31 protein-coding genes, 1 tRNA gene and 3 rRNA genes (2 of these 35 cut by a window edge) are annotated in these 57,671 nt (G+C 47.7%); 4 read left to right on the top strand and 31 right to left on the bottom strand.

Annotated elements, in window-relative coordinates; genetic code table 11:
* A protein-coding gene (gene tadA / locus ACWGXJ_RS00510) for a tRNA adenosine(34) deaminase TadA (RefSeq protein WP_254351835.1) crosses the window boundary here: on the top strand, nt 1-130 show its 3' end. It extends 371 nt beyond the left edge of the window; the window shows 130 of its 501 coding nt (coding positions 372-501); its start codon lies beyond the left edge, outside the window; its stop codon occupies nt 128-130.
* A gap of 60 nt (nt 131-190) precedes the next feature.
* Entirely contained in the window at nt 191-757 is a 567-nt protein-coding gene (locus tag ACWGXJ_RS00505; RefSeq protein WP_452565925.1) for a GNAT family N-acetyltransferase, read from the top strand.
* A gap of 115 nt (nt 758-872) precedes the next feature.
* Here ACWGXJ_RS00505 and ACWGXJ_RS00500 read toward each other — a convergent pair whose 3' ends face one another.
* The 5 genes from ACWGXJ_RS00500 to ACWGXJ_RS00480 all read right to left on the bottom strand — a co-directional run bounded on the left by ACWGXJ_RS00500 (nt 873) and on the right by ACWGXJ_RS00480 (nt 4,241).
* Nucleotides 873-1,949, bottom strand: coding sequence for a hypothetical protein (locus ACWGXJ_RS00500; protein ID WP_165179776.1), 1,077 nt, complete (start codon nt 1,947-1,949; stop codon nt 873-875).
* Between the two features lie 198 nt (nt 1,950-2,147).
* Complete coding sequence (locus ACWGXJ_RS00495; RefSeq protein WP_029514956.1) at nt 2,148-2,303, bottom strand: small acid-soluble spore protein P; 156 nt, start codon at nt 2,301-2,303, stop codon at nt 2,148-2,150.
* A 72-nt stretch (nt 2,304-2,375) separates the two neighbouring features.
* A complete protein-coding gene (locus ACWGXJ_RS00490; RefSeq protein ID WP_007428073.1) occupies nt 2,376-2,546 on the bottom strand; it encodes a hypothetical protein in 171 nt (56 codons plus the stop codon).
* Nucleotides 2,547-2,574: 28 nt separating this feature from the next.
* Nucleotides 2,575-2,916, bottom strand: a complete 342-nt coding sequence (locus tag ACWGXJ_RS00485; protein ID WP_029514958.1) for a hypothetical protein — start codon at nt 2,914-2,916, stop codon at nt 2,575-2,577.
* 377 nt (nt 2,917-3,293) lie between these two features.
* The gene (locus ACWGXJ_RS00480; RefSeq protein ID WP_452565924.1) at nt 3,294-4,241 is read right to left on the bottom strand and encodes an NAD(P)-dependent oxidoreductase; all 948 of its coding nucleotides are present in this window, start codon (nt 4,239-4,241) and stop codon (nt 3,294-3,296) included.
* Between the two features lie 219 nt (nt 4,242-4,460).
* Between ACWGXJ_RS00480 and ACWGXJ_RS00475 the strand changes: the two genes are divergently transcribed.
* Nucleotides 4,461-5,345, top strand: coding sequence for a LysR family transcriptional regulator (locus ACWGXJ_RS00475; RefSeq protein ID WP_452565923.1), 885 nt, complete (start codon nt 4,461-4,463; stop codon nt 5,343-5,345).
* Between the two features lie 17 nt (nt 5,346-5,362).
* Here the strand turns inward: ACWGXJ_RS00475 and ACWGXJ_RS00470 are convergent, their stop codons facing one another.
* The 10 genes from ACWGXJ_RS00470 to ACWGXJ_RS00425 all read right to left on the bottom strand — a co-directional run bounded on the left by ACWGXJ_RS00470 (nt 5,363) and on the right by ACWGXJ_RS00425 (nt 17,328).
* Nucleotides 5,363-5,605 (bottom strand): hypothetical protein, encoded by a 243-nt coding sequence (locus tag ACWGXJ_RS00470; RefSeq protein WP_061831828.1) that lies wholly within the window; start codon nt 5,603-5,605, stop codon nt 5,363-5,365.
* A gap of 148 nt (nt 5,606-5,753) precedes the next feature.
* Nucleotides 5,754-5,839 (bottom strand) — tRNA-Ser (locus ACWGXJ_RS00465).
* 89 nt (nt 5,840-5,928) lie between these two features.
* Nucleotides 5,929-7,212 (bottom strand): serine--tRNA ligase, encoded by a 1,284-nt coding sequence (serS, locus tag ACWGXJ_RS00460; protein ID WP_013308176.1) that lies wholly within the window; start codon nt 7,210-7,212, stop codon nt 5,929-5,931.
* Between the two features lie 35 nt (nt 7,213-7,247).
* Nucleotides 7,248-7,814: a pyridoxal 5'-phosphate synthase glutaminase subunit PdxT gene (gene pdxT, locus ACWGXJ_RS00455; RefSeq protein WP_013308175.1), complete on the bottom strand. Its 567-nt coding sequence runs from the start codon at nt 7,812-7,814 to the stop codon at nt 7,248-7,250.
* A gap of 16 nt (nt 7,815-7,830) precedes the next feature.
* Entirely contained in the window at nt 7,831-8,712 is an 882-nt protein-coding gene (gene pdxS / locus ACWGXJ_RS00450; protein ID WP_061831829.1) for a pyridoxal 5'-phosphate synthase lyase subunit PdxS, read from the bottom strand.
* A gap of 131 nt (nt 8,713-8,843) precedes the next feature.
* On the bottom strand, nt 8,844-10,232 hold the full coding sequence (locus ACWGXJ_RS00445) for a D-alanyl-D-alanine carboxypeptidase family protein (RefSeq protein WP_452565922.1): 1,389 nt from the start codon (nt 10,230-10,232) through the stop codon (nt 8,844-8,846).
* Nucleotides 10,233-10,559: 327 nt separating this feature from the next.
* Entirely contained in the window at nt 10,560-12,017 is a 1,458-nt protein-coding gene (guaB, locus tag ACWGXJ_RS00440; RefSeq protein WP_013308172.1) for an IMP dehydrogenase, read from the bottom strand.
* Between the two features lie 346 nt (nt 12,018-12,363).
* Nucleotides 12,364-12,480 (bottom strand): 5S ribosomal RNA (gene rrf / locus ACWGXJ_RS00435).
* Between the two features lie 79 nt (nt 12,481-12,559).
* Nucleotides 12,560-15,487: ribosomal RNA gene (locus tag ACWGXJ_RS00430) — 23S ribosomal RNA — on the bottom strand.
* Between the two features lie 285 nt (nt 15,488-15,772).
* Nucleotides 15,773-17,328, bottom strand: a 16S ribosomal RNA gene (locus ACWGXJ_RS00425).
* The 16S, 23S and 5S rRNA genes sit together here, the layout of an rRNA operon.
* A gap of 609 nt (nt 17,329-17,937) precedes the next feature.
* On the opposite strand from ACWGXJ_RS00425, the gene ACWGXJ_RS00420 reads away from it, so the two are divergent.
* The gene (locus tag ACWGXJ_RS00420) at nt 17,938-18,972 is read left to right on the top strand and encodes an alpha/beta hydrolase (protein ID WP_061831226.1); all 1,035 of its coding nucleotides are present in this window, start codon (nt 17,938-17,940) and stop codon (nt 18,970-18,972) included.
* A 110-nt stretch (nt 18,973-19,082) separates the two neighbouring features.
* Here ACWGXJ_RS00420 and ACWGXJ_RS00415 read toward each other — a convergent pair whose 3' ends face one another.
* The 16 genes from ACWGXJ_RS00415 to folP form a co-directional block, all read right to left on the bottom strand.
* Nucleotides 19,083-42,809: a non-ribosomal peptide synthase/polyketide synthase gene (locus tag ACWGXJ_RS00415; RefSeq protein ID WP_452565921.1), complete on the bottom strand. Its 23,727-nt coding sequence runs from the start codon at nt 42,807-42,809 to the stop codon at nt 19,083-19,085.
* A gap of 93 nt (nt 42,810-42,902) precedes the next feature.
* On the bottom strand, nt 42,903-43,310 hold the full coding sequence (locus ACWGXJ_RS00410; protein ID WP_025721676.1) for a 3-hydroxyacyl-ACP dehydratase FabZ family protein: 408 nt from the start codon (nt 43,308-43,310) through the stop codon (nt 42,903-42,905).
* Between the two features lie 4 nt (nt 43,311-43,314).
* Entirely contained in the window at nt 43,315-44,556 is a 1,242-nt protein-coding gene (gene fabF / locus ACWGXJ_RS00405; RefSeq protein WP_069290771.1) for a beta-ketoacyl-ACP synthase II, read from the bottom strand.
* 23 nt (nt 44,557-44,579) lie between these two features.
* A complete protein-coding gene (locus ACWGXJ_RS00400; RefSeq protein ID WP_452565920.1) occupies nt 44,580-46,280 on the bottom strand; it encodes a thiamine pyrophosphate-binding protein in 1,701 nt (566 codons plus the stop codon).
* Nucleotides 46,277-47,500 (bottom strand): aldehyde dehydrogenase family protein, encoded by a 1,224-nt coding sequence (locus tag ACWGXJ_RS00395; protein WP_013308166.1) that lies wholly within the window; start codon nt 47,498-47,500, stop codon nt 46,277-46,279. The genes ACWGXJ_RS00400 and ACWGXJ_RS00395 overlap by 4 nt, the downstream gene beginning before the upstream one ends.
* A 44-nt stretch (nt 47,501-47,544) precedes the next feature.
* Nucleotides 47,545-49,005 (bottom strand): class I adenylate-forming enzyme family protein, encoded by a 1,461-nt coding sequence (locus ACWGXJ_RS00390; RefSeq protein WP_053324333.1) that lies wholly within the window; start codon nt 49,003-49,005, stop codon nt 47,545-47,547.
* A gap of 12 nt (nt 49,006-49,017) precedes the next feature.
* Nucleotides 49,018-49,788 carry an enoyl-ACP reductase FabI gene (fabI, locus tag ACWGXJ_RS00385; RefSeq protein ID WP_013308164.1) on the bottom strand — a complete coding sequence of 257 codons (771 nt, stop codon included), beginning with the start codon at nt 49,786-49,788 and terminating at the stop codon, nt 49,018-49,020.
* 592 nt (nt 49,789-50,380) lie between these two features.
* A complete protein-coding gene (locus ACWGXJ_RS00380) occupies nt 50,381-50,914 on the bottom strand; it encodes a hypothetical protein (protein WP_250267120.1) in 534 nt (177 codons plus the stop codon).
* A 293-nt stretch (nt 50,915-51,207) separates the two neighbouring features.
* A complete protein-coding gene (locus ACWGXJ_RS00375; RefSeq protein WP_452565919.1) occupies nt 51,208-52,545 on the bottom strand; it encodes a TrkH family potassium uptake protein in 1,338 nt (445 codons plus the stop codon).
* A gap of 90 nt (nt 52,546-52,635) precedes the next feature.
* Nucleotides 52,636-54,156, bottom strand: a complete 1,521-nt coding sequence (gene lysS / locus ACWGXJ_RS00370; RefSeq protein ID WP_061831234.1) for a lysine--tRNA ligase — start codon at nt 54,154-54,156, stop codon at nt 52,636-52,638.
* A 110-nt stretch (nt 54,157-54,266) separates the two neighbouring features.
* Entirely contained in the window at nt 54,267-54,743 is a 477-nt protein-coding gene (gene greA / locus ACWGXJ_RS00365) for a transcription elongation factor GreA (protein ID WP_013308160.1), read from the bottom strand.
* Nucleotides 54,744-54,957: 214 nt separating this feature from the next.
* Nucleotides 54,958-55,986, bottom strand: a complete 1,029-nt coding sequence (gene dusB / locus ACWGXJ_RS00360; protein WP_061831235.1) for a tRNA dihydrouridine synthase DusB — start codon at nt 55,984-55,986, stop codon at nt 54,958-54,960.
* 45 nt (nt 55,987-56,031) lie between these two features.
* Entirely contained in the window at nt 56,032-56,232 is a 201-nt protein-coding gene (locus tag ACWGXJ_RS00355; protein ID WP_209940739.1) for a helix-turn-helix domain-containing protein, read from the bottom strand.
* Nucleotides 56,184-56,732, bottom strand: coding sequence for a 2-amino-4-hydroxy-6-hydroxymethyldihydropteridine diphosphokinase (gene folK, locus ACWGXJ_RS00350; RefSeq protein WP_165179768.1), 549 nt, complete (start codon nt 56,730-56,732; stop codon nt 56,184-56,186). Before folK ends, ACWGXJ_RS00355 begins: the two co-directional genes overlap by 49 nt.
* 9 nt (nt 56,733-56,741) lie before the next feature.
* A complete protein-coding gene (gene folB / locus ACWGXJ_RS00345; RefSeq protein ID WP_023986457.1) occupies nt 56,742-57,104 on the bottom strand; it encodes a dihydroneopterin aldolase in 363 nt (120 codons plus the stop codon).
* Nucleotides 57,105-57,271: 167 nt separating this feature from the next.
* Nucleotides 57,272-57,671 carry the 3' portion of a dihydropteroate synthase gene (gene folP, locus ACWGXJ_RS00340; RefSeq protein WP_452565918.1) on the bottom strand. It continues 467 nt past the right edge of the window, so the window shows 400 of its 867 coding nt (coding positions 468-867); its start codon lies off the right edge, out of view — the gene reads right to left on this strand; its stop codon occupies nt 57,272-57,274.

Below are 57,671 nucleotides of genomic sequence, written 5' to 3'. Positions count from 1 at the left end.
CAATCATTGTACAGAAGTAACTAGTGGTGTACTGCAGGAGGAATGCGCTTCGCTGCTAACGAACTTTTTTCGGCATCTCCGGCAAAAAAGAGCGGCAGCCAGATTGTCTCCTCCCCCATCCTTATCCTGAGGGGGAAAAGTCCAAAACACTTCATCTTATTGCTAATTCCCCATGGAAGGAGATCAACCCATGCCTATGAGCTTGTATAATACGCCTCAAGGTATCTTTTTACGGCCATTTAGCTTGGCGGATAGCGTAGCCCTTCTCGCCCTTAGGCACCGTAATAGGGATTCCCATGCGCCTTATGAGCCGCTTTACGAGGATTCATTTTTCACATTAGAGAAACAGCAGGATTATATTCGTCAGAAATTGCGTCAGGCCGAAGAGGATCAAGGTTACGTGTTTGGTATCTTTCTCTTAAAGGAAGAACGGCTCATCGGTTATATCTCTATTTCCAATCTAGTACGTGGAGTTGGACAATTCGCTGATATCGGCTACATGATGGATCATCATGAACAGGGTAAAGGGCATATGACCGCAGCCTTAAAGTTGATCATACAATATGCTTTTCGTGCCTTATCTCTGCATCGTCTCCAAGCGGGTACCCTTTTGCATAATGATCCCTCACAACGTGTATTAAAAAAGTGCGGCTTCCAGCCAGAAGGCATTGCTCGCAAGCTTGTACAAATTCAGGGCACATGGCAGGATCACCAGATGTTTGGACTTTTAGCTGAGGATGACGTGTGGCAGAGCTAAATGACTGCACAGGGACAACATTAACAGTAAACAAAAAACCGCCCGGCTTATGCCGAGCGGTTTTCTTACATCATATTCGAAAAAAATAATATTTTGCAATCAGGTCATCCCATATTTAAGGAGCAACAGTTTGCATTTTTTGTTGCAGCTGTTCCATAGTCAGGACTTGATCACCTGTTGGAATACCCACTTTAAATGCTGCTTTAGCATTGATTTTGCTGTATTGCGTGTAGCCTGTTACGGACAATTTTACATTGTCTTTTGTAGCCGGATCATTCATCTCTACATTCGCATTCAGGTCTTGATACACAGGAATGTTATCCTTGTTCAAAGCTGTGTTAATGTCAAACTGTTTCACTGTCAAGTAATTTTTCAACTCATCCAGCTTTTTGCTAACTTCGCTGGTGTTGGATTGCAGTTCTTTCTTCGCTTCAGCCAGCTCTTCTTTCTTCACTTGAAGCATGCCAGCATATTCATCTTTAGACATCACATCAAGGACTTTAGGAAGCGCCTTAGTGATAAATGTATTGGTCGCTTGCTTCACATTGTCGTTCGTAATTTTGAATTGAACGACTTGTTTAGCTTCAACGCCTTGTGGCAATTTAGCGTCTTTAGGATCAATATCAAAGAAGTACGTAGCTTGATCATACTCGTTCATAATAGCAGCAATCACTTCATTCGCAAATTTCTGCGATTTTTCCTGATCCATGGCTGCAGGATTAAATTCTTGTCCTGATTGTTTAGCCAGTTCTTGTGGATCAATGACCAGGAATTTACCTACAACATCCTGTGGAAGTGGGTAAAATGGAATATTAGGAATTTTAACGTACAGTTTATCTTTAGTCATTACCATTGGAATCGTGAAGCTGGTGGAAAGATCACCTTTCAAATGAATGCCGAGCGTCATTTCAGATTGGAAAGGTTCCTTTTGGTATACACCATCCAGCGTAATATCAGCATTTTTCAGCATGCTAGTTACCATTGCACTTTGCTCACTTGGAACAGAAGCGGATGTAATGGTCAGTTCCTTAATCGTGAATTGACTTTTGGATTCATAAGAGTTCAACTTCATTGCATTTGCAGTACCAGTCGTAACAGCTTCCTTCGGTTCTAACTTCTTGCTACAACCTACCAGGGCTACCGTCAAAAGCAACACCATAGTGAGTACCAAGACGGATAACTTTTTACTCATTGTGTAGATTCTCTCCTCTCGTAATTAACCCCTTTTTTATGCTAACAAAAAAAATACACACCTCCTATTTTAACTCATATTCTCAAACGGCGAAACACTTATTGGAAAATTTTCTTACAATAAGCACAAAGACACCCTGGCTCTCTTACCAGGGTGTCTTACACTATGCAATATATTTTAGGAGAAAGGTCTGCCTGCTTATGAGCCTTCTCTATTATGATGATCCACGTGATTCCGCTGTTTTACCTTCTTGGAACCGGATAACGGCTCTTGCTGATGACTACGCTCCCGCTTTTCGTTACTTCCACCAGAATCCTGTGCTTCGGGGACAGGAATGGCTTTAGGCTTGCCCATTTATGCATCCTCCATTCTCAGTCTATATTTGTGGTACATCAACGAATCCGTTTATTACCATTTAAAATAGGACTATAGATGGTGTAGATCTTCCGTTTTATCGTGATTTAGTGAATCCTGATGACGGCGATCATTACGATCCTGCTGCACTTGCTGTGCCTGATGACTATTAACTGGGCGTTGCTCCAAATCATCAACAATGTTAGACAAGTTTTTATCCAGACCGTTTTTGGCTTTTGTCATGTAGTCTTCCTCCTCATTCCTTCATGACCTACGAGTGCGTCAATGACTGTAATGTTTGGGCACATTGGTGAATATGCCGAGTATAATCGGACACTAACTGCTGAATGATATCTGTTCGTTCATCCACAGACTGTCCGTCCCGTTCTACATCGACTAAGCTAACCTGTACTTCCCGGGAGTCTACATAAGTACATGCAAAATCAAAGGAGTACATTTGTCGGCCTTCTACCTCGATATGGATCCGTATAGCCCGGTTGTCAGCTTCATCTGCCTGTACCTGTGATTTGTCCCCTGAATTCAAAAGAATCGGCAGTTGTTCCTGCCAGGCCTCTACCAGCTTTTGCTGATCTACTGTCATTTCTCGATTCATGCCAGCACCTCCACATCTGATAACGTGTGAAAAAAACGAGCTTTTTATACAACAAAAAAGCCACTCTCCACGATTCCTAATCATTAGCTTATAAAGGCCAATGTATCAGCTATCGTATTTGAATGGCTTGGTTTATTTAGAGTATGGCGGAGAGGATGGGATTCGAACCCATGTGAGCTTGCACTCTAACGGTTTTCAAGACCGTTACTACCTATGAAAAGCCGCCGAGCCTTGGTATGACTGGGTTTGTGAAGTCTAATGCAAGAACCGCTACAACTGCTGGCCTGTCTGCAACGCTGCCGTGTCCCCCTTGCCATTATCTGGAGGCAACCAGGTGCACGGAGCTGCCCCGATAGCTCATTTTTATTGCACCAAAACTATGATAACTGATTGAGCTTGCTTTCAGGCTCTTCACCATTTTCTACACGTTTTATATTGTTTATAAAGAAATCATATCTTTTTTTATGAAATTTTCGACCATCAGGCATTCCTGCTGTATGGGGAGTAAGTATCACATTACCCAGATTCCGGAGCTCACTATCAATAGGAAGCGGTTCAGATTCAAATACATCCAGGCATGCGCCTGAAATATCCCCGTTTTTTAATGCATCAATCAAGTCTCTTTCGTTGACAATCCCGCCGCGGGCTGTATTGATAAAAAGAGCGGTATTATTCATTTTCTTGAATGCCGCTCTGTTGATCAGTTGTTTGGTTTGTTGATTCAAGGGTACATGTACACTGACTATATCCGATGTGCTTACAAGAGTATCGAAATCCGTCATTTTCACAAAACCGTCAGATTGTACAAGAGCATTTTTCGCATAAGCCAGCACATTCATATCAAAAACCCTGCAAAATGCAGCTACTTTTTTTCCGATAGCGCCCAAACCGATAATCCCAATCGTTTTGCCTTTTAATTCACTCCCTGTATAGTCCAATTGATTTTCATCCATCCTGTTTTTCATGAAAGTATCAAGAAACGGTATGTTTTTATAATAAGACAATATCAGTGCCATTACGTGCTCGGCCACTGCCTGTGCATTCACTCCTGCAGCATTGGCCACCCAAATGCCGAGCTGTGTACAGGCAGGGACATCTACATTATCAAATCCTGCACCCGTCTGTACCAATTTTAATTTTTTTGCGATAGAAAGCAGGCTGTGATCCACTTTAATATGTTCAGGAATAATTACCTGGCAATCTTCAATATGATGCAGCATTTCTTTTCCGGGCGGGACAATTACAACATTCCAGTCTTGAGGAAAATACCTTACAATATTTGATTTCGAGGTCTCGCTAAAATAGCCAACTATGAGAATCTTCATTGCTAAACCACCTTTCATTACCTATACCATTCTTCGAAGAAAACCCGTTTGATGATCTTCATTTTATCCTTTTGAGGAAGAAGTAATTATTTCCATATTATAGACTTCATCGGCAGTAAAACCTCATTAACGATAATTTTAAACATAAAGAATATTGTTGTAAAACTCAAATATTTAATGAACTATATTAATCATTTCTATATATTGAGGAGGTATTCTATGTATTTCCCTGGGATAGAAGCGTTTTTAGCTATCGTACGGACCGAGAGTATAAGCAAAGCGGCCGAATTGCTGCACCTGTCACAAGCTACGGTGAGCTATCGGTTAAAGACATTGGAACAGGAAATGGGTGGCCTTTTGGTTGAGCGAAGAAAAGGGGCACCCAAAACCAGTCTGACCCCAAAAGGGGAAAACTTTTTTAGCATTGCGGAAAGATGGGATGCTCTCTGGAGGGAAACACAAATCTTGCAGGCTAGCGGTTCGCAGTTAAGTCTGGCAATAAGCGCTGCCGAAAGTATAAGTCACTTTGTTTTGCCCCCTGTATATAGAATGCTTAATCAGCATACCCCGTCCATCCGACTGCAAATTCGTACGCAGCATACTCAGGAAGCTTTTGATAGTATTGAGCGGCGCGAGATGGATGTGGCGTTTGTGGTGCGAGAAATCGTGTCGCCTAGTGTCACTGTTAAACCGTTTTTTACTGAAGAAATGATGCTGTTGCGCCTGGCTGTGTCGGGGCGGCAGGCCGGAGATACTGTTGAAATGGAAGAATTGTCGGCGCAAGACGAAGTCTTCATAAATTGGAATAGAGAGTTTCAATTCAGACATGACCAGTGGTGGGACCCTCTTTGCCCGTCCCGTGTTCATCTGGACTCAGCGGGACTCATCACTACTTTTTTGAAGGACGCTAGACAATGGTCGATAGTTCCCGCTTCGATTGGCGCACATATGATGCGGATGGGAGATTTTGTTCTTCAGAAACTATCGGTATCGGTGCCTCCAAGAATATGCTATAAGGTAACTCATAAGTTTCCAAACCAAGCTTTACACGAGCCCCTTCGTATTCTTGATAACTATCTGCAAGATATATTTGGTATACAATGATCTGACCTGTCGAGATATTAGTTGCAATTGATTATAGGCCTGCAAACTGATGTATGAAAAAAATAGAGTATGCGGTAATAGCGTTTGAACAGCCCCTCCAGTGTCAGAATCTCAGGCGATACGCTCGCTCTCTCATCCTGCGCCACCCGAGACGTTTCCAAAACCGATGGACTCAGACGGTCGAGAAACCGCTGAGGAATGTCCAAACTATTCTTCCGCTGCCCGCGTTTACGCAGTTTGCCACCCGTGTTTGTATTCATAATCCTATACCTCATCCTATACCTCCGTCAGATGTTTATCCAACGGTCACGAACACAAAAAAACGCACCACACCGCTATCCAACGGTAAAGTGCGTTTTAGTCATACTTCCTACAAATCCTTATGCAGCAAGTAAATTATTAAACTGACGGAGAGGATGGGATTCGAACCCATGTGAGCTTGCACTCTAACGGTTTTCAAGACCGCCCCGTTATGACCGCTTCGGTACCTCTCCAGGTGGTAAATGGATAAAGCTGCTTCCCTTTCAAACATACTCAGGCGCAACAAAATTATTTTACCACAGAACTTCTAAGAATGCAACACTTACTGTTTAGGAGCAATAACCTCAATGCCTCGCATGTATGAACGCAACACTTCTGGAATCACGATGCTTCCGTCCTCTTGCTGATAGTTCTCCAAAATAGCAGCCACAGTCCGCCCTACAGCCAATCCTGAACCGTTCAGCGTATGTACAAATTCAGGCTTTGCCTTCGAATCTGGACGAAACCGGATGTTCGCACGACGCGCTTGGAAGTCTTCCGTATTTGAACAGGAAGAAATCTCACGGTACATGCCACTCTCAGGCAACCATACTTCCAGATCGTACGTTTTGGCAGACGTAAAACCCATATCTCCAGTGCAAAGTGCCAGCACGCGATATGGAAGTCCGAGCAGCTGTAAAACACGCTCAGCGTTATTCGTCATTTTCTCCAATTCCTCATAAGAGGTATCCGGGTGAACCAGCTTAAGCATCTCTACCTTATTGAACTGATGCTGACGGATCAGGCCACGTGTATCACGTCCTGCTGATCCTGCCTCCGAGCGAAAGCAAGAGCTGTATGCCACATAATATTTCGGAAGCTGCTCCGCATTCATAATCTCTTCACGGTGGTAGTTCGTTACCGGAACTTCAGCCGTAGGAATGAGATAATACTCAGTATCACGCAGCTTGAACAAATCTTCTTCAAACTTCGGAAGTTGACCCGTTCCGTACAAGCTGTCCCGATTTACAATGTATGGAGGAAGCATTTCTTCATAACCATGCTCACTGCTGTGCAGATCCATCATAAAGTTAATCAGCGCACGCTCTAATCTTGCTCCCAGTCCTTTGTAGAACGTAAAACGAGAACCCGTTACCTTGGCTGCTGCCTCAAAATCAAGGATATCTAGATCCTGAGCCAATTCCCAATGCGCTTTGGGTGTAAAAGAAAACTCGCGCGGTTCCGACCAGCGACGGATTTCTACATTATCCTCTTCCGATGCACCTACAGGTACTGTATCATTAGGGATATTCGGAATAGACATCACCAATTCATCGATCTGAACTTCCAGTTCGCGTACTTGCTCATCTAATTCTTTGATACGATCGGAGACTTGACGCATTTCTGCAATAAGATCATCCGCATTTTCCTTGTTCTTCTTCAACTTGGCTACTTCACCGGATACCACGTTCCGACGATTTTTGAGCCCTTCACTTTCTTGAAGTAACTCACGACGGCTTACATCCAGATCTGTAAAACCATTAATCAGATCCAGAGATTTCCCCCTGTTCTGCAAAGCTTTCTCAACCCGACCAAGCTCATTACGTAAAATCTTTATATCTAACACAGGTAATCCCTCCTACACTACAAACCTGACTTTCACTATTCGCGGACCATATCCACAAAATATTGATGTAACCGGTAATCGTCTGTTAACTCCGGATGGAAGGATGAAGCCAGCAAATGACCCTGACGGGCTGCCACGATCTCGCCGTTATACTCAGACAGCACATCTACTCCCGTTCCAACAGACTGTATTAATGGCGCGCGTATAAATACAGCACGTACCGGTTCCTCAATCCCTTTAATGTTCAAATCTGTTTCAAAGCTTTCTCTTTGGCGACCAAATGCATTACGCGATACTGTAATATCCATAAGTCCCAAATGTGCTTCTTCCTGTCCTTGAATCGTTTTAGCCAGTACAATCAATCCCGCGCAAGTGCCAAATACAGGCTTGCCTTGATTGGAAAACTGACGTATAGCCTCTATGAAATCATACTTGCGCATTAGCTTACCAATAGTGGTGCTTTCACCACCGGGAATGATAAGACCGGACAGCTCATTGAGCTGTTCGATCTTCTTCACCGCTATACATTCCGCACCCGCACGCTCAACGCTACGTATATGTTCAGCTACAGCGCCTTGCAGCGACAATACACCTATTTTCATGCCGGTCCCTTCTTTCTTACCAACCACGATCCTGCATGCGCTCATGCGGTGCCAGTTTGGAAATTTCAATGCCTTTCATAGGAGTTCCCAAATTCTTGGAGACTTCTGCAATCAGCTTGTAATCCGTATAATGAGTGGTCGCTTCCACGATTGCACGTGCAAACTTCTCAGGGCTATCCGACTTGAAAATACCAGAACCTACAAAGACGCCATCAGCGCCTAAATGCATCATTAACGCGGCATCGGCAGGTGTTGCTACACCACCCGCTGCAAAATTGACCACTGGCAGTTTGCCAAGCTCATGCACTTCCAACAGCAGTTCATATGCAACTCCGAGGTTTTTCGCTTCTGCATACAGCTCGTCCTTCGACAAGTTTTGCACCTTGCGAATTTGACCATTGATAAAACGCATATGCCGAACGGCCTCAACAATATTCCCAGTCCCTGGTTCGCCCTTCGTACGGATCATAGATGCACCCTCACCAATACGACGCAGCGCTTCTCCCAGATCCTTGGCTCCACAAACAAATGGAACGGTGAACTCCCGCTTATCAATATGGAAAACTTCATCCGCAGGTGTCAGCACTTCGCTTTCATCGAGATAGTCAACACCGAGAGATTCCAGTACCTTTGCCTCTACATAGTGACCGATACGAGCCTTAGCCATAACAGGAATAGAAACAACCTTCATAACTTCTTCCACAATCGTTGGGTCAGCCATACGAGCAACCCCACCAGCTGCACGGATATCCGAAGGCACCCGTTCAAGAGCCATTACAGCTGTAGCTCCTGCTGCCTCTGCAATTTTAGCCTGCTCAGCGTTCATGACATCCATGATTACGCCACCTTTTTGCATCTCTGCCATACCTCTTTTTACACGCGAAGTTCCCGTTTCCATGTCGTTGCCTCCTATAAGGGTTACGTTTAGATTCTAACTTAATATTTTACCGCACGAATGCCAAATACACAATCATTTCAAGCTGCAAAATAAGTAATGAAAAACGAGGTAGATCGCTTAGCTTCGTTTTTTTAGAAGAGGTTCTTAATTCCCTGGAACAGATCTCCGAAGAAATCACCGATTGCCCGGAAAAGCATCCGGAACCAGCCGCCCTCTTCTACTGCCGTCGTAGTAACCAGATCCACGGTTTTCGTCTGCCCTTTATCCACACCGTCTGTCTTGTACGTGTACGTAATTGTTCCGACTTTGGCCCCTTGCTTCAAAGGTGCCACCAGAGAGCTTGCTGGTGTAATGTTCGTTGTAAAGGTTACTTTAGGATTGCTCGCACCCTTAGGTACGATAAAGCTTACTGCATCCTTGGTGACGATCGGTACTTCTGTTTCCGTACCTTTGGTCACTGGCACATTCTCAACACCCTTAACCACCGTCTTTGGAGCAATAACCTGCTTCACTTCAAAATTATCAAAACCATAGTTCAGCACTTTAGCTGTCTCTGTAAAACGGTGTGCATCTGAATCAGCTCCCATAACTACACTGATGAGACGCATTCCGTTGCGTTCAGCGGTTCCTGTAAAACAGTTTCCAGCATTAGCCGTGTGGCCTGTTTTCATCCCGTCTAAACCTGGGTAAGCAAACTTTCTAAAGTTAGTAATATTTTTGTTTGCTTCTAGCATCCAGTTATAGTTAATAATTGGCGCCTTGTCAGTAGGACGGAATTTGTAAGATTGAATTGTCGTAAATCGTGTGTAATCTGGATGATCTTTAATGATGTAACCAGCCAGAGTAGCTGCATCTCTCGCTGTCATCACAGTTTCCCGGTCTGTATCCGGCTGGAAGCCTTTCGGCATATCACCACGATCCAAACCAGTCGAGTTGATAAAATACGTATTTTTCATGCCCATTTTCTGAGCTGTTTCATTCATTAGTTTTACAAAGTCCTGCTCAGTTCCAGATACTCGTTCAGCAAGGGCTACTGTTGCATCATTAGCAGAACCTACCGCCATTGCAATATAAAGCTCTTCTACCGTATGTTGATCCCCTTGAGCCAAAAAAATACGTGATCCAATGCTCTTAGAAGCATTCTCGTTAACCGTAACTTTATCCGTCCACTTGAGTTTACCTTGCTTAACCTGTTCAGACACGATGTATTCTGTCATCATTTTAGTCATACTTGCTGGCGGAAGTGGCTCATCTGGGTTCATAGACAGCAATACTTGCCCAGTGGAAGGCTCGATCAAAATGGCGGAACGTAGTGCCAGACTAGGAGGATTAATAGAACCTGTCCCCGTAATATTGGTTGCCTGTGTTGCCGCTCCAGCTGCAAAAGTAGCCACGCTCGAATCGAAATTGCCTACAACAGGCAATGCCGACATATACATCATATTAAGCACCATGACTGCAGTCACACTCTTTTTAATCATGCTGCGTTTTTTATTCTGCTTTAAAATGTTCGCTTTCAAATGAATACAAACTCCTCTCGTACCTTAACCCGATCGCTATGAATAACGAGACGGTGGTTACAGCCTCTACTTGGCCAATGTAATTAATGTTTAAGTGTTATAAAATCCAGTTTCACTTCGTTTGCTTAGTTGTATCCTGTCATGAGCATTTTCTGCTCGAATCTTCTTCACTGGTAGGAATCGTCCAAAAGACCTACGTGTCCTAATTCGTCAATAATTTCGTCAAAAAGGCGGACACTTGTCTATTCTATCACAGGGGTATCTCTAAAAAAAGACAGGCAGAGCGAAATACGCTCTGCCTGTCGTCAAGTCTACTACAGCCGAACTTTATAGAGAGTAGTTTGGTGCTTCTTTCGTAATTTGCACATCGTGCGGATGGCTCTCACGCAGACCAGCGCCTGTAATACGGATAAAGCTTGTATCGTTACGAAGCTCCTCAATATTAGCTGTACCGCAATAACCCATACCGGAACGAAGACCGCCCAACAGCTGATGAACAGTGTCGGAAAGTGGTCCTTTATAAGCAACGCGTCCTTCGATGCCTTCCGGTACCAATTTCTTGTCGTCATCTTGGAAATAACGATCTTTACTACCTTGCTTCATCGCAGCCATAGAACCCATACCACGATATACTTTAAAGCGGCGTCCTTGATAAATTTCAGATTCGCCTGGGCTTTCTTCCGTACCTGCAAAAAGACTTCCCAGCATTACCGCAGAAGCGCCTGCCGCAATGGCCTTTGTAATTTCACCGGAGTATTTAATACCACCGTCTGCAATGATCGGAATATTATATTCACGTGCTACTGTTGCACAATCATAAATTGCTGTTACTTGTGGAACACCAATCCCTGCGATTACACGTGTTGTACAGATGGAGCCTGGACCAATACCGACTTTTACGACAGATGCTCCTGCTTCAATCAATTCGCGCGTTCCGTCACCAGTAGCTACATTACCTGCTACAATCGTCAGATCAGGATAAGCTTCACGTAGCTTGCGGACCGCTTCAATAATGTTAATATGATGGCCGTGAGCAGAGTCCACAACAATCATATCCACACCAGCTTTTACAAGTGCTTCAGTCCGATCAAATGTATCCTTGGAAATGCCGACAGCCGCACCGACCAGAAGACGCCCTTGTGCATCTTTCGCTGCGTTCGGAAATTGAATAGCTTTCTCAATATCTTTAATGGTGATAAGTCCTTTGAGATAATTTTCATCATCAACCAAAGGAAGCTTTTCAATTTTATGCTTTTGCAAAATGACCTCCGCTTCCTGTAAAGTCGTACCTACAGGTGCAGTTACCAGTTCTTCCTTCGTCATGACTTCACTGATTTTAAGGTTAAAATCGTGAATAAAGCGAAGATCGCGGTTAGTAATAATACCCACCAGTTTGTTTTCTTCATTTACAACAGGTACACCAGAAATACGGTATTTACCCATAACTGCTTCAGCATCGGACACCAAATGATCTGGAGTCAATGAGAATGGATTGGTGATAACACCGCTCTCCGAACGTTTAACCCGATCCACCTCTACTGCTTGCTGTTCAATCGACATATTTTTATGAATAATACCGATACCGCCCTCACGAGCCATCGCGATTGCCAACACTGCCTCAGTAACAGTATCCATACCAGCACTCATCAAAGGAATATTCAGCTTTACGTTATCACTCAAACGAGTCGCCACGCTTACTTCTTTGGGCAGAACCACCGACTTGCGAGGTACCAGCAAAACATCGTCAAAGGTAAGGCCTTCCTTACCGAATTTATCTTCCCACACCAAGATGATCCTCCTTCAAATTGTTTAGTCTGTATTGGTCTTGTTGTCTGTCCGACATGGACAAATCAAGGCTCTCTGAAAATATATTATTGCAATCTTAGCAAAGCGGTATAGGGGTGTCAAGCCTTCATCAATAGCCCTAACCTTTAGTATTTCCCTGTACAAACAACTGTACTCCTACGAAGGACAACCTTTAAAAATAAGCGTTTCCAAAGGTAATAGCTATTCACAAAAGCATATCTCCTCTTTGAATGCGCAGCATAGAAGCAATTGTATAAGTGGTTTGTACCGTAATATACCAAAGAGGACCATGATCTCAATGAGATCATGGTCCTCTTTACTTGTTGCTTGGCGACGTCCTACTCTCCCAGGACCCTGCGGTCCAAGTACCATCGGCGCTGGAGGGCTTAACGGTCGTGTTCGGGATGGGTACGTGTGGAACCCCTCCGCTATCGCCACCAAACATGAATTTGCTGTGCAAATTCTATATTCAAGGTTACACCCTGAAAACTGGATCCGAAACTCATTTGCGTTTTATTCTTTAGGATAAGCCCTCGACCGATTAGTATTGGTCAGCTCCATGCATTACTGCACTTCCACCCCCAACCTATCTACCTCGTCGTCTTCAAGGGGTCTTACATACTGGGAAATCTCATCTTGAGGGGGGCTTCACGCTTAGATGCTTTCAGCGCTTATCCCTTCCGTACATAGCTACCCAGCGGTGCTCCTGGCGGAACAACTGGTACACCAGCGGTACGTCCATCCCGGTCCTCTCGTACTAAGGACAGCTCCTCTCAAATTTCCTACGCCCACGACAGATAGGGACCGAACTGTCTCACGACGTTCTGAACCCAGCTCGCGTACCGCTTTAATGGGCGAACAGCCCAACCCTTGGGACCTACTTCAGCCCCAGGATGCGATGAGCCGACATCGAGGTGCCAAACCTCCCCGTCGATGTGGACTCTTGGGGGAGATAAGCCTGTTATCCCCAGGGTAGCTTTTATCCGTTGAGCGATGGCCCTTCCATGCGGTACCACCGGATCACTAAGCCCGACTTTCGTCCCTGCTCGACTTGTAGGTCTCGCAGTCAAGCTCCCTTCTGCCTTTGCACTCTTCGAATGATTTCCAACCATTCTGAGGGAACCTTGGGGCGCCTCCGTTACTCTTTAGGAGGCGACCGCCCCAGTCAAACTGCCCACCTGACACTGTCCTCGCACCGGATCACGGTACCAAGTTAGAACCTAGATACGATCAGGGTGGTATCCCAAGGATGCCTCCTCTCAAGCTGGCGCTCAAGATTCTACGGCTCCCACCTATCCTGTACAGATCGTACCCAAATTCAATATCAAGCTGCAGTAAAGCTCCATGGGGTCTTTCCGTCTTGTCGCGGGTAACCTGCATCTTCACAGGTATTAAAATTTCACCGGATCTCTCGTTGAGACAGCGCCCAAGTCGTTACGCCATTCGTGCGGGTCAGAATTTACCTGACAAGGAATTTCGCTACCTTAGGACCGTTATAGTTACGGCCGCCGTTTACTGGGGCTTCGGTTCATAGCTTCGCCCCGAAGGGCTTACCACTCCCCTTAACCTTCCAGCACCGGGCAGGCGTCAGCCCGTATACTTCGCCTTGCGGCTTCGCACAGACCTGTGTTTTTGCTAAACAGTCGCTTGGGCCTTTTCACTGCGGCCCCCTCGGGCTATTCACCCTACCGAGGCACCCCTTCTCCCGAAGTTACGGGGTCATTTTGCCGAGTTCCTTAACGAGAGTTCTTCCGCGCGCCTTAGAATTCTCTTCTCGCCTACCTGTGTCGGTTTGCGGTACGGGCACCTTCTCCTGGCTAGAGGCTTTTCTTGGCAGTCTGAGATCATGACCTTCGCTACTACAATTTTCGCTCCCCATCACAGCCCAGCCTTACGATGTGCGGATTTGCCTACACATCAGCCTCACTGCTTAGACGGACATCCATCAGTCCGCGTCACTACCCTACTGCGTCACCCCATCGCTCATAACGGATTACGGTGGTACAGGAATTTCGACCTGTTGTCCTTCGACTACGCCTATCGGCCTCGCCTTAGGTCCCGACTTACCCTGAGCGGACGAACCTTCCTCAGGAACCCTTAGGCTTTCGGCGGATCTGATTCTCACAGATCTTTTCGTTACTCATACCGGCATTCTCACTTGAATGCAGTCCAGCGCTCCTTACGGTACACCTTCAACCCGCATTCAACGCTCCCCTACCCCTGATGCATTGCATCAAGCCATAGCTTCGGTGGTGTGTTTAGCCCCGTTACATTTTCGGCGCAGAGTCACTCGACCAGTGAGCTATTACGCACTCTTTCAATGGTGGCTGCTTCTAAGCCAACATCCTGGTTGTCTGTGCAACTCCACATCCTTTCCCACTTAACACACACTTGGGGACCTTAGCTGATGGTCTGGGCTGTTTCCCTTTCGACAATGGATCTTAGCACTCACTGTCTGACTCCCGGAACTAAATCGATGGCATTCGGAGTTTGACTGAGCTTGGTAACCCTTGCGGGCCCCGCACCCAATCAGTGCTCTACCTCCACGATTCTTCTTTCCGAGGCTAGCCCTAAAGCTATTTCGGGGAGAACCAGCTATCTCCGGGTTCGATTGGAATTTCTCCGCTACCCCCACCTCATCCCCGCATTTTTCAACATGCGTGGGTTCGGGCCTCCAGTGCGTGTTACCGCACCTTCACCCTGGACAGGGGTAGATCACCCGGTTTCGGGTCTACGTCCACGTACTCATTCGCCCTATTCAGACTCGCTTTCGCTGCGGCTTCAGCTCTTCACCTTAACCTTGCACGGGAACGTAACTCGCCGGTTCATTCTACAAAAGGCACGCCATCACCCATAGATCGGGCTCTGACTTCTTGTAAGCACACGGTTTCAGGATCTATTTCACTCCCCTTCCGGGGTGCTTTTCACCTTTCCCTCACGGTACTGCTTCACTATCGGTCGCCAGGGAGTATTTAGCCTTGGCAGATGGTCCTGCCGGATTCATACGGGGTTTCACGTGCCCCGCACTACTCGGGATCCGTCTCGGAGAGAACAAGTTTTGAACTACAGGGCTTTTACCTTCTCTGGCGGGCCTTTCCAGACCTCTTCATCTAACCGGTTCCTTTGTAACTCCATGTGAGACGTCCCACAACCCCAAGGAGCAAGCTCCTTGGTTTGGGCTAATCCGCGTTCGCTCGCCGCTACTGACGGAATCACTATTGTTTTCTCTTCCTCAGGGTACTTAGATGTTTCAGTTCCCCTGGTCTGCCTCTATTCTGCCTATGTATTCAGCAAAAAGTGACTGTCGATGAAGACAGCCGGGTTTCCCCATTCGGACATCCCCGGATCAAAGCTTGCTTACAGCTCCCCGAGGCCTTATCGTTGTTCGCCACGTCCTTCGTCGGCTCCTGGCGCCTAGGCATCCTCCGTGTGCTCTTTGTAGCTTAACCTAGTATTTACATCGTAAATACGATTTGCTCTGAATTTCGGTTCAACACTTACGTGTGAATGGAATTCAAGGCAGCTACCTTTATTTCACTTGTTTACACAAGATCAGCTTAAAGGAATATTCTAAAACGCAATTTCGTTTCGGTATCCAGTTTTCAAGGTGCAAAGCTGTAAACAACCAGCTTTTTTGAGAGTTTGAGCTCTCAAAACTGAGCAACGAGTGAGTAGTTTTTGAAGCATACGCTTCATATTTGAATGTTTCCATTGCAGGAAACGATTCTCCATAGAAAGGAGGTGATCCAGCCGCACCTTCCGATACGGCTACCTTGTTACGACTTCACCCCAATCATCTACCCCACCTTCGGCGGCTGGCTCCCTTGCGGGTTACCCCACCGACTTCGGGTGTTGTAAACTCTCGTGGTGTGACGGGCGGTGTGTACAAGACCCGGGAACGTATTCACCGCGGCATGCTGATCCGCGATTACTAGCAATTCCGACTTCATGTAGGCGAGTTGCAGCCTACAATCCGAACTGAGACCGGCTTTTCTAGGATTGGCTCCACCTCGCGATTTCGCTTCCCGTTGTACCGGCCATTGTAGTACGTGTGTAGCCCAGGTCATAAGGGGCATGATGATTTGACGTCATCCCCACCTTCCTCCGGTTTGTCACCGGCAGTCTGCTTAGAGTGCCCAGCTTGACCTGCTGGCAACTAAGCATAAGGGTTGCGCTCGTTGCGGGACTTAACCCAACATCTCACGACACGAGCTGACGACAACCATGCACCACCTGTCTCCTCTGTCCCGAAGGAAAGGCCTATCTCTAGACCGATCAGAGGGATGTCAAGACCTGGTAAGGTTCTTCGCGTTGCTTCGAATTAAACCACATACTCCACTGCTTGTGCGGGTCCCCGTCAATTCCTTTGAGTTTCAGTCTTGCGACCGTACTCCCCAGGCGGAATGCTTAATGTGTTAACTTCGGCACCAAGGGTATCGAAACCCCTAACACCTAGCATTCATCGTTTACGGCGTGGACTACCAGGGTATCTAATCCTGTTTGCTCCCCACGCTTTCGCGCCTCAGCGTCAGTTACAGCCCAGAGAGTCGCCTTCGCCACTGGTGTTCCTCCACATCTCTACGCATTTCACCGCTACACGTGGAATTCCACTCTCCTCTTCTGCACTCAAGCTCCCCAGTTTCCAGTGCGACCCGAAGTTGAGCCTCGGGATTAAACACCAGACTTAAAGAGCCGCCTGCGCGCGCTTTACGCCCAATAATTCCGGACAACGCTTGCCCCCTACGTATTACCGCGGCTGCTGGCACGTAGTTAGCCGGGGCTTTCTTCTCAGGTACCGTCACTCTTGTAGCAGTTACTCTACAAGACGTTCTTCCCTGGCAACAGAGCTTTACGATCCGAAAACCTTCATCACTCACGCGGCGTTGCTCCGTCAGGCTTTCGCCCATTGCGGAAGATTCCCTACTGCTGCCTCCCGTAGGAGTCTGGGCCGTGTCTCAGTCCCAGTGTGGCCGATCACCCTCTCAGGTCGGCTACGCATCGTCGCCTTGGTAGGCCTTTACCCCACCAACTAGCTAATGCGCCGCAGGCCCATCCACAAGTGACAGATTACTCCGTCTTTCCTCCCTCTCCCATGCAGGAAAAGGATGTATCGGGTATTAGCTACCGTTTCCGGTAGTTATCCCTGTCTTGTGGGCAGGTTGCCTACGTGTTACTCACCCGTCCGCCGCTAGGTTATATAGAAGCAAGCTTCTATATAACCCCGCTCGACTTGCATGTATTAGGCACGCCGCCAGCGTTCGTCCTGAGCCAGGATCAAACTCTCCATTAAAGACCAACCGAAGCTGGTTTATAGAAAGAGCGATAAGCTCATGTTGAAACTGACGAGATAAAAATATCTCTTGTTTGATTTTGCGAACAAAATCGTTTTACTCACTCGTTGTTCAGTTTTCAAAGATCAAACATTCTTTTCTCGTTGATTCAGCTCGTCGCCTCATCAACTCTTATATCATATCATGTCCGAACCAACTTTGCAAGCATTTTTTAGAATCTTTTTTTGAAACACTCGCTCGCAATATTGTATTTCTTGGCCGGAATTAGAGTATACCATTCTGCATATTTAAATGCAACCCTTTTTAATGAATAGTTTTTACTATCTATATTGTTGTAATTTTACCCTGTGTACACTGTACATTTGCCAAATGGACTTAGTTATCCGCATCTAAGAACGACGTGATATCCATTCAATGATCAAGAATACGCGGGTTGCTCATTACAACTCAAGTGCATATTCTGTTTTTTTCTTTAATATTGATGATTTGACAAAGAAAGGATGGGTAAAAAGATAAGGAGCTAGCCACAAACCATACGGTAGCAGCTATTGTTTCACGCAACTTTAGGTAATGATTAATTATAGCTGTATAGAGGAGTAGATTTTCTAATGAAGCAACGAAGGCGAACATGGACGAGAATTGTGTTTCTTATCATCTCTTGCTTATTGCTTTTCGTGATCTCCGGATTTGTGTATGAGTGGATTGCATCCAAGAAGGATAAATCACAATACCCACCTCCGGGGGAATTGGTCGATGCCGGGGGCTATCGACTTCATATTCGTAAACTCGGTAACGGTTCTCCAACAATATTGCTTGAATCAGGGAGCGGGGAAAGTAGCCTCTCCTGGAGAGATATTCCCGAAAAGCTGTCATCCTTCGCCACCGTTGTATCCTATGATCGGGCAGGCTATGCATGGAGCGAGGAGGCAAATACACCACGCACCGGGGAAAACATCGTTCGGGAGCTTCATACTGCTCTAAAGAATGCGGACATCCGACCTCCTTATATCCTTGTAGGTCATTCCCTCGGGGGGATGTACTCAAGACTGTACGCGCAGACGTACAGAGACGAAGTGGCAGGATTGGTTCTGGTGGATGCCAGGCCTGAGAATGACGCCCGACGGACAAATAAGATCTATGCCAAGGAACGGCCTAAGGCCAATCCCTCCCCGTTAATATCCATTCTCCTAGAAAAATCAGGGGCTTTTCGCCTGTTCCCCAATTTTATGCTGACGGGTCGGGTCGAATATCAAGATAGAAAATCTTTTGTGAATATTGTCGCTTCTTCTAAATACTTTCGGTCTGTTGCAGAGGAGGGTGACCTAGCGAGCACTACCGAAGATGCCATACGGGGACAGCATCTGGGTAATCTCCCTGTACGTGTAATTGCTCGGGGCATTCAACAAGATTTGACTCAGTTCGGTATTAGTAAACGCGGAAATGATCAGATTGAACAAAGCTGGCAAATGGGACAGCGCGAGATGCTTAACATCTCTACAAACAGCAAATTAATTGTTGCCAAGAAGAGCGAGCATATGATCATCCATGATCAACCGAAGCTTGTCATCCAAGTCATCCGTGAACTCATCACCGACACCAGTCACTTTCAGTCAACCACGTCTAAAGCATTCACAGATGATTAGGGACTTTATATGTTAAGGACAGCTTAAAAAAACAAAAGACGCCCGAGTTCCTTCTATATAAAGGAATCCGGGCGTCTTTGCTGCCTAATACTTATTATGCTTGATTGAGCTTAGGACAAAATGGGCTTGTTTTTAGATGAAGCCTCTGTGACCTTACCAAGTATCTGTCTCAGTACTTTAGCATTTTCCCCAATAAAACCGGAATCAAGCAGCACATCGTGCGTTCCGATGACTTCGTATTCTTTGTATTGACCAAGTGTCGCCTGTTGCCATAACAATTTATCTAATGATGTATTCGGACCAATACTATCATCCTCTGCAATCAGAGCATGGATATTCGCATGAACTTCACCAGCGTTAATAAGCTCATCGCGGTAGGTGGAGTACACCAACATTTTGTCCATGACTCGCTCCCTGTCCACTGGATCGGCGAGGAATGCTTTGTACTGGTCCCTGATGCTGTCCAGTACCGTCTCGACAATCTCTTCGAGCTCCTCTGGTGTCGATTCATCCTTGGACATCTTTCTCATAGCATCTACCATAATAATGTCGCCAACATGGTGACCTCGGCTTTCCATGGCTTTAGCTACCTCGAAGGCGAGATTTCCTCCAAGTGAGTATCCCAGAAATACATATGGGCCCTCTGCTTGAATATCCACAATGGCATCAATGTATCGATCCAGCATATCTTGACCCTGGTACCGATCGCCGATAAATTCCATTCCGTACACCTCGCAAAGCCCTTCCAGCTCCTTGGCCATCTCATAGTACCCCAGAGAGTGGCCTACCCGTGGAGGGAAGCAAAATACTTTAAGTGTTCCTTTCCCTGGGAAGCGGATAATTTCCATTTCTTGTTCATCCGCAGCATTCGTTGCCTGCAGCTTGAAAATTTCATGCGCCATTTCTTCCACAGTCGGCAGATTAAACACGGCCTGGAGTGGGAGATGGACGCCCATACTGGACGAGATCCTTTGGATCAAGCCCAATACTTTCAGGGAATGGCCCCCAAGTTCGAAGAAATGATCCCTGATCCCGATTTCCTGTACGCCGAGCACCTCGGACCAAATCTGAGCGAGCTCTACTTCTGTCTGCGTACGCGGCGCGATATACTCCGCTGTGCTCCGCAGAAGGGTTTCCGGTGCCGGTAGCGCTTTGCGATCCAATTTGCCATTCGGATTCAGCGGCATTTGTGCGAGCTGTACGAAGGCAGACGGAATCATGTAGCTTGGCAGCTCGCTGGCCAGTGCCTCGCGTAGTACGCCCGCTGCGAGCCCTTCCTCGGCCACAAAGTATGCGCAAAGCTGAGTACTTCCGCTGGAGTCAGCCAGTGCTAGAACAACCGCTTCTTGTACCGACGGCACCTTCAGAATTTGTGCTTCCACTTCTCCCAACTCAATGCGGTAACCGCGGATTTTTACCTGGTGATCGATCCGTCCCAAATACTCAATATTCCCGTCTGGCAACCACCGGGCCAAATCGCCTGTTCGGTAAATCCGTTCTCCCGGTTTGTACGGATGAGGAATGAACTTCTCTGCTGTCAGTTCAGGCTGATTGAAGTACCCCCTTGCTACCCCTTCGCCTGCAATACACAGTTCTCCTGGTACACCTACTGGTGATACCTGAGAGGCGCCGTCTATCATCCATACTTGGACGTTAGCGTACGGTTTGCCGATCGGCACATGCGTTAGAGCCGCAGTCTCAAGGCTCGTTGTATACCGAGTCGCATATACGGCTGCTTCCGTAGGACCGTAGATGTTTTCCAGTACTGCGTAAGGAGATACTTTATAATACTCTTCCACAAGTTTAGCAGGCAGCGTCTCGCCGCAGGCAAACAGGTATTTCAGAGTAAGGAATCCTTGGGTGCCGCTTTCTTTCAAGTATTGAACGAGCACACTGAGCATCGACGGCACCAAATTGAGATGCGTGATACGGTTCGTATCCACGGCCTCTAGCAGTGCCATCGGGTCTTTGTCCACGCCTTGTGGCAGGATCACGAGAGTCCCTTGTCCAAAGAACCAGCAGAACAGCTCCGGCACGGAGAAGTCAAAGGTGAATGTCGTTTTGAGCAGGAAACGGTCGCCTGCCAACATCGGATATTCAGCTTCCAACTGACTCAGCGTATGGACGGCAGCGCGATGTTCAATCATTACCCCTTTCGGCTTGCCGGTTGAACCTGACGTGTAAATGATATACGCCAGATGCTCCGGCCCCGCCATTGGCTCCAGATTCGAGCTATCCGCATGATACGCCTGCGGATCATCAAGTGCCAGGATCGTGCCAGTGAACGGAAAACGATCTTGGAGATGGTTCTTCGTCAGCAGAAGCTTCGCTCCCGAATCCTCCAGCATGTGGCGAATACGATCTTCTGGGAACTCCGGATCAATCGGTACATAGGCCCCGCCAGCTTTTAGAATGGCATGAATACCAATGATCATCTCAAGCGAGCGCTCGACCATGATGCCGACTGGTTGGTCCGGTCTGACACCTTGGGCACGCAGCGTACGTGCGAGACGGTTCGCCTGCTGATCGAGTTCTCCATAGGTAAGCTCCGTTTCACCGTAAATAAGTGCTGTACGATCCGGTGTGAGCGCTGCTTTTCCCTCAAATATACCGTGAAGGGTCTGCTCACGCGGATAAGGAGCTGCTGTATCGCCCCACACCTCTATAATCTGCGATTTCTCTTCTGGCGCGATCAACTCCAGCTCATCAATACGGATGGTAGGTTGAACAGCTACGCTTGTCAGAATTCTCGTCAAGTGTCCTTGAATGCGTTCCACGCTCTCCCGATCATAGACGCGGGCATTGTAACGGTACAAGAACTCCAGATTACGGCCCGGCAGCACTATGAGGTTAAAATCATAATTCGTCTGTTCAAACATCTGAACATCCGTAATTCTGTATTCAGCCTCTTCACTGGAAATTTTCTCTTCCAGATGCTCTTCTACCGGGTAATTTTCGAACACCATAATATGAGAAATCAAATCTTGCTTTTGTTCGCTCTGTGCTTGAATCTCATAGAGCGGATAGGAATCATATGCATGTCCTGCCAAATATAATTCCTGCTGTCTTTTCATCACATGGGAGAACGAATCGCTTCCCTCGGCCTGAACCCGAACCGGAACTGTATTGATGAAAAGACCGATCATACTTTCGATACCCGGAATCTCGGCAGGTCTCCCCGATACTACACTTCCGAAGACGATATCCTGGCTTCTATTGTAGCGCTGCAACACGATTCCCCAGGCTGCTTGCATCAATGTATTCATCGTCACCTGATGCTGTTTGGCCACCTGTTCCAGGCGATCGGTCAATTCCGCATCCAACGTGAATACCAGCTTCTCCGACACATAGGCTTCTGCTTTTGCTGATGGCTGTGTGATGGCTTGTGGCAGCTTCGTCTGCTGCTCGTAGCCTTCCAGGTACCCTCTCCAGTAAGAGGATGCCTCTTCCTCACCTTGCTTCTCCAACCATTGAATGTACTGGCTGTACGATGCTGCTGCAGGAAGCTCAGGTTCCCTTTGCTCACGTAGAGCTCCGTATGTTTCAAACACTTCCTGGAGCACAAGCGGCATACACCAGCCATCCAAAATGATGTGATGAGAGCTCCACAACAGATGGTAATGCTCTTTTGCAGTACGTAGGATAGCAACTCGCAGCAAGGCTTCATTCGCAAGATCAAAACCTCTCGCTTTGTCTTGGGCAACATAAGCTGCAAGACGCGCTTCTATTTCAGCGGATTCCAGCTCGTGCAGATCTTCGTATACGAAGTCGCATGCTCTTTCTTTGAACACAATCTGAATAGGGAAATCGCCCCACCCGGCGTGGAAATTCGTTCTCAATATGGCATGCCGTTTCATCAGATATTTTAAGCTGCGTTTGAAATCCTCAGGATAGAATGCTCCCTGAATTTCAAATTTGGCCTGCTCAAAGTAGACTTCCGAATGAGGCTCCAGCAAGCTGTGGAACAACATTCCTTTTTGCATCGGCGTCAGTTTATACATATTTTCAATACTGCCGATATGCCGTGTCTGCTCTTCTATCTCCTCAATCTTTTCTAAGCTGATATCTTTGAGGAGTACATCGCTTGGTGTAAGTTCTGCTCTTTCCTTACTTACGCAATGTCCAATGACTTCGCTGAGACGGTTCTTCAGAATGCCAACAAACTTAGTCACGGACTCCCCGTCGAGCTGATGACGGTTATAGCTGACCGAAAGTTGAAGCTGTCCTTCGGCAATCAGTCCATTAATGTTCAATGCCTGATGCTGCACCATCTGCTCACTGACCTCAGACCCTACTGAATAAGACGATACTTCCATCATCCCTCCTGCAAGGTCCTGGTCGAACTGTCCCAAGTAGTTGAAGGTAATCTCAGGTTCAGCCGAGAAGGAGGAGACGTCGGAACCGTCGCTTAAATATTTCAAAATACCATATCCGACACCTTTGTTCGGGATACGACGCAAGCCTTCCTTGACGTGCTTGATTCTGGCGCCGATCTCCAATTCTCCTCCCATCTCAAGGGCGACAGGGTATTGACTTGTAAACCAGCCTATTGTGCGAGTAATATCCAGTTCCGGCACAACGGGCTCCCGTCCATGTCCCTCCAGAAGGATGCCTACACGTTCGATTCCCGTCCACTCGTGAACAGCCATACCCAGAGCCGTCAGGAGCAGATCGTTGACCTCCGTATTGTAAGTGCGGTTCGCTTCTTTCAGGAACTGCTCTGTCTCTTCTGGTGACCATCTCACCGTGACAGCCTCACTGTCTTTGATGAGAAGAGCGCCGTCTACCTTGTCTTTGGGAAGAGGGACAAATCCATCTCCCTCTACCTCTGCCCAATAGCTGCGTTCTTGTTCAGCCGCCAGACTATTCGCAAATTGTGTGATTCCCTCAACCCATGCACGGTACGAATCGGTCTTCTGTGGAAGCTTGACCGCTTCTCCACGTGCTGCCTGCTCGTAGCCATCCTGCAGGTCCTCAAAGAGAATACGCCAGGATACGCCATCCACAGCCAGATGATGAATAACGATCAACAGATGTTCGCCTTCCGCACAGCGGAACAGACCCAGTCTAAAGAGAGGTCCATCCTCCAGAGAGATGCTGCGCTGAATGGCTTCCGCACCTGCTTCTATTGCTGAAGCCGGGTCTGTCTCATCCCGCAAATCGTGGATCTGGAGGCTATAGAGCTCACCCTCACCCATGCTCCGGTTCCAGGCCTCCAATCCCTGCTCTCCTTGGCGGAACACCAGTCGTAAAGCATCATGATGCTCTGCAATTTTCCGAACAACCTCGGCGAGCGCATCGGTATTGAAGCCATCACGTCGGTACAACATGACCGACTGATTAAAGTGATGCAGATCCATTGACTGTTCATCGAAGAATCTGTGCTGAGCAGGTCCCAGTCTTACCGCTCCGTGTACCTCGCTTTGGTCCGCAATTCGGCTGACCACACTAACGCGCTGTGCCAGCTCTGCAATTGTCGGATAACCGAACAAATCCTTCATTTCAAGCTTATAGCCTGCTTGGAGAAGCCTTGAAGATACTTGGATGGATTTGATCGAGTCACCTCCAAGCTCAAAGAAATTATCATGAATGCCGACAAGCGGCACGCCGAGTACACCCTGCCAGATTGAAGCCAAAATGTTCTCCACATCCGTGCGCGGAGCGGTAAAGTCTGCTCCCGCCTTTATACCCGAGTTCGGTTCAGGCAGTGCCTTGCGATCCAGCTTACCATTCGGTGTCAGAGGCATCACGTCCAGTTGGACGAAGTAAGACGGAATCATATATGCAGGCAGTCCGGCAGACAGTTCGTCTCTCAGCTCGCTGACAGACATTTCGCGATTAGCTACAAAGTAAGCACACAGCGATTTCTGCCCATGAGCATCTGCCCACGCAACAACGAGAGCTTCCTCGACAAGTGGGATATCCAGCAACTTGGCCTCAATCTCACCAAGCTCAATACGATAGCCCCGTATTTTAACTTGATGGTCAATGCGTCCAATGTACTCAATGTCTCCATTAGGAAGGCGACGAGCCAAATCTCCGGTGCGATACATATTTCCTTCCGCAGCGAACGGATTTCTAATGAATTTATCTGCGGTAAGCTCAGGACGGTTCAGATATCCACGGGCTACCCCGTCCCCGGCGATGTACATTTCGCCCTCCACGCCTAACGGTACGAGACGAAGCTGATCATCCAGAATATGGATGTATATATTGTCTGCTGGCAATCCAATCGGTACAGATTCACGCGTATCCTTCGCAGGATTGTACAGGTGAATCATGCAGCCGACGACCGTTTCGGTTGGTCCATATTCATTGTAGATTTTGATGTTGCTGCCAAAGAGATCTGTGATGGTTTTCGACAAATGTGTGGTCAGATTCTCTCCACCCACAATAAGCTGCTGAATGCGACTTTCTGCCGGGATGGTCATATCTTTAATCAGACTGAGATGAGTCGGCGTCAGCTTGAGAATGTCCACCGCATTTTCGCGCAAAATATGCTGTACAACCTCCGCTTTATCTATACCATCATAAATCCGTACTATTCCTCCGTTTATTAACGGAGTAAACATTGATGTCATCGTCAAGTCAAACGAAATGGATGAATACAACGGGAAATCCGTTGGTTTTCCAGCACAATAGACCTTATTGGCCCACCAGATGTAGTTCACGATCCCTTTGTGGTTAATCATGGTTCCCTTCGGATTTCCGGTTGTACCCGAGGTATAGATTAAGTACACCAGATCGTTTCCTCCAACAGGAATATTGGGATTATCCACCTCGGTTCCGTAGATGTGCGGGGAATCCAATTCCATAACCGTTCCCTCAAAAGAGGCCAACTCCGTCAGGTGGCTCTGTGTGAGCAAAATTTCAGAGCCAGAATCCTTCAGAATATACTGAATCCGCTCCTGCGGATATTCAGGATCAATAGGTACATAGGCTCCACCCGCTTTGAGCACACCCATGATGGCGACAAGCAGTTCTACAGACCGATCTGCCAACAGACCTACCACTTGTTCACTCCGTAGTCCTTGGTCTATCAAGGTGGAAGCTAGTCTGTTCGCCTGCTCGTTCAGCTCCCGATACGTGATCTGAGTGTCCCCATTTACAGCCGCAATCTTATCCGGCGTACGGACAACCTGTTCTTCAAACAAGGTATGCAGACCCTGATCACTTGGATAGGTATGGGCCTTGCCGCCCCAGTCAAGCAGGTTCATCCGTTCCTCGGATGTTACAATTTCCAGTTCCTGTATCGTCGCCTGCGGACGAGCAGCCACCTGATCGAGCATCTGCAACAAGTGTCCTCCGATACGTGCAATGCTTTCTTGCTCGTAAACCGAAGCATTATAGCGAATGCAGACCTTGATGTCTTCGCCTGGAATCACAACCAGGTTAAAGTCATAGTTGGTTTGTTCAAACATGGTGAAGTTGGCAACTTCGAGATTGTCCTCCGTTTGGTTACCCGATTGCTCCACCTGCTCGTCGAGCGGGTAATTTTCAAAGATCATAATATGAGAAATCAGGTCCTGCTTTTGGGTTGTTTTCCCCTGAATCTCATACAGTGGATAGGTGTCGTAGGCACGACCAGCCAATGACTGTGCCTGTGTACGTTTCATCACTTCGACGAAGGCTTCGTCTTTGGATGACTGTACACGGATAGGTACTGTATTGATGAACAGACCCACCATATTTTCGATCCCTGCAATCTCAGCGGGTCTACCCGACACAACGCCGCCGAAAACGACATCCGAGCTGGCATTATAACGTTGAAGAATCAGTCCCCAAGCTGTCTGCATGAGTGTATTGACGGTTACGTGATTGCGCTTCGCGACAACATCCATTTTACCTGTCAAAGATGCACCCAGATGGAGAACATGCTCTTTTAGAACATAGCCCGCTTCTTTTGCTTGAGATTTCGTTTTACCTTCCGGCAATACAGTATTCCCGTCATAATCTTCGAGATATTGGCTCCAATACGTTGAAGCTTCTTGATCATCCTGTGCATCAAGCCACTCGATATAACGGCTATAGGGCTGAGCTGGCGGTAGGACAGGCTGTACTTGCTGTTTCTTAGCAGAATAATAATCGAACAGCTCCTGTGTAATGATCGGGATACACCAGCCATCCATGACAATATGGTGGAAGCTCCACAATACAAGACAGCTTTGATCCTTCTGCAAGACGGTCACCCGCATCAGCGGATCTTCTGACAAGCTGAACCCCTTAACCATATCTTCAGCAATATAAGCCTTGATTCGGGCTTCTTGTTCCTGCGTAGATGCGTCGCGCAAATCTACGTAGTGCAAAGGGATTAACCGTTGCTTAAAGACAACTTGCAGCGGTACATCAGCAATGTTGTTGTAAAATCCGGTACGTAGTATGGCATGTCGCTGCACCAAAGCCTGGAAGCTCTCGAAGAAGATATCTACATCGAAGCTACCACGCAGCTCAAACGTTGCCTGTTCGAAGTATGAAGAGGAGTCCGGCTCCAGCAGGCTGTGAAACAGCATTCCCTTCTGCATTGGCGTCAGCTTGTACACATCCTCAATCTCTCCGATGTGAGCCGTCTGCGCCGTGAGTCGATCAAGCTGCTCCAATGTTAATCCTTGGAACAGAACATCACTTGGTGTAAGCTGTGAACGCTCCTGAGCCACACAATGACGGATGACCTCACTAAGGCTTGACTGTAATAATTCAGCAAAATGACTCACCGTCTCGTTACGATACTGCCTGCTGCTGTACGTAATCGTCAGTGATAGCTGGCCTTCAGCAATCATGCCATTCACATCCAGTGCATATTGCTGTGGTGTGAGGTCGCTGAGCGCCTTACCAACTGAATGTGTGGATAGGCTAAGGGCATTACCCTCCAGATCCTGATCAAACTGCCCAAGATAATTGAAGGAAATTTCCGGCTCCACGCCAAATCCGACACTTTTCTCCGGTGCCATATACTTCAGAAGACCGTAGCCGATTCCTTTGTGCGGAACCTCTCGCAAATTTTCCTTGATGCGCTTGATTCGTGCAGATACTTCCTGTCCGCCTTGCAGGTTCAGCAGAACCGGATACTGGGTTGTGAACCAACCGACGGTACGGGTAATATCCAGGTCTGGTACGATCATTTCCCGTCCATGCCCTTCGAGATTGACCAAAATCTGCTCCATGCCTGTCCAGCGCTGAATGGCTGCCCCCAGAGCAGTCAAGAGCAAGTCGTTCGTCTCCGTATGATACGCCCGGTTCGCTTGCCGCAACAGCAGGTCTGTTTCCTGCGCAGACCACGTTACCGTAACCGATTCAGTATCCCGGATGGTGCCCGGCTTCTGATCCTCATCCTTCGGCAGTGGGGCCAAAATCGCCTCTTCGATCAGCTGCCAGTATGCACGCTCCTTGTCCAGAGCAGGCCCTGCTGCATACTTCGTCGCTTGCTCAGACCATACAAGATACGAATCGGTCTTTTGTGGAAGGACGATTGCTTGTCCATTCAATGCCTGCTCGTACCCCGCTGCAATGTCCTCAAACAGGATGCGCCAGGATACGCCGTCAACCAAGAGGTGATGAATGACAATCAACAAATGATCGCCATCGTCACAATGGAACAGGCCTAGCTTGAACAGTGGGCCACCTTCCAAATCAAAGCTTGCCTGAATGGCATCGACTTGGGCCTGAACCGCAGCTGTCTGGTCTTCCGCCTGCCGCACATCGGCAATGTCCAATGTGTAGAGCTCGCCTTCGTCCGTTCCCCGATTCCAAGCTGCATACCCAGCTTCTGTAGACCGGAAAACCATACGCAGCGCGTCATGATGGATCGCAATTTGGTCCATTGTCAACCGGAGTGCAGCCTCATCAAAGCCGTCTTTCCGATAGAGCATGACGGCATGATTATAATGGTGCGGCTCCGCTGTATGGCGTTCAAAGAACCAACGCTGAATTGGCATTAACTCTGCTGCACCTTTAATTTCGCCCTGTTCCGCTATACGTCCGGCTGCCTGAAGATACGGGCTTAGCTCGGCAATTGTCGGATATTTGAAGAGATCCTTCATCTCTAATTTATATCCGGCTTGGAACAATCTCGAGGACACTTGGATCGCCTTGATGGAATCACCACCCAGATCGAAGAAATGATCATGGATGCCGACCTGCTGCGCTCCCAGCACACCTTGCCATACGGAAGCCAAGGCTTCCTCAGCCTTCGTCCTTGGCGGTTCATAAACCGCTCCAGTCTGCACATTGGCCTCTGGAGCCGGAAGCGCTTTGCGATCCAGCTTGCCATTTGGCGTCAAAGGCATCTGTTCCAATTGCATAAAGTAAGATGGAATCATATAAGTCGGCAGTTCGGCAGCCAAGGTTTTTCTCAACTCTCCTACCGTCAGCATCTGATCGGCAGTGAAATAGCCGACAAGCACTTTTTGTCCACTTCCATCCTCTCGGGCGAGCACAACGGCCTCCCTTACAGACGGAGCATGGAGCAGCTTCGCTTCCACTTCGCCCAGCTCGATACGGTAACCACGGATTTTTACCTGATGGTCAATCCGTCCCAAATACTCCATGCTGCCATCCGGCAACCAGCGTGCCAAGTCACCCGAGCGGTACATGCGCTCGCCCGCTTCAAACGGATGAGCGACAAACTTCTCTTCCGTCAATTCCGGTCGGTTCAGATAACCTCGCGCCAGACCTACGCCCGCCACATAGAGTTCACCTGGAATGCCAATCGGCTGTGGACGGCGTTGTTCATCCAAAATGTACGCTCGCAGCGTCGGAATCGTGGTGCCGATATTGCTGCGGCCCTGTTCAATTTCCAACTCTGTAATTTCCTTGTAGGTTACATGCACGGTCGTTTCGGTAATGCCGTACATGTTAATGAGCTGCACTTGCGGATACTTCGTTCTCCAGTCCTTGAGCAGGGCCGGGGCTAATGCCTCTCCACCGAAGATAATCATACGGAGGCTCAGTTCTGCCGCTTGATGACCGAGCTCTTCCTGTAGCAACTGGTAGAAGTACGTCGGTGTCTGGTTCAAAACGGTGACCTTCTGATCCTTAAGCAATTGCAAGAAACGATCTGGACTCTTCGCGGTAAGCGATGGAACGATGACCAACCGTCCTCCGTTCAGCAATGCTCCGTACATTTCCCATACAGAGAAGTCAAAACAGAATGAATGGAACAGTGTCCACGTATCCTGAGGACCAAAGTCAAACATATTTTTATCATTAAAGAGCAAGCGAACTACATTTTTATGCTCAATCAGTGTTCCCTTTGGCTTGCCTGTCGTACCCGATGTGTAGATGACGTAGGCAAGATGCTCCGGTCCGGCTGCAGGCTGCAGGTTTGAGACATCCTCCTTGTAGGAAGCCCTTTTGTCCAGACTTACGATATCCCCGGCGAAGGAGACCCGTTGCTCCAGATGCGCTTGTGTCAGCAGTAGCTTGGCTCCCGAATCCTCAAGCATAAAGCGAATGCGGTCCTCTGGATATTCAGGGTCTACAGGGACATAGGCCCCGCCTGCCTTTAAGATGGCTAAAATTCCGACCACCATTTCAAGGGAACGATCCGCCATAATTCCAGCCAAACCGTCTGGTTGCAAACCACGTTCCCTAAGCGTTCGGGCAAGTCCATTGGCCCGCTCGTTCAGCTCGCTGTAGGACAGGGTTGCATCTTCACATACGACTGCCACTGCATTCGGAGTACGTGCGGCCTGCTCCTCGAACAGCGCATGGATCGTCTTGTCACGAGGATAATCTGCCTTGGCTTCGTCCGGCGCTTTCATCAGCCTTGATTTTTCCTGAGGTGTCACGATATCAAGGGATGACAACGGCAGTGCCGGATTGGCGATGGCTTCCCGAATAAGCTGTACAAAGTGGCCTGCCATCCGCTCAGCAGTCTCTTGCTTGTAGATCGCAGTCGCATACTCAAGCGTGCAGTTCAATGCCCCGTCTGCTTCACTCACGGTCAGCGTAAGATCGAACTTGGCAGCCGGATGTACATTATCGTAAGGAGTGAAGCGCAATCCTTCTATTTCTTGTTCTCCCTGCTCGATATTTTGCAGGACAAACATGGTATCAAATAGTGGGTTACGGCTCAAATCACGCTGAAGCTCCAGCTTTTCTACCAGCTCCTCGAACGGGTAATCCTGGTTTTCATAGGCCCGCAGCGCTGTTTCCTTCACTTCCTGCAGATAAGCCTCGAAAGGCTTCTCCCCTTCTGGATAAGTACGAAGTGCCACTGTGCCGACGAACATACCGATGAGGCCTTCAAGTGTCGCATGAGATCTTCCTGCCACAGGTGAACCGACAATGACATCTTCCTGACCTGTGTACTTGTGCAAGAGCGCTGTATAGGCTGCCAGCAGTACCATGAACAGAGTGGAACCCGTTCGGGTAGCCAGCTCCTGAAGTGAAGCACTCAGAGAAGAATCAATTTGGAAGTCGATTCGATCGCCCGCAAAGCTTCGCACCGCAGGACGAACCTCATCTCCTGGCAAATCCAGCACTGGCAAGCTTCCACGGAGAGCATCCAGCCAGTAAGCTTCCTGGGCCTTAAGACGCTCGCTTCCGAGCTGCTCTTGCTGCCATACAGCATAGTCTGTGTACTGGATCTGTAGCTCAGGAAATACGTCCTCCTCTTGGTAGAAGCGGAGAAACTCTTCTATGAGAATATTCATAGAAACCCCATCTGAGACAATATGGTGCATGTCAAACAATAGTAAATGGCGCTCATGTGCAATTCGAATAAGGCCGACCCGCAGCAATGGAGCTACACCTAAATCAAAAGGACGGACGAACTGCTGAAGGGTAGCTCCTGCCTCTTCCTCGCTCAACTCCGCATATTCCACAGTAAACGGAACATCCGTCAGGAGCTGCTGTACAGGTTCACCGTTCACAGTCACAAAACGAGTTCGCAGCGAACCATGACGATGAATTAGACGACGGAATGCCTGCTCTAGCCGTTCCCGGTCCAAAGCTCCCTCAACGGTAAGGATACCCGGCATATTGTAGCTCAGCTCTCCACCTTCCAGCTGACTTAGAATGAACAGTCGTTTTTGGGCCGAGGACAATGGATAATGCTCTCTCGCTCCCGCTGTAGGAATTTCTTCGAAATTCAGCGGTGTATAGCCCTCAATGGCACGAGCCAATCCTTCAATAGTAGGAGACTCGAACACTGCTCTCAGACTAATCTCGCGATTCATTTCCTTGCGAATTCGTGAGACTAGCAGGGCTGCACGCAGTGAATGACCTCCAAAATGGAAGAAATTATCCTTCACTCCCGCGCTCTCTACACCCAGCACCTCTTGCCAGATTTCGGCTAATTGAATTTCCAGAGGTGTCCTTGGAGCCTCAGATGAAGCCGCTGCCCATCCACGCTCGCCCTGCAGCGCTTTTCGGTCGATTTTTCCGTTCGACGTCAGAGGCATATCCTCCAGTTGTATGAAGCGGGAAGGGATCATATATCCAGGTAACATCTCCGACAGAACAGCCCGAAGTTCGGATACCTCAAGTTTCTGAGCGGCTACGAAGTAAGCGACTAGATCTTTATAGCCGTCTTCGCCCTCTACAGCCATGGCTACGACTTCCTGAACGGACGGCACTCTGAGCATTTGTGCTTCTACCTCGCCCAGCTCGATACGGTAGCCGCGGATTTTGACTTGGTGATCTATTCGACCTAAGTACTCGATGGTTCCATTCGGTAACCAGCGAACCAGGTCCCCCGTCCGATACATACGCTCTCCTGGAGCAAATGGATTGTCCACGAACTTCTCATCCATTAACTCAGGCCGATTATGATACCCCCGTGCTAACCCGATACTCGAAATGCATAGCTCTCCAGCTACACCGACAGGTTGCAATCTAAAATGGTCATCCAAGATGTACACACTGTGGTTAGCAATAGGTCGTCCAATAGATACAATATCCGTTGCTTCCTCACTGTCCGGGACAGACCAGATTGTGGTGCATACGGAGTCCTCTGTTGGGCCATAGCCATTAGAGTAACGTACATGCTTCCTCCATTCTTCGATCAACTCGACCGATGCGGCCGATCCAGCGGTTAGCAGGCACCGCAGTGTTGGCAAACGCTCTGGATCAAGGTGGATAGCGTAAGCGGGTGGCAAAGTCGCTACCGTAATCCCCTTATCGTTCATGAACTGCTCGAACAGGGCATGATCTAAAATATCTTGTGTAGAAGGGATGCACAGAACAGCCCCGTGGCTCAGCGCCGTTAAAATTTCCGAAATCGATGCATCAAACGACAGGCTTGCAAACTGAACGATCCGATCCTGCGGTGTAACTTCGAAGTGTGTCCCGTATACGTCCGAAAGGTTTGGTAATCCCCGATGCTCCACTAATACGCCCTTAGGCTGACCCGTCGTACCTGAAGTGTAGATCACGTAAGCCAGATCATCCGGTCCAGCAGTAGCCTCCAAATTCGAGGTGTCGGCATCATAGGTCGATGGTTTATCCAGCAGCAAAACATTTTCCGTCCATCCGAGATGCTCCAAGAGATGGGCCTGTGTAAGGATCAGCTTCGCCCCGGAATCTTCAAGCATGTAACTGATTCGTTCTTTCGGATACTCTGGATCGATTGGAACATAGGCACCCCCGGCTTTCATAATGCCGTAGATCCCAACGATCATTTCGAGCGACCGTTCAGCAATCAGTCCCACCAGATCTCCCGTCTTGATTCCCTGAGTACGGAGCCTTCTCGCCAGTCCGTTGGCTTTTGCATTGAGCTCGGCATAGGTCAGACTCTCGTCCTCGAACCAAAGGGCAGTCGCATCCGGCGTTCGTCCCGCCTGTTCCTCCAACAGCCCGTGGAACGTGTTACAGTGCTCGTAAATGCCTTTTGTATTTCCCCATACGTTCAGAATCTGTTCTCTCTCCTGCGGCGTGACTAATTCTAGTGCATCCACGGAAATGGCAGGGTTCTCTACAATTTGTTCCATGAGGTGAACCAGATGGCCCTTGATTTGCTCAATTGTCACTGGGTCATAAACAAGTGCATTGTACTGGAACAGCAATCTCATTTCTTCGCCAGGGAGGACAATTAAATTAAAATCATAATTCGTTTGCTCAAGAAGCTCCGCTTCCTCAATCTCAAAGGCAGCCTCGCCACCACCCAGACGCTCTACCTCCTCTTCCACAGGATAGTTTTCAAACACCATAATATGGGAGATTAGATCCTGCTTCTGATCCGTCTGAGCCTGAATCTCAAACAGCGGGTAGGTGTCATACATATGAGAAGCCATATATTGTTCCTGCTGCTGCTTCATCAGAACTGTGAAGGGGAGATTCTCCTCTGTCTTCACACGAACGGGAATCGTATTGATGAACAAACCGATCATCCGATCAATGCCCGGAATTTCTGCTGGTCTGCCTGATACTACACTTCCGTACACGACATCTCGGCTACCGTTATAGCGTTGAAGCGCAATGCCCCAGAGGGACTGCAGCAATATATTCATCGTGACATGAGCATCCCTGGCCACCTTTTCAAGGCACCCAGTCAATTCCCTGCTGAGAGGATAATTCAGCTTTTCTGCTACGTAGCCTTCTCCCTTACTTGCCCCACCGACTTGAGGTAAAAGCGTCTGCTGCTCGTAACCGGCCAGATATCGGCTCCAATAGTTGGACGCAACTGCTTCATCCTGCTGTTCGAGCCATTCGATATATCGACTGTACGGATGAACCTCTGCCAACTGCGGCTCTCTTCCTTCCAGGAGGGCAAAATAGTGTTCAAATACCTCCTGCGTAATTAACGGAACACACCACCCATCCATGACGATGTGGTGAAAACTCCATAAAAGACGGAAGCTCTCTTCATCTGTTTGCAAAATGGATACACGGAGAAGCTCGTCTTCAGCTAGGTTGAAGCCCAGTGCTTTGTCCTTAGCACCAAATGTCTTCAGGTAAGCTTCGCGCTGCGATGCATTCATCTCCCGCAGGTCTTCGTACACCAATTTAGCGCCTCTGTGCCGAAATACAACCTGCAAAGGCTCGCTGCCCCATCCGCTGTAAAAGTTCGTGCGCAGGATAGCATGACGCTCCACTACTGCATCCAGACTGTGCCCGAAGGCGATCGGATCAAAGCTACCCTTAAAATCAAAGGCGGCCTGCTCAAAATAAGCACCTGTATGCGGCTCAAACATATCATGGAACAGCATGCCCTTCTGCATCGGCGTCAGACTATATACATTCTCAATATCGCCTATGTGGCTGGTCTGCGTAGAAAGCTCCTCCAGATCGGCAATGCTTAGACCCTTCGCAAGCACGTCGCTTGGTGTCAATACGGTTTTTTCTTGGGTTACGCAATGCTGGAGAAGTTCCCGCAGGCTTTCTTCAATATATCCAGCGAGCTGTTCCATCGTAGATGACTTATATTGTTTTCCGTTATAAGTAATCGTCAGAGTCAGGGCTCCGTCCGTCACCATGCCATTGATATCTAGCGTATAGGCTGGTTCCTCCAACAGGCTTTGCGCGCTTCCGGTCGGATAAGGAGAAATCTGCAATGAGCTTCCTTGCAAATCCTGATCAAATTGCCCCAAATAGTTAAAAGAAATCTCAGGCTGCAAGCTGAGGCTGCCTTCGTCCAACTGACTTGCCATCGTTTTGAGCAACCCGTAGCCAATACCTTTGTTCGGAATTCGGCGCAGCCCTTCTTTCACAGACTTGATCAATGAGGCCACTTCCGGGTTATTCCCCAAGTCTAAAATCACCGGATATTGACTTGTAAACCAGCCTACGGTACGGGTGATGTCGATATTCGGTATAATCGGCTCACGACCGTGTCCTTCCAGATTCACAGCAACCTTTCCGATGCCAGACCATTTGGATACCGCCATGCCCAGAGCAGTCAATAGCAGATCATTCGTCTCTGTTTGATAAGCACGATGGGCTTTTCTCAACAATTGGTCGGTTTCTTCTAGAGTCCATTGTGCTGTTACTACTTTGCTATCCTGTACAAGAAGGCTTTCCACAGCCTCATCCTTCGGCAACTGTTCGAGTGGCTGATCCTCCAGCTCTCTCCAATACGCCCGATGAGTCTCCATTTCAGGACCTTCCGAATAACGAGCAAGGGCGTCTCCCCAATCACGGAAGGAATCCGTCTTCTGCGGGAATGTCAGCGCTTGTCCTTGAATCACCTGCTCATAACCTGCTGCAATATCCTCGAACAAAATCCGCCAGGATACTCCGTCTACCACCAAATGGTGGATCACGATCAGAAGGTGGTCTCCATCCTGACAATGGAAAAGTCCTAACTTCAGCAGCGGACCTTCTGCCAGATTGATACTGCGCTGAATGTCATCCGACAGCGATGTAATGGCTGCAGTCGGATCGGATTCATTCCGTAAATCAGCAGTGAACAGGCTATACAGCTCTCCTTCTTCAAGATCACGATTCCAAGCTTCGTAGCCATGCTCTGTCTGACGGAAAACCATGCGAAGAGCGTCATGATGCTCAGCGAGTTTTCTTAGCACCTGATGCAAGGCCTTTTCCTCAAATCCCTGTTCACGATACAGCATAACCGCTTGATTGAAGTGATGAGGCTCTGCCTGCTTCCGTCCAAAAAACCACTGTTGGACTGGAGTCAAGCGAGTTGTTCCACGCACAACTCCCTGTTCAGCCATATGCACAGCCGTTTGTATTTCAGCGCCTAGCTCGGCAATGGTTGGCGATTTGAACAGCTGCTTCATCTCTAACCGATAGCCGGCCTGCAGTAACCGTGACGACACCTGAATAGCTTTTATGGAGTCTCCACCCAATTCAAAGAAATTGTCATGGATACCCACCTGTTCGGCACCCAGCACCCCTTGCCAGACAGATGCCAAAGCTTCCTCAGCCGGTGTACGAGGAGCTGTATACTTCCGTCCTGTATGCGCGCCTACTTGAGGAGCCGGCAGAGACCTGCGGTCCACTTTTCCGTTTGACGTTAATGGCATACGATCCATCTGGATAAAGTAGGATGGAATCATATAGCCTGGAAGTACCTGCGATAGGGAAAGACGTACTTCGCCTGCCGTGAGCGTACGATCCGCCACATAATAAGCGCAAAGCTGCTTCTCGCCAAGCTCATCCGCGCGAACGACCACTACGGCGTCGATTACTGACTCCACCTTGGCCAGTTGGGCCTCGATTTCAGGGAGTTCGATGCGGTAACCACGTATTTTGACCTGCTCATCAATTCTTCCTTTAAACTCCAAATTCCCATCTGGAAGCCAGCGTACCAGATCCCCAGTTCTGTAGCAGGCTTCTCCGTCCTTCACAGGACTAGGAACAAATTTCTCTGCTGTGAGGTCAGGACGATTGAGATATCCGCGCGCTACACCTTCACCGCCGACAATGAGTTCACCCCAAGCACCAATAGGCTGTAATTGCAGCGATCCATTGACCACATAAGCGGTCGAATTACTAATTGGGCGGCCAATCGGCACGACCCCTTCGGCACGACCCAGAATCTTGTAGGTGGTGGAGAAGGTCGTATTCTCTGTCGGACCATAGCCATTGATAGGGACAAGATCAGGATTAGCCTCGATTACACGGTTCATATGAGATATGGACAGTACGTCTCCGCCGACCAGCAATGTTTTTAGCCCTTTGAACAGGTATTCATCCTGCAGGGAAAGCTGATTGAAAAGCGGTGAAGTAAGCCACATTGTTGTAATCCCGTACTTGGTAATGGCCGCTTTGAGCCTATCGGCAATCAGGATATCGTCGTTCTCCACGAAATAGAGCTGCCCACCGTTGAGCAACGCTCCCCATATTTCGAATGTAGAAGCATCAAAGGCCACGGCTCCTGTTTGCAAAATTCGTGTGGATTCATTCAGCTCCACATAGTTGGTCTCTTTGACCAGACGGACCACGTTCCGGTGTTCAACCATAACGCCCTTCGGTCTACCCGTCGTACCCGATGTATAGATGACATAAGCAAGCCCCTGCGATCCCTGAGCAGTCTCCGGCTGAGCAGGTTCAGCCGCATAGGCCTCTTCGCTGCTAAGATCGACAATCGGTATACCGTAGTCTACACTTATAAGCTCGCCCTTTTGCACCAATAATAGCTTGGCGTCGGAATCATTAAGCATATAACGAACCCGATCTTCCGGGTAATCAGGATCAATCGGCACATAGGCTCCACCCGCTTGAAGCACCGCGAGCATACCAATGACCATCTCGATGCTTCGTCCGCCCATCACGGCCACAGGCTGCTCCCTCAATGTTCCCAAACGACGCAGTGTTTGGGCCAGTCGGCTCGCCTTGTCTTGCAATTCAAGGTACGTTAGCTGGACATCGCCGAATACAAGCGCCGTCTGCTCTGGTGTACGCTTGACTTGTTCTGCGAACAGCTCATGAATGGTCTTGTCCCTTGGATAAGGAGCCGATGTCGCGTTAAATACTTCAACGATCTGTACTTTCTCCTCCGGTGTGATCATTTCTATCTCGGCCAGTTGCAACTGAGGATTGGCCGAGACTGCGTGCAGAATCCGCAGCAAGTGCGTTGCAAGTCGCTCTACACTTTCACGCCGATATAAAGCCGTACTATACTCGAGGCCAAAGGCTAATTTTGACCCCTTCTCCTCTACATTGAGGGACAGGTCAAATTTGGCTGTGACGGTGTCCATCAAGTAAGGAGTAAAGTGCACTCCGTCCATATCCTGCTCTTCCTGCTCGGTATTTTGTAATACCAATAGGGTGTCAAAGAGCGGATTGCGGCTGACATCACGTCCTACGCCCAGCTTTTCGACCAATTTTTCAAAAGGGTAATCCTGATGCTCAAACGCCTTGAGCGCCGTTTCCTTGATTTCCAGAAGATAATCCTGAAAGGTTTTATCTCCTGCCGGGTAACTGCGCAAGGCCAGTGTGTTGACAAACATCCCGATGATGCCCTCAAGCTCAGCCTGCGGTCTTCCGGCTACTGGAGAACCTACGACGATGTCCTCCTGTCCTGTATATTTGTGCAGTAGTACCGAATAAGCGGCCAGCAATACCATATACAGTGTAGTACCTGTACGGGATGCAAGCTCTTGTATCGCCTTATTGCCAGACTCATCCAATGTAAAATCAATTCGGCTACCCTCGAAGCTCCGAACTGAAGGTCGTTGGAAGTCTGTAGGCAAATCCAATACCGGCAACTCTCCTTCAAAGGATTGCAGCCAATATTTCTCAAGATCTTGCCATTGGTTCTCTGACTGTTCCCGTTGCCATACGGCATAATCCTTGTACTGGATGTGCAGCTCTGGTAGCTGTTCTCCTTGATACAAATGAGTAAGTTCCTCTATCAATATTTGAATAGAAACCCCATCTGAAATGATGTGATGCATATCAAACAGCAACAGATGATGCTCCTCCTGGAGCTTCACCAAGCTAACACGCAGTAATGGAGCCTGGCTCAGATCAAAGGCACGAATAAAGTTGTGAATGAGCGTATCCGTCTTCTCCACCGAGGCCTCTGTGTAGTTCAACGTGAACGGCACATTCCTATGCACACGCTGAACAAGTTCTCCATCCTGCATATAAAAGCCGGTTCTCAGGGATTCATGACGCTGGATCAGTGCCTGGAACGCAGACTCCAGCCGCGTGCGATCCAACGGTCCATCCACTGTGAAGACCCCTGGCATATTGTAGCTGAGCTCTCCCCCGTCCATCTGTCTCAGCACGTATAACCGCTTTTGCGCTGAGGACACTGGGTAAGCTTCGCTTTCCGTTGCCTGTGGGATGGATTCGTACATGGTCGGAATGTTTTTTTTCACAAGTTGCGCCAAGGATTCGACCGTAGGTGACTGAAACACCTCACGCAGCGAAATGCTACATCCCAACTCTTTGTGAATCCGTGAAACGAGCACTGTTGCCCGCAAAGAGTGACCACCAATTTCAAAGAAATTATCTCTGACACCGACACGAGCAACGCCCAAGATATCTTGCCAGATGAGTACCATCTGAGCTTCCACAGCAGTTCTCGGAGCCAAATAAGCCTCACCGGATTGTACGCTGCTTTCAGGAGCCGGCAACGCACGGCGATCCAGTTTGCCATTTGGTGTAAGCGGCATTTGCTCCAGCCGGACAAAATAAGAAGGAATCATGTAAGCGGGGAGTTCCGCCGCCAGCTGAGCCCGCAATTCCCCCGGCGAAAGATCACTGGAGGCTACATAGTAGGCGCACAGCAATTTTTGGCCCTGTTCGTCTTCCCGTGCGAGAACAATCGTTTCTCGTACGCTTGGAGCCTTGAGAATTTGGGCTTCTACCTCGCCAAGCTCAATTCGGTAGCCGCGAATTTTGACCTGATGGTCGATCCGCCCCAAATATTCAATATTGCCATCAGGCAACCAACGAGCAAGATCCCCAGTTCGGTACAGCCGCTCTCCCACCCGATACGGATGCTCAACGAATTTCTCAGACGTCAAATCCGGCCGATTCAAATACCCACGGGCAAGACCGTCTCCCGCAATGTATAGCTCTCCTGGAACCCCAACAGGCTGCAGGCGTCTTTGCTCATCGAGAATGTAAGCGCTAAGTGTGGGGATCGTTCTGCCAATATTGCTTTTCCCCGCTTCAATCTCATGTTCCGTGATTTCCTTATAGGTGACATGAACTGTTGTTTCCGTAATTCCGTACATATTAATCAGCTGCACATCAGGATACTTGACCCGCCAGTTCCTCAGAAGAGATGGACTTAAAGCCTCTCCACCAAAAATGATTTTTCTAAGGCCAAGCTCTGTCGAAGAGTGCGTTAACTCTTCCTGTAGCACCTGATAAAAATACGTCGGCGTCTGATTCAAAATGGTGACTTGGTTGTCTTTCAACAACTCCAGGAAAGCTGCTGGGCTCTTAGCTGTGAGAGATGGAACAATCACCAATTTCCCTCCGTAAAGAAGCGCTCCGTACATCTCCCAAACGGAGAAATCGAAGCAGAACGAATGGAACAGCGTCCACGTATCCTGAGAGTTGAAGTCAAATAAATTTTTATCGTTAAAGAGCAGTCGAACTACATTTTTGTGTTCAATCAGCGTGCCCTTCGGCTTGCCGGTCGTACCCGACGTGTAGATAACATAGGCCAGATGGCTTGGTCCCGAAATACTCTCCAGATTGGAAGCATCTCCTGTATACGCTGCAGCTTCGTCCAGACTCACAAGCTTTCCGTCAAAAGTGGTGCTCTCCCATAGATGACTTTGGGTGAGCAACAGACGGACACCTGAATCCTCCAGCATATAATGGATACGTTCTTCGGGATAATCGGGGTCAATCGGTACATAGGCACCACCTGCTTTCAAAATGGCCAACATCCCGATGACCATCTCCAAGGAACGGTCAGCCATAATCCCTACGAGCGTATCTGCTCCTACTCCCTCGGAGCGCAAATATCTCGCAAGCTGGTTAGCCTGCTCGTTTAGAGCTTGGTATGTAATGCTCTGCTCGTCCATCTGAACGGCTACGTGATCTGGCGTGCGCTCGGCTTGTTCCTCGAATAAGCCATGAATGGTCTTCTCTCGTGGATAATCGACTGCCGCGCCTTCCGAAAGAGCCAAAATGGACTGCTCTTCTGGTTCACCCAATAAGTTTACCTCTGCGATAGAAAGCTGAGGTGAATGAATGATCTGCTCGGCGATCGTAAGCAACTGGGAAACCATGTCCTTAACTTCACTGCGTTCAAACAGCTCTGTCCGATAATCGACATCCAGTACCAGTTCGCCTTCATCCAGGATCTCTACGATATGAAGCACGAAATCGTTCACTTCGTCCCCGCAGAAATCATAATCTGTCAAAATACGCACATCATCCAAATCAACCCAATTGATAAGACGATATTCCATTGAAACGCCAAAAAGCCGCTGAATATCCTTGTTCCCATGCATTTCTCTAAGATCCTGAATTAACTGATTGTATGGATATTTCTGATGCCGCAGGACTGACATCTGATCTCTGGCTACATCCTGCAGGAAGCTCAATACATCTATATCCTTTTTGACGTATGTTCTGGCAGCAGCGGTGCTGACGAACCTACCTATCTTTTGCTTCTCTTTTTTGTTCCCCCGGTTAGCGAACGAAGTTCCAATCACCACATCCGGCTGATTCGTCATTTTGTGTATGTAGATATACATCGCACCCATGAAGAACTGGAACAAAGAAATTCTGTTCTGTTGGCAAAATGCTTGCAGCTCGTGATATAGCACTTCTGGTACGGTAAAATGCTCCCGAACAGCGTGGGTGCTTAAAGATAACGGATTATATGACTTCCAACCCGTAAGCTCAGGCAAATCAGAAAATTTATCCAGCCAGTAAGCCTTATCCTTTTGGTATCTGTCAGAAAGTTCGTATGCATTCTCATCTGCAATATATTGAATATACGAGCAATCGTCGCCCAGCTTCGGTTCATTTCCTTGAATTAACTCCATGTAAAATGCTGTCAGCTGATTGCCATAGACCACCATTGATATTCCGTCAGAAATAATATGGTGCATCTTGATATTAATCCAATACTCTTCCTCGCTAATCTTCACAATTAAAAACTGGAAGAGCTCAGAATCGAGCAGGGGCAAGGGTTTTCTTTTGTGTTGCTCAAGTAAGGCTTCCACCTCAGATACACTTTCATAGTGGCTAAGATCCAGGCATTCCAACTGTCTCTCTTCATAAGGAACGACGTACTGCTGAGGCACTCCATCCACTGAGGTAATACGGATGCGGAACGCATCATACTGTTTGATAATCAAATTAATGGACTGCATAAAGGCAGCAATATTGATATGCCCCTTCATCTTAGCTGTACCGGAAAGCTGTGACACTGACGTATCTGGGTAGAGTAATTCGGTATACCATATACGCTTCTGCGCATTTGTTAAATCATATAACTGCATGTCATTCATCTCATTCACTCCTATTCCATGATGTGAATATCCTCCCGCTGCACCTGGCAGTCAGGAGGACAAAAGGACAGTTTAACGTGCGCTTCCACCCCGTCATTGATCCAGTGAAACAATTTCTTCCGCCTCAACCACCAATCGATCCCCTACGGAAGCCCGACCGCTTCCGAGAATATAGCCCCGCCGACGCTTGATCACTTCAAAATAGAGATCAATTCGGTCTCCAGGCTTGGCCAAGCTGTGGAATCGAATTCCATTGAGGTTAGTCAGGTATGAAATGCCTTTTTTATCAATCGCAGCGAATGCCGCTAATTGTGCAAGCGACTCCACAATCAACATAGGAGGCATGTATGGGTTAGTGTCAGTAATGAACCACTCACTCCAGGTGACAAGCTTGTATCCCTTCGCCCATTGCGACGTTTCGTACCCGGTCACGCCATCTAACAGAAGAAATGGGTACCGGTGCGGAAGCACATCCGGGATATGGATTAGCTCTTCGCTCACAGGCTTATTCCCCTTCCCACTTGCGAACAGCAAGGCAGACGTTGTGCCCTCCGAAACCAAATGAATTGCTAATCGCCGCGCGGACCTCGCGTTCCTGATATACATGCGGCACAAAATTCAATTCAGGAGCCTCAGGATTGTCGCAATTGAGTGTCGGTGGTACTTTGCTGTGAATCATACTCTGCACAGTCGCAATTAATTCGACTGCCCCTGCACCGCCCATTAAATGACCAGTCATGGATTTAATAGACGATATCGCCAAACGGGGGGCATGCTCCCCGAATACTTTTTGAATAGCATTAATCTCCATACGATCATTAAATGGCGTACTCGTACCGTGGGCATTGACGTAGTCGATTTCCTGCGGTGTTAAGCCGCCATCCTGCAGTGCGATATTGATCGCTTCTGCCGGGCCGGAGCCAGAGGGATCTGGAGCCGTGATATGATACGCATCAGTTGTGCATCCGTAACCCACAACTTCGGCCAGAATGGTGGCTCCGCGGTTCAAAGCATACTCCAACTCCTCCAGCACCAAGACTCCTGCTCCTCCACCGATGACGAATCCATCGCGATCCACATCAAACGGACGACTAGCCTTCTGCGGCTCTTCATTACGTCTGGAGAGAGCATGGATATTCGCAAAAGATGCCAGATCAAGCTGACTAAAATTGGCTTCTGCTCCACCGGCAACCACGACATCAGCCGTGCCGTACTGGATCGTACGTAATGCCTCACCAATGGCATTACTTCCTGTGGCACAAGCCGTAACCACAGCAAAAGAAGGCCCCTTGGCTCCAATAGCAATGGAGATTTCACCAGGTGCTGAATTAATCATCATCGAGGAAACAAAATAAGGAGAAACTCTTTTGGGACCAAGCTTTGTTAATTTCCCAAAGTTCTCCTCTATAACGTCGAGGCCGCCTGCTCCAGAGCCGACAATAACTCCCACGCGACTTGCATTCCGCTCATCAATCACTAATTTTGATTGCTCCACTGCCTGCCGGGCAGCCGCCAAAGCAAACTGAGTGAACTGTGCGACTTTATTAGCTTCCTTCTTGCTCATATATTGCAATGGGTCAAAGCCCGTAACCTGTGCACCGATCTTTGTCGGAATGTCCGCTGTATCGAAAGCAGTGACAGGTCCGATTCCACTTTTTCCTTCCAACAGTGAATTCCAGAAATCCGTAAGATTAAGCCCGACCGGCGTTACGACTCCCTGTCCAGTCACTACAACACGTCTTCTCACTGTATCCACGTCCTTCATTGAAATTAATTCTTAGAAGCCTGTTGCTCGTAGAGAGGAAAGTCGCCATACACATGACTGATTTTTTCATGCACATCCGCAAGATCAGCATATACCTCGACGACCACAAGCTTATTCTCCTGATACTTTTGCCAAGCAAGCTGAAGCTGTTCGCGTGCCTCTCCCTTACTCCGAATTGCAAGGCTTTCCACAAACTCATACTGAGGAATTTGAATTCCTGTCTTGGCCGCCTCAGAAACAAACGGGAGGGACTGCCCTGTGAGATGCTTATAATTCATTTGATTCTGTAACCAACCATACCCACCATTATTGAGTACGAGATAGATTAACGGTATTTGATACTCCACCGCCGTCATAAAATCCGAACAAAAGAGATTGAACGCACCGTCACCTACAAGTGCCACTACTGGACGTTGTGCTGCCACGCTTGCTCCCAGAGCAGCAGCCGCACCGAATCCAAGACTCGTTTGATCACTAGGAACAATCGAAAGAGAGCCTTGGGCAAAGCGAAAATATGGATAAAAATAGGACCACATATCCTGCAATCCATTCTCTTGAAGAAGCACCAGATTTTCAGGGAACTCCGTCTGAATCATGTCCAACAGCTCAGGAACGTGGATTCCAGGGGTCTTTTTCAGCTCTTCCAAATAAATAGCCCTGTGAGAAAAAGCCTCCTGTTTACAGCTCCTAATCACTTCAAGCCACACTCCATCAGGCTCCTGGACGCACCGTTCAAGCCACTGCTCCACCGCTGCATATCCATCACCAAGCACCTTGATACCCCTGTACTCGTGTGCAAAATCCTCCAGATTTACATTGACTTGAATCAAAGGTGTATCCTGTAGCAAAATATCCCACTCAAAAGTAGCCGTTTCTTCCAATCGACTGCCCAGTGTGATTACCACATCAGATTCCTTCCAGATTTGTCTTAGACTAAGATCTGTATAGAGTCCCGCAACACCACAGAAGAGTTCGTGGTCTTCATCAACTACCCCCCGTCCCGAGGCGGTTGCGAACAAGGCCGCTCCATGTTGGTTAGCAAACCGTTCAATCACATCGCCTGTACCTGACTTCATTCCGCCTCCGACTAGAATGAGTGGCCTGCGGGCGTTCTCAATAATTCCCCACGATGCATCCAACTCCCGATGAGACGGAGAGCACGACACCTTTTCTGGTGGGGTAAACTGAAGCCCTGTTGGCACAGGCTGGTCCATTAGGTTTTCAGGGAGTTCGATATAGACAGGACCTGGTGCTCCATTGATAGCCAAAAAGGCAGCCCGCTCCATCGCCCATACAAGCCGATCCACATGCTCGACACGATAAGCCCATTTTACGAGCGGCTTCACGAGTGAGATTTGATCCGCTTCCTGAAAGGATCGGGTACCCAGCTTGTCTCCGCCAGTACCAAGCGCCAGAAGCAGGAGCGGAGCGCCCAGGTTTTTGGCTTCCAGCAGCCCTGTGAGTGTATTACTGAGCGCAGGGCCTTTCCCCACAACACACACGGACATCTGGTTGGTGGTGAGCGCATAACCTGCTGCCATGAACACAGCATTACGTTGATCTTTGCACAGGATAAAATCCATACCGGATGAGGGGAGTGACGATACGATTTTGAGATCATCACTTGGTAATCCAAAGAGATGCTGAACCCCAGCCGATTTTAAGTAGCCAATGATGGCATCCCAGGGAAAGAAGCTCGCAGTCATACCAAACTCCTCTTTTCCGACAAATATTCGGCGACAATTTCTGAAATCAAGATCGGCTTCGAAATGAGCTTGAAATCGTAAAAAATATAGTTCGACATCGTGCCGTAGCCACCAAAAGGCTTATTACCTTGATCCACATCCTCAAGCGTCTGATTAATGGTCAGCGTGTGCTTCTTTCGCAGAACGTCAGTCAGGTGCTCCGATCCGTATAAGCTGCAACCCATTGCACGTTCACTGAAATAACTGGAGGAGATACGCTTGATCAATTGCTCGTCGTCTTGGTAGCTAACTACATTGAAGACTGGCGAAAAATACTCAATAATCTCCAGATTCTGATCCAATTCACTATATACAACCGTCGGCTCCATCTTTTTCGTACGGAAATCAATGCCACCGCCGTAGATAATAAACTTATCGTTCGTATTAAAATATTCAGAAACCGAGTTCAGCGCATCTTTATAGAAAATAGGGGAATAGTTTGCGTTCGGATCATCGTTGGCTCCAAACACAAGTTGGTCAAGCCGTTGAATCAGCAGATCTTTGAAATGCTCACTCACCTCTTGATGTACCAGAATGATGTCGGGTCCCAGGCAGTCCTGTCCTGAGTTGAACAGTCTCATTCGGATTACATCGGTAACCGCCAGTTCCAGATCGGCATCGGGTCCGATGACGAAAGGATTGATCCCTTGTCCATAGAAGATGTAGAGTTGGTCTTTTCGGATTTGTTTTTTGATCTTCTCCGCATTGACATAGCTCCCGGTGAACACCACAATATCAGCTGGCATAACCGAATTTTCCATAAAAACCCTTTGACTGACCTTACGAATATAGATGGGTAATCCGTGTACAGCCTGAAGCTTTTCATGCAGCATGTTGACGTACTCGTTTACGTGAGAAGAAGGGCGAAAGTCTATATTTTCAACGTACAGGGACGGAATCAAGAGGTATAATGCATAGGAGTACAAAATGACGTTGGAAGGCATAAATACAGCCATAGATCGTTGCCAGCTTGGCTGATAGGTCTGAACTTCTTGCAGAGCACCTTGAAGTGTGAGGATCGTGGAGTCAATTTCTGCATTGGCGGCCCGATAGGATGAAAATTGCGTGAGAATATCCATCACTTCCTGCCGATTTTCAATCAAATAATTGAGGCATTTCAGAATAGATTCATGCCTTTTCAGAAACAGTGTGTTTTCTGCCAGTTCTGGATTTATACTCATGGCACATTCTCCCTTTCCTGTATGCAGTTTTGGTATATATCTTGTTATGCTTTGCGAGAAGCAGCTTTCTCTAGAGCAACACGCTCCATCTCCAGACGATCTACTTTTCCATTGCGATTTAAAGGAAAATGATCGAGCGGAAGCAAAAGATCGGGAAACATGTATGAAGGGAGTACCTGACTCATCTCTTTGCGGAGCACAGGCACGACCTGTGAGGAATCACTTTCGATGAATGCGACAAGCAATGTCCCTTTAGCCTCATCCTCCAAGGTAATCACGCAGGATCGGTAGCCTAGCGAACCAATTCGGTCCTCAATATAGACCGGAGATACCATGTAGCCCATCCGGTTGACCGTCTTACCGCTGCGACCAATGACATACAGCATTCCGTCATCCAGATAGCCCAGGTCCCCCGTCTTGAACCAGCCGTCCTGTAGAACGGATTGCGTCAGGTCTGGACGATTTAGATAACCTTCCATGCATCCAGCACTGCGTATCCACACTTCGCCTACGATACCGTCCGCCTGCTGGTTGCCTGTAGAATCTAGTATTTTCAGATCCACACCAGGTAATGGTAGGCCACAACCCTTCGGACACTCTAGCGTCCCCAGCGTAACGTTGCCCAGTTCAGAAAGGCCATAACCATTCAGCAGGGGCTGTCCAAATATGTTGTTAAATTTCTCTTCAAGGTCCTGGGTAAGTGGGGAACCGCCTACGCACCACATGCGCACCGGAGCTTCCTTGACCATTTCCAGTTGTTCGGGTTTTCGGTTTAGCATACGCAACAAGGTGTAAAAAGCAGAGGGGTTAGCGTCTACGACCGTCGCCCGGTCTTTCGTAATACTTGCAATGACGCTCCAGAGGTTTTTTGGATTGCAGATGATGAGAGAACATGAAGTTAACCACCAGGAGAAGATAAGTGAGATTCCATAAAAATGAGAAAAAGGCACAACGGGGAGCATATGGTCAGACGGTAGGTAGTTCATGGCGTGTATGGAATGCCTGATATTCTCCATAAAAGCTGAACCAGCTTTCACGATTCCCTTGGGTTTGCCTGTCGTACCTGAAGAATACAGAATGAGCGCATCTGACCTCTCGCACCACTTGCTAAAGTCGAGGGCTTCAAGCTTTGGCTCTCCCACCCAATCCGGGTGTACTGCTTCTTCTTGAATCAGATCTTGAATCAGAATAACGAGAGCATGAGGAAGTTCTAAATCGGAATCCGTAAGGATGCAACAGGCACCCGCTTCATCATAGATTTGGGCCACCTCATCGAGCACAGTCTGCTCGTCCACCACAGTCACCGAAACAGCAATATTGCACAGGGAGAACAGAGACACAACAAACCAATAGGAATTGGCCGCTTTCAGAATCACTCTACCGTCTTCGGGAATTCCTCTGAGCGTCAACATCCGGGAGAAGATCGTAACGTCTCGCTCCAGACGCTCCCTAGTCATAACTCCTTCAGGTGAGATAATACGGCAATCCGTATGCGTAATAAGCACAACGTTCCCTCCTTACATCCCCGTAATATGGTATCCAGCATCTACATGGATAACTTCACCCGTAATGCCTCTCGATAAATGGGAAAATAGGAATAACGCCGTATCTCCGACTTCCGACGTATCAACCGTCTTGCGTAGGGGCGTAGTTTCTTCAATATGTTTGAGCATTGTGTTAAAATCTTTAATGCCATAGGCAGCCAAGGTCCGTATCGGACCAGCGGAAATCGCATTTACACGAATGCCATATGTGCCCAGATCATTCGACAGATAGCGCATGCTGGCTTCCAGTGAAGCCTTCGCCACACCCATAACGTTGTAATTTTTGATCGCTCGTTCTGCGCCAATATACGTCATGGTGACGATACTTCCACCCTCTGTCATCAGCGGGTATACTCGACGGGATACAGCAGCCAGAGAATAGGCACTGATTTCTTGGGCAACAGCGAACCCCTCGCGAGAAGTGTCAACGAACAAGCCATCCAAGTCCTCAGCCTTAGCATAGGCGACACTGTGAAAATAACCATGCAATACGCCTACTTTTTCTTTTAGAAAATCCGCCAATGCATCAAGCTCTTCATTGCTTTGTACATTACAAGGACAGACCAGTGCTCCCGGAATGGTTTCAACAAGCTTTAGTACCCGCTCTGCAACCCTCTCATTTTCATAAGTAAAAATGAGCTGTGCTCCTTCAGCAGCTAAAGATTGAGCTGTCCCCCAGGCAATACTCCTGTTATTAGCCACGCCCATAATCAAAATGTTCTTACCGCTCAGTAGTACTGCCACAGAAACCACCTTTCTTTTTTTTTACATTTTTAAACAAAATAACAACTTAATTGCGTATGTCTACATTTATAGACATATGTAATCTTTCCTGGAATATTATCGCGTTAATTGCCAAACTTGGATAGGCGACGTTTTAGGCAAATCACAAAATTTATTTTAAAATTTGTGTGAATGGGTAGAACACTACTCCGCAGTTGAGTTCAGCTGTAATCTCGAGACCAATTTTTTCTAATTCCAAGCGTTTCCATACTAGACCCATAAATTCGTTTACAACGATCCTTCTTACTAAGGTCTGGAAAACACATCGTGTATGCTGTCTGTCATCTCACAAGAAATAGTTGTGTTGCTTCTGTTGGTCTGTGTTCAAATCGAAAGGAATACATGTATGTGAAAAAAGGTAGCGAGGCAAAAACAAGGTGACTGTCAAAGCGAGTTAAACATAAAATCCGCATATTTTTGTAAATATTTACATTCCGATGACAGAATCACCCACCTACCGGAAGTAACCACTTCATTTTCACCAACAATGACTCTTCCGATTTGAACATCCTGAGTGACCAGCCAGATATCATCTAAGTGTAAGCCTTAACCTTTATAGACTACGCTTTTGTTTTTTGGGAGCTACAGTATAGCTAAAGGAGACAACAAAGTCGATTGCCAGAACGATTGCCCATGTTTGCATAATGCCCTCCAAAGACATCGTACGCTGAGGATCATCAACATACACAATGATGGCGAGCAACAAAGCATTACCTATAGCCCAACCCAAAAGGTGAAGCAACCATCCTATCCGTTCCTCTTTTGCATGAGCAGCACCATACTTGCGTTCAGGCTTGGGTCCCTTACCAAACCAATGGGAGAACCGTACATCCGCCCACTTAATTAACCTATGACCAAATGCTACTGTAATACCAAAATAACAGGCCGCCAAGCCAGTAGCAGTCGTAATCTCCATGCCACTTTTCACCGTGATGAACACCGCAATCAGTAACAGGATATCAATAATGGGGGTAAATAGTAAAAGAAGACCGCCTAACTTCTTCAAGCCAAACATATACCTTGCGATCAAGCCTGCAACAACAAAAACCCAAAATAAAACTTCAGCACTAATAATAAATAAATACATAATAGATGATTCCTTTCAAATTAGAAATTGGTATTTACCAAAACTATCCCCCTTTCATGCCCACTATCATACAATATTATACATAATATTCCTAGTATTTTGTCTATAATTACATAAAAGGAAACAAATAGCCGTTTTTTTCTGCGAAAAACTGTATCTGTTCAGAACATTTCGTTTTGTTCTCAAAATGGGCATTTTACATGATATGCTACCCATAAAGAATTATGATGATCTGAAATAAAAAAAGATGTACCTATGCTAATCAGCACGGGTACATCTTTTCTACAGATACACTATCCAATTACAATATGTCCTTCGGGACGACGGTACAATGTCTTGGTCGAGCGTGGACGAATGGCATAGGCAATCGTAAGAGGACCAATCCGACCAATAAACATGGTCACACAAATAATCAGCTTGCCTGCATCAGACAATCCTGGCGTTACTCCTACGGACAAGCCTACCGTTCCGATTGCGGAAGCAGCCTCAAATGCAAGGGAGAGAAATGGGGCATCCTCTGTCATTAGGAGCAGTACAACCACAATCGAGAATATAAATAGGGCCAGTACAATAATGGTCAGCGCCCGCATCATGATATCGTTAGGGACCCTGTGGCGGAAAAACACAATTTCCTTCTGTCCTCGCATGACGGCGATTAGCGCACCTACCATAAGCAGGAACGTAGTCGTTTTAATTCCTCCTCCCGTGGAGCCCGGAGAAGCACCGATAATCATCAGCAACATAATAAAAAACTGACTTGCCTGCCTTAACCCGCTGATATCGACTGTGCTCGTACCTGATGATCTCGTGGAGACCGATTGAAAGACAGCTCCATATACTTTGCCTTCCCAGTTCAACGCGCCCAAGGTTCGTGCATTGGTAAACTCAAAAATAAATATAACCAGCGCACCAATCACAATGAGCACTCCCGACACGCTAAGCACCATTTTGGAGTGTAGAGACAGTCTTCGGGTACGGCGAAAATCGAACAAATCACTAAGTACAAGGAAACCCAAGCCTCCAGATATAACGAGCACAGATGCAATCATATTGAAAACAAAATCTCCAGCGTACTGTTGGAAGCTAGTCCCAAACAGATCGAATCCCCCGTTATTAAAGAGGGATACGGAATGGAATATTCCATAATAGATCGCTTGTCCGACAGGCATCTCTCGCATCCACCGCAAAGCCAAGACGACAGCAGCTATCGTCTCAATGGTAAAAGAAAAGATCAGCACCTTGCGAATAATACGCACGATCCCTTCCATGCTATCGGCATTAATAGCCTCCTTAAGCAGCAATCGATCCTTTAACGATAATCGCCGCCCCAACAACAGCGCAAACAAGGTCGCTAAGGTCATAAACCCCAGACCGCCTAGCTGCATCAGCACCAAAATGACGGTTTCGCCAAACATCGTATACGTTGAATCGACGTCAACAACAACCAGTCCTGTGACACAAGCGGCTGAGACGGACGTAAAAAGCGAATCAATCCAATGCGGAGCATGACCACTATGATTGGCAACAGGAAGCATCAGTAGCAAAGTACCCAATGCAATAATCAATAAATATCCGATGACCAATATAAAAGGAGGCGATGCGAACCGACTAAGCTTGACGCTGCGTTTCATTAGAGTATTCTCTCCATCCGTTCTTATGAAAAAGAGGAACAAGACACGGGAAGCCCGGCTGATCCTCTATATTCATAATGTTATGTTATTCTACTGTTGGTTACGCATATGCGGGAAAAGCAGCACATCGCGAATGGAAGGCGCATCTGTCAGCAACATAACCAAACGATCGATGCCGATGCCCAGTCCACCTGTTGGTGGCATTCCGTATTCCAAGGCGCGGATAAAGTCATCATCCATTTCATGCGCCTCGTCGTTACCGTGCTCACGTTCCAGCAATTGTGCTTCAAAACGTTGGCGCTGGTCGATTGGATCATTCAGCTCAGTGAACGCATTCGCATGCTCACGAGCAACCACGAACAGCTCGAAGCGATCCGTAAACCGCGGATCTTGTTCGTTTTTCTTGGCCAACGGTGAGATTTCAACCGGATGTCCAGTAATAAAGGTCGGTTGAATAAGCGTTTCCTCTACGAACTGCTCAAAGAATGCATTCAGGATATGGCCAAATGTCATATGCGGTTCAACCGAAACTTTATGCTCTTTCGCAAGGCGATGAGCTTCTTCATTACTCATCTGCACGCTAAAGTCTACGCCTGTTACTTCTTTAACAGCATCAACCATGGAGACTCTGCGCCATTGCGGCGTCAGATCCACTTCTTGGCCTTGATATTGAATGTGCTGTGTGCCCAGTACTTCCTGCGCAATATGTGCAACCATGTTTTCCGTCAATTGCATGATATCTTTATAATCAGCATACGCTTCATACAGCTCAATCATCGTAAACTCAGGGTTATGGCGGGTCGAAATACCTTCATTACGGTACACACGACCGATCTCATATACTTTCTCCATTCCGCCGACAATTAGTCGTTTCAAATGGAGTTCAATAGCAATACGCATATAAAGCTGCATGTCTAATGCATTATGGTGCGTAACAAATGGCTTCGCTGCCGCCCCGCCAGCAATAGAATGCAATGTTGGAGTTTCAACTTCCAAATAGCCGAGCGAATCGAGATAACGACGCATGGATTGAATAATACGGGACCGTGTAATGAACGTTTTTTGTACTTCAGGGTTCATAACCAAATCAACATACCGCTGACGGTAACGCAATTCAACATCCTTCAGGCCATGATATTTCTCTGGTAATGGATACAAGGATTTGGACAAGACCTCAATATCCAGCACTTTGATTGTCGTTTCGCCTGTTTTGGTCTTAAAGAGCACACCCTTAACACCAACAATATCGCCCAGATCCAAAATACCAAATGCTTTATATTTGGATTCAGGTACCGTGTCTTGACGAACATAAATTTGAATACGTCCGCTAAGATCCTGTATATGAGCAAAGCTGGCTTTCCCCATCACACGTTTAGCCATAATACGGCCTGCTATGCTAACTTCAATATTCTTTTCTTCCAGTTCTTCCTTAGTCAAACTGTCATACTTGCTCAGTAGTACGCCCGCTTCAGCCGTGCGTATGTATTTGCGTCCAAAAGGATCAATTCCCAATGAGCGAAGCTCGTCCAATTTGGCACGGCGAATTTGCAATAGTTCACTTAATTCCTCGCGATTTTCTTGTGATTCCTGGTTAGTAGTTTCATCCGACATGGTGCTAAATCAGCTCCTTCAATATGAATAGACGGGCCGGGGTCCGTCCGGGTGTAGAGAAAAAAAGCTTCCACAAGGAAGCTTTTACATTAAATTCCAAAGTCCGTGTCTTATTTCTTGATATCCACGATTTTATATTGAATAACGCCTGCTGGAACGGTGACATCCACAACAGTTCCCTTTTTCTTACCGAGAATTGCCTTGCCAACCGGACTTTCATTCGAAATCTTGTTTTGTAGCGGGTCAGATTCGGCTGAACCTACGATAGCATACTCTGTAATATCTCCGAATTCCAAATCTTCAACGGTCACAGTTGCGCCTACTCCCACAACATCGGTGTCAATTTCATCACTATTGATAATGCGGGCATTGCGTAGCATCTTTTCCAACGTAATTACACGGCCTTCAATAAAGGCCTGCTCATTCTTCGCATCCTCATATTCGGAGTTTTCACTAATATCTCCGTATCCGATGGCTACCTTAATCCGTTCAGCCACTTCGCGGCGTTTGACAGACTTTAAGTTCTCAAGCTCATCTTCGAGCTTTCTAAGACCTTCCTGTGTCAGAATGACTTCTTTATCGCTCATCTTAACCGATTCTCCTGTCATGGGAAAAGTTTAAAAGTGCATCGGAATGCACGCTTTCAAAACATAATATGCCACTCTGAGGGAATGAGAACATTTCCTGCTGTTGTCTTGAGAGCTGCACACAATTTGTAGCATACATCAAGATTTTATACTGAACGATTATAGGGCAAGCAATTGGAAAAGTCAATTGCGTGCACAGGCCGGAACAGCTTCCTTATTGCGCAACAGCAGCAGGAGAAGCAGCGCTTGTAGAAGGCTCATCGTTATCTACCATGTGCAATTGAGATACAAATTGATCCAAAATGCGTACCATATCGTCGCGCTTTGTTTCTTCCATAATGACATCCTTAATACGTGCCGAACCTTTAAACCCTTTGAGGTACCAAGCCAGATGCTTACGCATTTCACGGACAGCTACTGCTTCACCCTTCAATGCAACCAGACGATCCATATGCAGAATGGCAATACGAATTTTTTCTTCCGGTGAAGGATCGGGCAACAGCTCGCCCGTTTGCAGGTACTCAATCGTACGGTAGAGCATCCACGGATTCCCCAGAGCACCACGTCCGATCATAACGCCATCACAATGGGTCAAATCGAGCATACGGCGGGCATCTTCCGGTGATGCCACATCACCGTTTCCAATTACAGGAATGGAAACTGCTTCTTTAACTTCTTTTATAATATCCCAATTTGCATGTCCCGTATACAGTTGCTCCCGTGTACGGCCATGCACGCTAACGGCCTGACCTCCGGCACGTTCAACAGCGCGAGCGTTCTCTACGGCATAAATATGCTCGCTATCCCAACCAATACGCATTTTGACGGTAACCGGCTTGCTTACCGATTCCACTACCGCCGATACCATCTCATAAATCTTGTTTGGATCAAGCAGCCAACGAGCGCCTGCATCACATTTGGTCACTTTGGGAACCGGGCAGCCCATATTGATGTCAATAATATCTGCATTCGTCTCCTGGTCTACGACTTTCGCAGCTTCCACCAAAGATTTGCGGTCGCCTCCAAAAATTTGCAAGCTAAGCGGCTTCTCGCGCTCATCTACAAACAGCATCTCACGTGTACGCTTGTTGCCGTGAATGATGGCCTTATCACTAACCATCTCTGCACATACCAAGCCTGTACCGAATTCCTTGGCGATCAAGCGAAAGGCAGGATTGCACACGCCTGCCATGGGTGCCAAGACGACTTGGTTTTTCATTTCAATATCGCCGATTTTCAACATATCTGTTCACCCCTTTATTCCTTCTTTTATATCGTATACTTATCGTCAATCCGTCAATTCCCGGACTTCAATCTCTAGCGTTTGGGCGATGATGTTCAGCATGTCTGGGTCTACTGCACGATTACCTCGCTCCACAGCACCTAATACAGTCAAAGATATGCCGGTTCGGTTTGCCAACTCCTGCTGGGTGAACCCTTTTAGCTTCCGAAAGGCGCGGAGTCGTTGCGCCAGCTGCAAGTTTTCCAAAGCTGTATGCCGTCCTTTCCATCCACAGAATTCAATGCAGTATGCACGATACTGTACAGACCGGACGGATCTTGGTTCGGAACGATGTCAGCCAAAGGAACCAGCACAAAAGCACGCTCCAACATACGAGGGTGAGGAAGCTCCAAATCCGGTGTAGCCAGTTGCGCCGCTCCCATCCATAACAAGTCCAGATCAATGGTTCGTGGACCATTAGGAATATGTCTTACTCTCCCCAGACGACTCTCCACCTCCAGCATATATACCAGAAGCTCCTCTGGAGCAAGTGTTGTAGATACGGCTACCGTCATGTTCAAAAAAGAAGGTTGATCCAGATACCCAACAGGTTCTGTTTCGTACAGGCTGGAGCACCGCAGCACCCGTATACCCGGATGTTCGTCCAGCGCCGTAATGGCTTCATACAGGGTATGCTCGCGCTCCCCCAAATTAGCCCCTAAAGCAATATAAGCCTCTGATCCCTCAGAGGTCGAATGTGAATTCATGTATCGTTCCTACTTTCTTGCGCGATAAAGCTCAACCGTAACGCCTTGAAAATGAATATCAAACGGCGGATGCGGCTTCGTGACTTTGACAGTCAGTGCATTGACACTAGTATAAGTGTCCAGTAGGGAAGATGCAATACGTTCGCCCAAAGCTTCAATCAATTGGTAAGATTCCTTTTCTACAATATCTTTAACGGTGTAATGTACCTCGGCGTAATTAACCGTTTTGTCCAAAGCATCCTGCTCACCCGCTTCACGCAGATCAAGCTCCAGTTCCAAATCAATATAGAAACGCTGTCCCAGCTTGCGCTCCTCTGGAAAAACGCCATGATATCCGTAATACTCCATACGATGCAAAACCATTTTATCCATCGTGGGTAGACCCCCTGTTTTTATTAGATTTTTCTAATCAAGTGACTTTACTGGTGGTAGCGAAGCGCTCGCCTTTGCAACGGGATTCTTACAGTTACATGTTTTACCAATTCAAAGAATCCCGTTGCAACAGCGCTCGTAGGATCAAATCATTCGTGGAGCAGGCTTTATCCGTCATAACTTAGTGCATTTTTAGACCCGTACACCATCGCATCACACATACGTACGGTGCGCTTGATTTGTGCCACATCATGTACACGCACAATCTGGCACCCTTGAGCAATGCCAAAAGCAACAGTAGCCGCCGTACCCTCCACCACATCATTCACAGGCAAATCGAGTGCTGTACGAATAAATCTTTTGCGTGACGTAGCCAATAACAGTGGGAAGCCTAGCTGACTCAATGTATCGAGAGAAGTCATAGCATGGATATTTTCATCATAATCCTTGGCAAAACCGATGCCTGGGTCTAAAATGATTTGTTCCTCACGTACCCCCGCATCCAGCGCTAATCGGATACTCTCTTTTAAATCAGACAGCATATCAGAAACCAAATCACTATAATTA

This window comes from Paenibacillus sp. S33 (assembly GCF_053615415.1).
Note: the sequence above shows the minus strand (reverse complement) of the source record. Positions and strands in the feature narration are given on the sequence as shown.

What these genes read in the sequence shown, in the direction of transcription:
- ACWGXJ_RS00505 (WP_452565925.1), top strand. Translation starts at nt 191, where the DNA reads ATGCCTATGAGCTTGTATAATACGCCTCAAGGTATCTTTTTACGGCCA.
- ACWGXJ_RS00500 (WP_165179776.1), bottom strand. Translation starts at nt 1,949, where the DNA reads ATGAGTAAAAAGTTATCCGTCTTGGTACTCACTATGGTGTTGCTTTTG.
- ACWGXJ_RS00495 (WP_029514956.1), bottom strand. Translation starts at nt 2,303, where the DNA reads ATGGGCAAGCCTAAAGCCATTCCTGTCCCCGAAGCACAGGATTCTGGT.
- ACWGXJ_RS00490 (WP_007428073.1), bottom strand. Translation starts at nt 2,546, where the DNA reads ATGACAAAAGCCAAAAACGGTCTGGATAAAAACTTGTCTAACATTGTT.
- ACWGXJ_RS00485 (WP_029514958.1), bottom strand. Translation starts at nt 2,916, where the DNA reads ATGAATCGAGAAATGACAGTAGATCAGCAAAAGCTGGTAGAGGCCTGG.
- ACWGXJ_RS00480 (WP_452565924.1), bottom strand. Translation starts at nt 4,241, where the DNA reads ATGAAGATTCTCATAGTTGGCTATTTTAGCGAGACCTCGAAATCAAAT.
- ACWGXJ_RS00475 (WP_452565923.1), top strand. Translation starts at nt 4,461, where the DNA reads ATGTATTTCCCTGGGATAGAAGCGTTTTTAGCTATCGTACGGACCGAG.
- ACWGXJ_RS00470 (WP_061831828.1), bottom strand. Translation starts at nt 5,605, where the DNA reads ATGAATACAAACACGGGTGGCAAACTGCGTAAACGCGGGCAGCGGAAG.
- pdxT (WP_013308175.1), bottom strand. Translation starts at nt 7,814, where the DNA reads ATGAAAATAGGTGTATTGTCGCTGCAAGGCGCTGTAGCTGAACATATA.
- pdxS (WP_061831829.1), bottom strand. Translation starts at nt 8,712, where the DNA reads ATGGAAACGGGAACTTCGCGTGTAAAAAGAGGTATGGCAGAGATGCAA.
- ACWGXJ_RS00420 (WP_061831226.1), top strand. Translation starts at nt 17,938, where the DNA reads ATGAAGCAACGAAGGCGAACATGGACGAGAATTGTGTTTCTTATCATC.
- ACWGXJ_RS00415 (WP_452565921.1), bottom strand. Translation starts at nt 42,809, where the DNA reads ATGAATGACATGCAGTTATATGATTTAACAAATGCGCAGAAGCGTATA.
- ACWGXJ_RS00400 (WP_452565920.1), bottom strand. Translation starts at nt 46,280, where the DNA reads ATGACTGCGAGCTTCTTTCCCTGGGATGCCATCATTGGCTACTTAAAA.
- ACWGXJ_RS00395 (WP_013308166.1), bottom strand. Translation starts at nt 47,500, where the DNA reads ATGAGTATAAATCCAGAACTGGCAGAAAACACACTGTTTCTGAAAAGG.
- ACWGXJ_RS00380 (WP_250267120.1), bottom strand. Translation starts at nt 50,914, where the DNA reads ATGTATTTATTTATTATTAGTGCTGAAGTTTTATTTTGGGTTTTTGTT.
- ACWGXJ_RS00375 (WP_452565919.1), bottom strand. Translation starts at nt 52,545, where the DNA reads ATGAAACGCAGCGTCAAGCTTAGTCGGTTCGCATCGCCTCCTTTTATA.
- lysS (WP_061831234.1), bottom strand. Translation starts at nt 54,156, where the DNA reads ATGTCGGATGAAACTACTAACCAGGAATCACAAGAAAATCGCGAGGAA.
- greA (WP_013308160.1), bottom strand. Translation starts at nt 54,743, where the DNA reads ATGAGCGATAAAGAAGTCATTCTGACACAGGAAGGTCTTAGAAAGCTC.
- dusB (WP_061831235.1), bottom strand. Translation starts at nt 55,986, where the DNA reads ATGTTGAAAATCGGCGATATTGAAATGAAAAACCAAGTCGTCTTGGCA.
- folK (WP_165179768.1), bottom strand. Translation starts at nt 56,732, where the DNA reads ATGAATTCACATTCGACCTCTGAGGGATCAGAGGCTTATATTGCTTTA.
- folB (WP_023986457.1), bottom strand. Translation starts at nt 57,104, where the DNA reads ATGGATAAAATGGTTTTGCATCGTATGGAGTATTACGGATATCATGGC.